Origin of the sequence: Nocardioides silvaticus, from assembly GCF_003160695.1 — a bacterium.
Lineage (GTDB): Bacteria > Actinomycetota > Actinomycetes > Propionibacteriales > Nocardioidaceae > Nocardioides > Nocardioides silvaticus.
Genome location: NZ_QGDD01000005.1, coordinates 224,442 through 280,590, shown reverse-complemented (window position 1 = coordinate 280,590; position 56,149 = coordinate 224,442). Strand labels below are relative to the sequence as shown.

Sequence of the window (56,149 nt, the reverse complement as noted above, 5' to 3'; positions counted from 1 at the left end):
GACGAGCTCGGCCTTGGCCTTCCCCATCAGCGCGGCGGAGAGCGGCTCGCGGGTCGTCCGGTCGGCGACCAGCTCGAGCGCCCAGAAGACACCGGTGCCACGGACCTCGCCGATGACCGGGTGCTTGTCGGCGAGCTCGGCGAGGCCGGGGCCGATCACGTCGGCCCCGATCTCCTTGGCGTGCGCGACGATGCCCTCGCTCTCCATCGCGTCGATCGACGCCACGATCGACGCCGCCGCCAGCGGGTGGCCGCTGTAGGTGAGCCCGCCGGGGAACACCCGCTCGTCGAACGTGCGGGCGATGGCGTCGTTGATGATGACTCCGCCGACCGGAACGTAGCCGGAGTTGACGCCCTTGGCGAACGTGATGAGGTCCGGCGTCACGTCGTGCGCGTCGAACGCGAACCACTCGCCTGCCCGGCCGAAGCCGGCCATCACCTCGTCGAGGACGAGCACGATCCCGAACCGGTCGGCGATCTCACGAACGCCGGACAGGTAGCCCGGCGGCGGGATCATGATCCCCGCGGTGCCGGGGATCGACTCGAGCAGGATCGCCGCCACGGTGTCGGGTCCCTCGGCCTCGATCACCCGTCGCAGGTGGTGCAGCGCGCGCTCGCACTCCTCCTCCGGCGACGTCGCCCAGAACTCCGAGCGGTAGAGGTAGGGCCCGAAGAAGTGCACGTGGCCGCGGGCGTACTCGTTGGGCATCCGCCGCCAGTCGCCCGTCGCGACGATCGCCCCGCCGGTGTTGCCGTGGTAGGAGCGGTACGTCGAGAGCACCTTGTCGCGCCCGGTGTGCAGCCGCGCCATCCGGATGGCGTTCTCGTTGGCATCGGCGCCGCCGTTGGTGAAGAACACCTTGTCGAAGCCCTCCGGCGCCCGCGCAGCGATCCGCTGGGCGGCGACGCCGCGGGTCAGGTTCGCGGTCGCCGGGCCGATGGTCGCGAGGGTGGCGGCCTGCTCCTGGATCGCCTGGACGACGGCCGGGTGCTGGTGGCCGATGTTGACGTTGACCAGCTGGCTGGAGAAGTCCAGGTAGGTCTTGCCGGCGTGGTCCCAGACCTCGGTGCCGCGCCCACCCGCGATCGGCAGCAGGGAGAGGCTTCCCTGCGCCGACCACGAGTGGAACACGTGTCCCCGGTCGAGCTCACTCGTGCGGGCGTTGAGGTCGGTCATGGTCTCGGTCACTTGCCACCTTCCTGAAGGGTGACCTCGATCGGCTCGTAGTCCGCACCGATCGTGTCCTCTCCCTCCTCCTCGAGCTCGGCCAGCGCCTGCTCGACGTACTCGTTGGTGTAGGCGGACGACGGCGGCTCCTTGGAGATGATGGTGGCGCCGGTCTCGTTCTTGGTGTTGAGCGCGATGTCGACGGTCTGCGCCCACGCCTCCTCGTCGATGTAGCCGACGCCGTTGGTCGAGGGCCAGATCAGCTTGTTGACCTCGTTGGCCATCCACAGCTGGTGGCTCTGGCCGAGCTCCGAGCCGGACGCGGCCACGATGTCGGCCGCCTCCTCCGGGTTGTCGCGGACGAAGGCCCAGCCCTTGATCGACGCCTTGATGAACTTGACGGTCCGCTCCTCGTAGTCAGGGTCGGACAACTTCTCGGTCGTCGCCCAGATGGCGTCCTGCAGCATCGCGGTGCCGACGTCGTTCCAGTTGATGACGTTGAGGTCCTCGGGCGTGTAGAGCTCGCCGGTCTCCGGGTTCACGGTCTCGAGGACCTGGGCGTACTCGTTGTAGGTCATCGCCTGCGCGGCATCGATGTCGCCGGCGAGGAACGCGTTCATGTCGAACGCCTGCTGCACCAGGTTGATGTCCTCGAGCTGCACGTCGGCCGACTGCATGCCGGCGAAGAGCTCCCACTCGTTGCCGAAGCCCCAGCTGCCGACGTTCTTGCCCTTCAGGTCCTCGGGACCGGCGATGTCCTTGTCCTTGAAGGAGATCTGGGTCGTCGCGCTGCGCTCGAAGATCTGCGCGACGTTGGTGATCCCGGCGCCCTGCTCGATCGAACCGAGCACCTTCGGCACCCACGAGATCGCGTAGTCGACGTCGCCGGAGGCGAGCACGTCCTGCGGCACGATGTCGACGCCACCCTCGACGATGTTCACGTCGAGGCCCTCGTCGACGTAGTAGCACTCGGCGACCGCGGCGTAGTAGCCGGCGAACTGCGCCTGCGACACCCACTGGAGCTGGAGCGAGACCTCCTCGAGCTCACCCGCGTCCCGGGCCTCCTGGGTGCGGGTCGCACAGTCCTCGCTCTGCTGCACGTCGACGTTCGACTCGGACCCGCCGTCGTCGTCGTCACCGCAGGCGGTCAGGAACGCGGCGACCACCATGGCGGCGGCGCCCAGCTTCAGCGATCTCAACATGTGCTTCTCCTGTTTTCTGTGCAAGGTCGTGGCTCGGGACCGGGTCAGGCGGGTTTGTGATGGCGTGAGAACCACAGCTCGACGAGCAGGGTGACCACGTAGAACAGCAGGCCGAGGACGATCGCTCCCGAGACGTAGGCCCACGCGAGGGGGTAGTTGCTGCTGGCGGCCGAGGAGGTGATCGACTTCCCGAGACCGCCGATCGGGCCGCCGAAGTACTCCGCGATCAGCGCGGCGATGACCGCGAGCGAGGAGGCGACCCGCAGGCCGGTGAAGACGTACGGCGTGGCGGTGGGCAGCGTCACCGCCCGGATCACCTGCAGCGGGCCGGCGGCGTACGCCGTCATCAGGTCGCGGTGCACGGCCCGGACCTGGCGGATGCCGCGCAGGGTGTTGAGGTAGACCGGGACCGCCACCGAGATGCCGGCCACGATGATCCGGCCGGTGTTCACGGCCGCGCCGAACATCGAGTAGAGGACCGGCGCCAGTGCGACGATCGGGATCACCGCGAGCGCGGCGACGACCGGGGCCGCCATCTGGTCGATCAACCGGAACGACCCGGCGAGCGCCGCGCCGATCACGCCGACCACCGCGCCACCGAGCATCCCGATGAGCGCGTTGCGGCCGGTGACGACAGAGCCGTCGACGATGTTGGCGGTGTTGCCGGTGATCTGCTCCCAGATCGCGCTCGGCGCCGGGAGGACGAACGGCTTGATGTCCGCGGCGTTCACCAGCAGCTCCCAACCGACGATCACCAGCGCCCCCAGGGCGAGCGGCGCGACCACGGTGCTCCACCGGACGTCGGTGATCGGGAGCCGTGGCCGGGTGACGCGCCCGGCGGCGACGGGGTCGACGGCGGTCGTCATCGGTTGTCCACCCCGCGCGCGGCAGTGGCGGTCTCGGGGGTCCCATGCAGCAGGCTGCGGACCTCGGCCACCGCGTGGAAGAACCCCTCCTCGTCGCGGGCGCGCTCGGTGCGGTCGTGCGCGCCGGCCAGGCCATCGGCGCGGACGTCGACGATGCCGGTGATCCGGCCCGGCCGCGGCGACATGACGACGACCCGGTCGGAGAGGAACACCGCCTCCGGGATCGAGTGGGTCACGAACAGCACCGCCGCGCCGGTCTCGGCGCAGATCTTGACCAGCTCGTTCTGCATCCGCTCGCGGGTGATCTCGTCGAGGGCGCCGAACGGCTCGTCCATCAGCAGCAGCTTGGGGCTCTCCGCGAGCGCCCGGGCGATGGCGACCCGTTGCTGCATGCCGCCCGACAGCTGGTCGGGGTGGCTCTTGGCGAAGTCGGTGAGACCGACCAGCTCGATCAGCTCGGCGACCCGGTTCTTCCGTACGGCGGCGTCGGCGCCGTGCAGCTTGAGCGGCAGCTCGATGTTGCCGGCGACGGTGCGCCACGGCAGCAGGCCCGCCTGCTGGAAGGCGATGCCGTAGTCCTGGTCGAGCCGCGCCTGGCGGGCGACCTTGCCGAAGACCCGGATGTCCCCCGTCGTCGGGGTGTCGAGGTCGGCGACCAGGCGCAGCAGCGTGCTCTTGCCGCAGCCGCTGGGCCCGATCAGCGACACGAACTCGCCGGCCGCGACCGTGAGGTCGACGTCCTTCAGCGCGACCACCTGCTTGCGGCTCTTGCCGAAGATCCGGTCGACGCCGGTCACCGAGATGGCGGGGTCAGCCATTGCTGGCTCCTGTCAGTCGGAACGGGCGGAGGACGAGGCCGAGCAGGCCGATGGCACCGGCGGAGACCAGGCCGATGGCGACCGCGCCGAAGATCGGGGCCCAGGGCTTGGCCGGGTCGCCGGAGGCGGCGACGGCGTAGTCGATGACCATCCGACCGAGCCCGCCCTTGAGCCCGATGGACACCTCCGCGACGACGGCGCCGATGACGGCGCTGGCGGCCGCGAGCCGGAGGGCCGGCAGGAGGTAGGGCACCGACGACGGCAGCCGGAGGGTGACCAGCGAGCGCCACCAGCCGACGCCGTAGGCCCGCATCAGGTCGAGGTGGGTCGCATCGGGCGACTTGAGCCCGCGCAGCGCACCGACGGCGACCGGGAAGAAGGCGAGGTACGCCGCGATCACCGCGACGGAGTCCTCGCTGCTCCACACGTGGCCGAAGATCGTGATCTCCGAGCCCCAGCGGCGGACCAGCGGCGCGATCGCGATCAGCGGCACGGTCTGGCTGAGGATCACCCACGGCAGCAGCGCGGACTCGACGATCCGCAGCCGGCTCATCACCAGCGCGAGCACCAGGCCGACCACGACGCCGATCACCCACCCGCGCGCGGCCAGGCCGAGGGAGAACATGCTGGCGTCGAAGACCGCGTCGAACGCGTCGGGGGCACCCGGGAGGCCGGTGACCGGGTCGCCGAACCGCTGCAGCATCTCCCACGAGTGCGGCATCGCGAGGTCGGTCGTGCGCGGCAGCACCCGCGTGTCGCCGACGAGCACGCCCTCCTCGGGTCCCAGGGCCTTGTAGAGGTCCCAGGTCACGACCACGGCGGCCACGCCGAGGACACCGAGGATCACCGCACGGAAGCGGTTCCAGATCTGCGCCAAGGGGTCACGCCTTCGCGGTGATGTGGTCGCGGAGGTGGGGCATGATCGACTCGCCGTAGACGCGCATCGTCTCCTCCTTGTTGTCGTGCTGGAGGTAGACGGAGAACTGGTCGACGCCGATCGCCTTGAGCTCCTCGAGCTTGGCGATGTGCTGCTCGGGGGTGCCGAGGATGCAGAACCGGTCGACGATCTCGTCCGGCACGAAGTCGACGTGGTCGTTGTCGGCCTTGCCGTGGGTGTTGTAGTCGTAGCCGGTGCGGCCCTTGATGTAGTCGACCAGCACCGTCGGGAAGTCGGCGTCCTCGCCGTACTTGGAGACGATGTCGGCGATGTGGTTGCCGACCATCCCGCCGAACCAGCGGGTCTGCGCCCGCATGTGGTCGATCTGGTCCTCGCTGCCGACGTACGCCGGCGCCGCGACGCAGAACGTGAGCGCGTCGGGGTCGCGGCCGGCGTCCGCGGCCGCCTTGCGGACCTGGGTGATCATCCACTTCGCGACGTCGACGTCGGCGAGCTGCAGGATGAACCCGTCGCCGGCCTCGCCGGCGGTCTTCAGCGCCAACGGACCGTAGGCCGCGATCCACACCTCGAGCTGCGAGCTGCGCGCCCAGGGGAACTGGAGTGTCGACCCGTTGTGCTCGACCGGACGGCAGTTGCCGAGCTCGCGGATCACGTGGGTGGCGTCGCGGACCTCCTTGAGCGTGGTCGGCTTGCCGTTGAGCGTCCGGACCGCGGAGTCGCCGCGGCCGATGCCGACCACCGTGCGGTTGCCGTACATCTCGTTGAGCGTCGCGAAGACCGACGCCGTCACCGTCCAGTCGCGAGTCGCCGGGTTGGTCACCATCGGCCCGACGACGACCCGCCGGGTCTCGGCGAGGATCTGGCTGTAGATGACGTACGGCTCCTGCCAGAGCAGGTGGGAGTCGAAGGTCCACACGTAGTCGAACCCGTGCTCCTCCGCCTGCTTCGCCAGCCCGACGGTGCGCCAGGCAGGCGGGTTCGTCTGGATGACAACTCCGAAGTCCATGGGATCCCTCTCAGGTCAGGTACTGGGTCAGGCCGCGCTTGAGGTACTGCCCGTGGCCGGCACGCCCGTGGAACTCACCGTCCGAGACCAGCACGGACCCGCGGCTGATGACGACGTCGACGTGACCGTCGATCTCGTAGCCCTCCCAGGCGGAGTGGTCCATGTTCATGTGGTGGGTCTTGTCCACGCCGATCGAGGTGTGCCCCTTCGGGTCGTAGACCACGATGTCGGCGTCGGCGCCGGGCTGGATGACGCCCTTCCGGCCGTAGAGTCCGAACATCCGCGCCGGCGTCGTCGAGGTCAGCTCGACCCAGCGCTCGAGCGTGATCTCGCCGGTGACCACGCCCTGGTAGAGCAGGTCCATCCGGTGCTCGATCGACCCGATGCCGTTGGGGATGGCGCGGAAGTCGCCGCGACCGAGCTCCTTCTGGTCCTTCATGCAGAAGGGGCAGTGGTCGGTCGACACCATCTGCAGGTCGTTGGTGCGCAGCGCCTGCCACATCGCGTCCTGGTGGCCCTCGGCCCGCGACCGCAGCGGCGTCGAGCAGACCCACTTCGCGCCCTCGAACTCGCCCCAGGTCGGGTCGCCGGTGGCGCCGAGCTGCTCCTCGAGCGAGAGGTAGAGGTACTGCGGGCAGGTCTCGCCGAAGACGTTCTGGCCCTTGTCGCGTGCCGTGGCGAGCTGCTCGACCGCCTGCTTGGCGCTCACATGCACGACGTAGAGCGGCGCCTCGGTGAGGTTGGCCAGCATGATCGCCCGATGGGTGGCCTCCTCCTCCATCTGCCAGGCGCGCGCGATGCCGTGGAAGTACGGCGTCGTCTTGCCGGCGTTGTAGAGCTGCTCGGCGAGGACGTCGATGGCCGGGCCGTTCTCGGCGTGCATCATCGTCATCAGGCCGAGCTCGCGGGCCTTCTGCATGGCCCGGAGGATCTGGTCGTCCGTGGCGTAGAAGACGCCCGGGTAGGCCATGAACATCTTGTACGACGTGATGCCCTCGTCGATCAGCGTCTCCATCGCCTTCAACGACTGCTCGTCGACGCCGCCGATGATCTGGTGGAAGCCGTAGTCGACCGCGCAGTTGCCGCGGGCCTTCTCGTGCCAGGCGGACAGCCCGTCCTCGACGCGCTCGCCGTACTTCTGCACGGCGAAGTCGATGATCGACGTGGTGCCGCCCCACGCCGCGGCGATGGTGCCGGTCTCGAACGTGTCGCTCGCCTCGGTGCCGCCGAACGGCAGCTGCATGTGGGTGTGGGCGTCGATGCCGCCCGGGATGACGTACTTGCCGGTGGCGTCGACGACCTTGTCCGCGGTGACACTCGCTGCGATGTCGCTGCCGGGCGCCAGCACGGCGACGACCTGCTCGCCGTCGACGAGGACGTCGGCCACGGTGCGGCCGGTCGAGCTGACGACGGTGCCGCCCTTGACGAGGAGGGTGCTCATCGCCGCTCCTCAGGGCCGCGCGATGGCGGTGTAGGAGTCCGGCCGGCGGTCGCGGTAGAACTGCCAGTCGTCGCGCATCTGCTGGACCATGTCCATGTCGAGGTCCCGGACCAGCAGCTCCTCCTTCTCCGAGGAGCCGCGGTCGCCGACGAAGTTGCCGCGCGGGTCGATGACCTGGCTGGTGCCGTAGAAGTCGACCGCCTCGTCGCCGTACTCGTTGTCCTCGCGGCCGACCCGGTTGGGCTGGAGCACGAAGTAGCCGTTGGCGACCGCGGCGCACGGACCCTCGACCTCCCACAGCCGGTTGCTCAAGCCCGGCTTGGTGGCGTTGGGGTTGAAGACGATGTGGGCGCCGTTCAGGCCCAGCTCGCGCCAACCCTCCGGGAAGTGGCGGTCGTAGCAGATGTAGGTGCCGACCTTGCCGACCGCGGTGTCGAAGACCGGGTAGCCCAGGTTGCCGGGCCGGAAGTAGAACTTCTCCCAGAACTTGTCGAGGTGCGGGATGTGGTGCTTGCGGTACGCGCCGAGGATGGTGCCGTCGGCGTCGACCGTGACGGTGGTGTTGTAGTAGACGCCGGTCTGCTCCTCCTCGTAGATCGGGAGGATCATCACCATGCCGAGCTCCTTGGCCAGCGCCGCGAACCGCTGCACGATCGGGCCGTCGGCAGGCTCGGCGAAGCGGTAGTACTTCTGGTCCTGGGTGATCCCGAAGTAGGGGCCGTAGAAGAGCTCCTGGAAGCACATCACCTGGGCGTCCTGGTCCTTGGCGTCACGGGCGAACTGCTCGTGCTTGTCGAGCATCGACTCCTTGTCGCCGGTCCAGGTCGTCTGGCTGATGGCCGCGCGCACCGTGGTCAAAGGTCCACCTCCGCTGGGGTCGGATCGGGTCCGAGTTCTGTTATCTTCCGGGTTGAACATTTCGCTCGGATTTCCTCGTTGTCAAGGGTTGGGCATGGATCTCGCCGGAATCGAGGACCCCACACCGCGCGGCATCGCCGGTGCGTTCAGTCGCGCCATCCGCGCCGGCGAGCTGGCTCCCGGCGACCGGCTCCCGACCGTCCGCGACGTCGCCGCCGAGCTGGGCGTGTCCCCGGCGACGGTGTCGGCAGCGTGGCAGGCGCTGCGTCGTACGGGGCTGGTGGTCTCGCGTGGCCGGTCCGGCACGTTCGTGCGCGACACCCCGACCCCCTGGCTCTCGCCGCGGCAGCGCGGGCTGGTCGGCGCCGGCCCCGACGGACTGCGGCTCGACCTCTCCCGTGGCACCCCCGACCCGACCCTGCTGCCCGACCTCGGGCCCGCGCTGCACCGGGTCTCCCAGCGCGCCGGTGTGCTCGCCTACCAGGAGGAGCCGGTGCTCCCCGAGCTGCGCGACGTGCTCGCCGGCACCTGGCCCTACGAGGCGGAGTCGATCACCGTCGTCGACGGAGCGACCGACGGCGTCACCCGGATGCTCGAGCAGGTGGTGTCGTACGGCGACCGCGTGTTGCTCGAGTCGCCCGGCTTCCCGCCGTTCTTCGACCTGGTCGAGGCGCTCGGCGCCGAGGTGGTGCCGGTCGCCCTCGACGAGGAGGGCGTGACCCCGGAGTCGCTGCGCAGGGCGCTGGACGTGCGCCCGGTCGCTGTCGTGCTGCAGCCGCGGGCGCACAACCCGACCGGCATCTCGACCACCGCGCCACGGGCGCTGCAGCTGGTGCGGGTGCTGCTGCGGCGCCGCGACGCGCTGCCGTGGATCGTCGAGGACGACCACTCCTCCGGCATCTCGGTGGCGCCGGACGTGAGCCTCGGGTCCTGGCTGCCGGAGCGGGTCGTGCACGTGCGGTCGTACTCGAAGTCGCACGGTCCCGACCTGCGGATCGCCGCCATGGGCGGGCCCTCGGAGATCATCGACCGGATCGTCGCGCGCCGGATGCTCGGTCCGGCCTGGACCTCGCGCATGGTGCAGACGATCCTGCTCGACCTGCTCACCTCCTCGCAGTCGCTCGACGAGGTCGGTGAGGCGCGGCGGCAGTACATGGCGCGGCAGCGCACCCTCGTCGCCGAGCTCGAGAAGCTCGACGTGCACGTCCCCGTGCCCGACGGCATCAACATGTGGCTGCCCGTCCTCGAGGAGCGCGCGGCCCGGCTGCACCTCTCGGCCTCCGGCATCCGCGTCGCCGAGGGCGAGCCGTTCGTCGCCTCGGGTCCGACCTCGTTCGTCCGCGTCACCTCCGGGCTGGTCTCGCCCGACGACGCCCCGGAGGTGGCCGCCGCGCTGGCGGCAGCAGCCCGCGCCGGCTGACGGAACCGATCGGCGGGCCGGCCCGTCGTACGGTCATGAGGCCTGGAGACCGCCGCCGCCCGTCCCTGCTCCTCCTCGCGCTCGTCGGGTTCGTGCTCGTGCTCGTCGTCGGCGCCTGCGCGGCGGGCGGTGGTGACGACGAAGGTGGCGACGCACGAAACGCCGGCGACGCGGACGCGGCCCAGGACGCGCCCGCAGAAAGTGCCGCGGAGCGCAAATCCCTCGACAACCAGGCCAACCTGGACCTGGCGGAGAGCGCCTCCTACGGCGACGACTTCAAGAGCCTGGCACGCGACACCGACTCGACGGGCCGCAAGATCATCGCCAAGGGCAACGTGTCCTGCGAGAGCGACGACGTCGCGGCCACCGTCTTCCACGTCGGCCGGATCGCCGACGAGCACGGCGGCGAGATCACCGAGCGCGAGACGACCACCAACAAGGACGGCGTCATCAGCACCGCGCGGCTGCTGCTGCGCGTCCCGGTCGACGCCTTCGACAAGGCCTTCCAGGACCTCGAGGGCGTGGCCGACCTGACGTCCTCCAACACCGGCAAGGAGGACGTCACGACCAAGGTCATCGACACGAAGGTCCGGATCCGCGCCCAGCGCCGCAGCCTCCAGCGCGTCGAGCAGCTCTTCGACCGTGCCCAGTCGATCAGCGACATCATCCGGATCGAGTCCCAGGTCTCGCGGCGACAGGCCGACCTGGAGTCGCTCGAGCGCCGGTTGAGCTACCTGAACGACCAGACCTCGATGTCGACCATCTCGGTCAACATCTCGCTGCCGCCGGAGAAGAAGGAGAAGACCGAGGAGAAGAAGGAGCCCGAGGAGGCCGGGTTCCTCGCCGGCCTCGAGGACGGCTGGGACGGCCTGAAGTCCTTCGGCACCGACCTCGCCACCCTCACCGGCCGGCTGCTCCCGTTCGCCACCGTCCTGCTCGTCGTCGGCGGTCCGCTCTGGCTGCTCGTCCGCCGCCTCCGCCGCCGACCCGTCGCAAGCTGACGCCGAGAACGCGCCGACCCGTCGCGAAGTTCGCGACGGGTCGGCGGGTCTCTCGTGCGAGTTCGTGCCGGGTCGGCTACTGGTTGATGACTTCCTCACCGGAGGCGTAGAGGTAGACGACGTAGGCCACCGCGTCGGCGTTGATCCGCAGCGCGTCCAGGCTGAGGTTCTGGATGCCGTCGCAGGCGGAGTGGTAGCAGGGGTCGTAGGCCAGGCCGGCCGTGCCGCCCCACTTCTCCACCTGGGCGGGCGTCTTCGGGACCTCCGCGCCGGTGAACAGGCCGCCGGACGGGATGCCGTTGTTGATGAACGCCTGGTAGTCCGAACGCCCGCTGAACGCCGTGGGCTCCGAAGGGATGTCGCGCTCGGCGTAGTAGCGCTCGAACAGCGCTTCGATCTCGTCCGAGCCGTCGGGACCGACGAGGCCGAAGCCCGATCCGTCGCCGTCGTAGATGAACAGGCCGTAGTTCGGCGAGCCGATCATGTCGAAGTTGAGGTACAGCTCGATCTGCGCGCGCTGCTCGGGAGTGAGGTTGTTGACGTAGTAGGTCGACCCGACCAGTCCGGCCTCCTCCGCGCCCCACCACGCGAACCGCAGCTTGTTGGTCAGGTCCGCCTTCGCGAGCTGCTCGGCGACCTCGATCAGCGCGCTCGAGCCCGAGCCGTTGTCGTTGATGCCCGGGCCCTCCGGCACGGAGTCGAGGTGGGCGCCGGCCATGATCACGTTGTCAGGGTCGCCGCCGCGCGACTCGGCGATCACGTTCTCGGTCGTCGACGGCGTGCGGGTGACGTTGGCGAACAGCCGCATCTCGAGGTCGGCGATCGTCGAGAGCTCGGCCCCCAGCGCGTACGTCGTGCTGACCGAAGGGATCTCACCGGTGAAGCCGTTGCCGAGGGTGACGGCGGGGATGCCGTTGCGGTCCGCGGCGGCGGTGTTGCCCTGGTTGAAGAAGATGATGCCGACCGCACCGGCGGCCGCGGCGTTGTTGCCCTTGATCTCGAAGGTGCAGGTGCCGCGTTGCAGCAGCGCGATGTCGCCCTCGGGGAAGTTCTCGAAGTCGCTGGCCTCGCAGCCGCTGGTCGAGGTGTTGCCGGGGCCGAGCTGGAGGTCCACCGGTGTGACGGAGGCGGTGACGTCACCCTCCTCCGAGTGGGGAGTGGCCGCGAAGTCGGTGCCCTCGACGTAGCTGACCGCGTTCGGGCTGGTCTGCTCCAGCTCCGAGGGGCCGACCTCCTCGAAGCTGTAGACGTCGAAGCTCTGCCGGGTGACCTTGTAGCCGGCCGACCGCAGCCGCCGCTCGACGTAGTCCGCCGACGCGTCGTAGCCGGGGGTGCCCGCGGCGCGGGTGCCACCGTTCTTCCTGGCGATCTTCGCGAGCTCCTGCTGGTGCTTCATCACCTCCTTGAGGGTGACGCACGCGACCGCCTCCTCGGCGGAGTCGAGCTGGTGCCCGCACTTGGGCTTGGGCTTGGCCGCCTCGATCGGCGCCGTCACCGCTGAGAGGCCGACCAGGGCCATGACGAGGACGACCAACGTCCCGAAGATCCGTCGCATGAAAGCACTCCCGAGTCCGGGCGACACCCGAAGTCGCCGATAGCAGGGGACCCTAGGTCCGTTCTTCCGGGAAGGGAACCGTCAGGCGGGAGATTTTCCGCTGCGCTTCGGCGGTCGAGATGCGGAGGGCCCGCCGCGATCGCGACGGGCCCTCCGGATGGAGCAGGTGCAGCTGGGTCAGGCGGGGAAGGACCCGCCCGAGGCGGCGAGGTCCCGCAGCCACGGCGTGGCCTGGAAGCGGTCGCCGTACTTGGCGGCCAGCTCGTCGGCCCGCTTGAGGAACGCGTTGAGACCGATCTCGCCGGTCTCCTTGTCCTCGTAGCCGGTCATGAACTGGGCGGCGCCACCGGTCATCGGCGGGAAGCCGATGCCCATGATCGAACCGATGTTCGCGGCGGCCGCCGAGGTGATGACGCCCTCCTCGAAGCACTTCGCGGTCTCGAGGGCCTCGGCGAACAGCATCCGGTCCTTGATGTCCTCGATCGGCGGCTGCTCCTCGGCGACCGGGAACAGGTCGGCGAGACCGCTCCAGATCGAGCCGCGCTTGCCGTCCTCGTAGTCGTAGAAGCCCGCGCCCCGCAGACGACCGGCGCGGCCGGCCTCGAGCATCTTCTTGACCACCGCGATGCCGGGGTGCTCGACGTAGTCGTTGCCCGCGGCCTTCTCGCCCTCCTCGGTCGCCTTGGCGATCTTCGCCATCAGCTCGAGGTTGAGCTCGTCGGACAGCTGGAGCACGGCGGCCGGGTAACCGGCCATCAGGGTGCCGCGCTCGATGGAGTACGGCGCCACGCCCTCGGCGAGCATCGCCATGCCCTCGTTGACCATGTAGCCGATGACCCGCGAGGTGTAGAAGCCGCGGCTGTCGTTGACGACGATCGGGGTCTTCTTGATCTGCTGGACGACGTCATAGGCCTTGGCCAGCGCGACCTCGTTGGTCTCCTTGCCGGTGATGATCTCGACCAGCGGCATCTTGTCCACGGGGGAGAAGAAGTGCAGGCCGATGAAGTCGGCCGGACGGTCGACGCCCTCGGCGAGCTGCGTGATCGGCAGGGTCGAGGTGTTGGAGCAGAGCAGCGCGTCCTTGTTGACGAACGGCGCGATCTCGGCGAACACCTTGGCCTTCAGCGCCGGGTCCTCGAACACGGCCTCGATGACCAGGTCGCAGCCGGTCAGGTCGGCCGGGTCGGCCGTGGCCTTGATCCGGCCGAGCAGCTCGTCCTTCTTCTCCTCGGTGGAGCGGCCGCGGGAGATCGCCTTGTCGAGCAGGCCCTCGGAGTAGGCCTTGCCCTTCTCGGCGTTCTCGACGGCGACGTCCTTGAGGACGACCTCCATGCCCGCCTTCGCACACACGTAGGCGATGCCGGCGCCCATCATGCCCGCGCCCAGGACGCCGACCTTGGCGGCCTTCCACGGCTCGATGCCCTGCGGGCGGAGCGAGCCGGAGTTGATGGCCTGCAGGTCGAAGAAGAAGGCCTGGATCATGTTCTTCGAGCCCTGGTTGACGATCAGGTTCGTCAGGTAGCGCGACTCGATCCGCGAGGCGGTGTCGAAGTCGGTGTTCGCGCCCTCGATCGCAGCCGACAGGATCGCGCGGGCGGCGGGGTAGACCGCGCCCTTGGTCTGCTGGCGCAGGATCGCCGGGAAGGCCGGGAGGAACGCCGCCAACGCGGGGCTCTTCGGGTTGCCGCCGGGCATCTTGTAGCCCGGCGCGTCCCACGGGTTCAGCGCCGAGTCGGGATTGGCCTTGATCCACGCCTTCGCGGCCGGGACCAGCTCCTCGCGGGTGGCGACCAGCTCGTCGACGATGCCCTTCTCCTTGGCCTTAGTCGGGTTGAACTGGGTGCCTTGGAGCAGCACGTCCATCAGCGCGGTCTGGATGCCGAACATCCGGACGGTGCGGGTGACGCCGCCGCCACCGGGCAGCAGGCCGAGGCTGGCCTCGGGCAGGCCGACCTTGACGCTCGGGTCGTCGACGAGGATCCGGTGGTTCGCCGCGAGGCAGATCTCCAGGCCACCACCGAGGGCGGCGCCGTTGATCGCCGCGACGACCGGCTTGGGGAACAGCTCGAGGCGGCGCAGCGCTGCCTTCACGTTCTCCGCCAGCGCGAACACGTCGGCGGCGTCCTCCTTGGTCGCCTGGACCATGTTCTTCAGGTCGCCGCCGGCGAAGAAGGTCTTCTTCGCACTGGCGATGACGACGCCGGTGACGTCGTCCTGCTCCTCGTGGAGACGGTCGACGGCGGCCTTCATCGAGTCGATGTAGAGCTCGTTCATCGTGTTGGCGCTCTGGTTGGGGTCGTCCAGCGTCAGCGTGACGATGCCGTCGGCGTCCCGCTCGTAGCGCACAGCGGTCTGGGTGTCAGTGCTCATCAGGTGGTTGTCCTCAAGTCTTGTTCGAAAGGCAGTGGGTCTCGATACGCGACGTCACGGCTTCGCAAGCTCAGCCGTGGCCGCTACTCGACCTGGCGGATTGGTAGCCCCGCGCTCGTTCCTCGCGCGGCGCTAGATCCGCTCAACGATCGTCGCGATGCCCATGCCGCCGCCGACGCAGAGCGTGGCGAGGCCGCGGCGCAGGTCGCGCCGCTCGAGCTCGTCGATGAGCGTGCCGAGGATCATCGCGCCGGTGGCACCGAGCGGGTGACCCATGGCGATGGCGCCGCCGTTGACGTTGGTGATGTCGTGGCTGATGCCCATGTCGCGCATGAAGCGCATGGCGACCGAGGCGAACGCCTCGTTGATCTCGAACAGGTCGATGTCGCCCACCTCGAGGCCGGCGACGGCGAGCGCCTTGCGCGCGGCCGGGGCCGGGCCGGTCAGCATGATGACCGGGTCGGCACCGGAGACCGCAGTGGCGACGATCCGCGCCCGCGGGGTGAGGCCGAGGTCGTTGCCGACCTGCTCGCTGCCGATGAGCGTCAGCGCGGCGCCGTCAACGATGCCGGAGCTGTTGCCGGCGTGGTGGACGTGGTTGATCTTCTCCAGCCAGTGGTACTTCTCCAGCGCGACGCTGTCGAAGCCGGCGTCCTTGCCGATCTGGGCGAAGGACGGCTTGAGGCCGGCCAGGCCCTCGACGCTGGTGTCGGGGCGGACGGTCTCGTCGCGCTCGAGCACCGGGATGCCGTTGATGTCCTTGACGGGCACGATCGCGCCGTCGAAGTAGCCGTTGGCCCAGGCCTTCGCGGCCCGGTGGTGGGACTCCGCGGCGAACGCGTCGACGTCCTCGCGGTCCCAGCCCTCGATGGTGGCGATCAGGTCGGCGCCGATGCCCTGGGGCACGAAGCTGGACTTGAAGGAGGTGGCCGGGTCCATCGCCCAGGCGCCGCCGTCGGACCCCATCGGGACGCGGCTCATCGACTCCACGCCGCCGGCGATGATCAGGTTCTCGAACCCGCCGCGGACGCGGCCGGCGGCCTGGTTGACGGCCTCGAGGCCCGACGCGCAGAACCGGTTGAGCTGGACGCCCGCGACGGTGTCGGGGTAGCCCGCGGCCAGCGCGGCCGTCTTCGCGATGTCGCCACCCTGGTCACCGATGGGCGACACCACGCCGAGGATCACGTCGTCGACCCGGTTGGTGTCGAGCGTCGGGTTGCGCTTCTCGATCTCGTTCAGGAGACCCACGGCCAGGTCGACCGGCTTCACCTCGTGGAGGGAACCGGACGCCTTGCCCCTGCCGCGCGGAGTGCGGAGGTGGTCGTACACGAATGCTTCTGCCATGACCGTCCTTGTTGTTCGGGAGACGCGCACGCCGACAGCGCGCTGCGAAGGTGGCTGCTCCGATTGTGACACTATTACTGTCATGGTCAAGGGAGAGGTCCGTGCGACGGACATCACACAGGACTCCGGCAGCGCCGGAGGGCTGCTGACGCTCGACGAGCTCACCCGCCGGGTAGGCCTCAGCGTGCGGACCGTGCGGTTCTACACGACCAAGGGCCTGCTGCCGCCACCCGTGCGCCGGGGACGGTCGGGCTACTACACGCCCGAGCACGTCGCCCGGCTCGAGCTGGTGCAGGAGCTGCAGAGCCACGGCTTCACGCTCGCGGCCATCGAGCGGTACGTCGCCGGCATCCCCGCGGACGCCACCCCCGAGGACATCGCGCTCGCCCGCACCATGCTCGCGCCCTGGCAGTCCGACCTGCCGGTCGAGATGGACCACGACCAGCTCGAGTCCAAGGCCGGCCGGTCGCTCTCGCACGAGGACGTCGCGACCCTGCAGGCGCTGGGCGTTCTGCGCCGCCGCGGCGAGTCCTACCTCGTCGCCGGCAACCAGCTCGCGATCGGCGTCCGGCTGCTCGACCTCGGCTTCCCCCGCGAGGTGGCGGCCGCCGCCGCGGCGGTTTACCAGGAGCACGGCGCGCAGATGGCCAAGGAGCTCGAGGAGGTCATCCGCGAGAAGCTGATGCCGCTCTACTCCGACGAGGAGACCGAGCACTTCCGCGAGGTGATGGAGCGTCTCAAGCCGCTGTCGGTCGGCGGCCTGGTGACGGCGTACGAGGCCGCCGTCGCCCGCACCGCCCGCAACCCGCGCGACCGCTGACTAGCGGCGGCCGGAGAACGACGCGGCGCTGTGGCCGCCGCCGCTCCCTGAGCCGCCCGAGGCACCACGACGGCGCTGGCCGCCGCTCTTCGAGCGGCTGCCGGCACCGCTGCCGGTGCGGCTGCCGGAGCCCGACCGGTTGCGTCCGCCGCCACCGCCACCGCCAGCGCTCTTGCGACCGCGACCGCCGCCGCCCGAGCGGCGTCCCGACGGCTGCTGCTGCGGGACGTCGCTGACCAGGCCGCCGGGCCGGGACCGCTCGCCCGGGGCGAGGTCCTGGAGCAGCGGGTGGCTGGCATCGTTGAGCTTGGTGGTCGTCGGCTTGATGCCGGCTGCGCGGGTCAGGGCGCGGACGTCGGCGCGCTGGTCGTCGGTCATCAGGGTGATGACGGTGCCGGCGGCGCCGGCGCGCGCCGTACGCCCGGAGCGGTGCAGGTAGGCCTTGTGCTCGGCCGGCGGGTCGGCGTGGATCACCAGCGCGACGTCGTCGACGTGGATGCCGCGGGCGGCGATGTCGGTGGCGACGAGGGTGGTGGCGCGACCGCTGTGGAACGCGTCCATGTTGCGGGTCCGCGCACCCTGGCTCAGGTTGCCGTGCAGGTCGACGGCGGGGACGCCGTTCTTGTTGAGCTGGCGGGCCAGCGCCTTGGCGCCGTGCTTGGTGCGGGTGAAGACCACGGTGCGGCCGGGCGCGCTGACCAGGTCGAGCAGCACGGGCAGCCGCAGGTCGCGGTTCACGTGCAGGACGTGGTGATCCATCTTGGCGACCGGCGACTGCGCCGAGTCCGCCTGGTGGACGACCGGGTTGCTGAGGAACCGCTTCACCAGCACGTCGATCGCGTTGTCGAGGGTGGCCGAGAACAGCATCCGCTGGCCGTCGCGCGGGGTCTGCCCGAGCAGGCGTCGTACGGCGGGGAGGAAGCCGAGGTCGGCCATGTGGTCGGCCTCGTCGAGCACGGTGATCTCGACGTCGGCCAGGCTGCAGTGCCCCTGGCCGATCAGGTCCTCGAGCCGGCCGGGGCAGGCGATGAGGACGTCGACGCCGCGCTTGAGCGCGGAGACCTGCGGGCCCTGGCCGACGCCGCCGAAGACGGTGTGGGTGGTGAGGCCGACGGCCTTCGCGAGCGGGGCCAGCGTCGCGTCGATCTGGCTGGCGAGCTCACGCGTCGGCGCCAGGACGAGGGCACGCGGACGGCGGGCCGCGGCTCGGCGACCACCGGCGAGCCGGGTGACGACCGGCAGCGCGAACGCGTAGGTCTTGCCGGATCCGGTGCGGCCACGACCGAGCAGGTCCTTGCCGGCGAGCGAGTCGGGCAGCGTCGCTGCCTGGATCGGGGTGGGAACGGTGATCCCGTCAGCCGTCAGGACGGCGAGCAGGTTCGAGGGCACGCCGAGGTCGGCGAAGGTGGAAGTCACGAAGGAATCTCTCGGTGGGCGTCTCGCCGTGCTGGTCCGCCGGCGGCGGATCGAGGAAGCGGGCCTCGGGTCGAGGGGCGCGGGCTGCGTGAGCCTGGTGCGCGGAGCCCGGGGCAAGACTGGCCGGGCCGATGTCTCGAGACTACCGGTGCGGACCGTGGCGGCGGGAATCGGCGTTCACGTGAAGTGCAGCACCCCGTCGTCGATCCTGCCTCGCTGGATGGTGATCCGGTCCTTGAGGTAGTTCTGGTCCAGCTGCCAGGGTGCCCGGTCGCCCTGGCTCGGGAGCAGGTGCACCGAGCGCTGGACGTAGCCCGGTGTGAAGTCGAGGAGCGGTCGTCGTTCGACGTCCTCGGCGGCGACCGGGGTCGCGGACGTGTAGCCGTGCTCGTCGAGGTGTGCCAGCAACCGGCACGCATAGTCGATGACGAGGTCGGCCTTGAGGGTCCACGAGGCGTTCGTGTAGCCGATGGTGAAGATCATGTTCGGGACGCCGGACAGCATCATCGTCTTGTAGGCCAGGGAGTCGCCGTAGTCGACGGTCCTGCCGTCGACCCGCATCTCGATACCGCCGAACGGCACCAGCAGCTGGAAGCCCGTCGCGGTGACGACGATGTCCGCCGCGATCTCCTTGCCCGACGCCAGCCGCAGGCCCTTCTCGGTGAACGTATCGATCGTGTCGGTCTCGATGCTGGCCGTGCCCTTGCGCAGGGCACGGAACAGGTCGCCGTTCGGCACGAAGCAGATCCGCTGGTCCCACGGGTTGTAGGGCGGGTCGAAGTGCGGGTCGAGCGGCACGTCGGGCGGCAGCTGCTTGGCCACCTCCTTGCGGATCATGCCGCGAACCCGCTCGGGCCAGCGCACGGACGCCTGGAAGAAGACGGTCGCCTGGAGGATGTTGGCCCAGCGGACGACGGGATAGGCCGCGGCGTAGGGCACCTTGAAGCGGGCCAGCAGCCTCGCCAACGGGTCACGCGCGGGGCGGGACATGATGTAGGTGGGCGTGCGCTGCAGCATCGTCACGTGCTCGGCGTCGGGCGCCATCGCCGGGACGAGGGTGACCGCGGTCGCCCCGCTGCCGATGACCACCACCTTCTTCCCCTCGTGGACGAGGTCCTCGGGCCAGTGCTGCGGGTGCACGATGTCGCCGGCGAAGTCGGCCATGCCCGGCCAGGTCGGCGAGAATCCCTCGTCGTAGCGGTAGTAGCCGGCACAGCCCCAGAGGAACCCGGTGGTGAGGGTCTGGGTCGTCCGGTCACCGTCCTCGCCGGTCACGTCGACGGTGACCGTCCACCGCTGCGTCGTCGAGTCCCACTCGGCCGTGCGGACCCGGTGGCGGTAGCGGATCAGCCGCTCGACGTCGTACTCGGCTGCGACGGTGTGGATGTAGTCCATGATCAGCGGGCCGTCGGCGAGCGCGATGTCGCTGCGCCACGGCCGCCACTTGTAGCCGAACGTGAACATGTCGCTGTCCGAGCGGATGCCCGGGTAGCGGAACAGGTCCCACGTCCCGCCCATCGACTCCCGCGCCTCGAGCACGGCGACCGACTTGTGCGGCAGCCGTTCGCGCAGCTGGGCGGCGGCACCGACCCCCGAGAGACCGGCTCCGATGATGAGGACGTCGACGTGCTCCATGGAGGACTTACTACCCCTCGTCGACCTGGACGGCGACCCCCCGTAGTAGGAGATCCTCGACGTTCTCGACGCCCCAGGCCGTGAGCGCGGCACGGGTGTGGGCACCGGCCTTCGGTGCGGGCGGGAGGCCGAGCTCGGCCGGGGTTCGGGAGAAGCGCGGCGCCGGCTGGGGCTGCACGATCCCCTCCTTCTCGACGAGGATCTGGCGGGCCTTCATGTGCGGGTGGTCGACGGCCTCGCTGAACCTGAGGATCGGGGCGACGCAGGCGTCGGTGCCGTCGAAGACCGCGCTCCACTCGTCGCGCGTCCTCTCCTTGAACCGGGCGGCGAAGAGCGCGCGCATCTCGTCGTACCGGTCGAGCTCGAACTGGCCCGGCACCTCGTCCTTCACGCCGAGCAGCTCGACGAAGGTCGCGAAGAACTGCGGCTCCAGCGCACCGACCGACATGTGCTCGCCGTCGGCGGTCTCGTAGATGTCGTAGAACGGCGCGCCGCCGTCGAGCAGGTTGCTGACGCGCTCCTCCTTGAACGTGCCGCCGCCGAGGAACCCGGCCAGCATCGCGTTGAGGTGGGCGGTGCCGTCGACGATCGCGGCGTCGACGACCTGGCCCTCGCCCGAGACCTTCGCCTCGAGGAGCGCGGCGAGGATGCCGATGACGAGGTACGTCGACCCACCGCCGAAGTCGCCGACCAGGTTCGCCGGGAACTGCGGCTTGTCCTTGACCTGGCCCAGTCCGTGCAGGGTCCCGGTGATGGCGATGTAGTTCATGTCGTGGCCGGCCGCCTGGCTCCACGGGCCGTCCTGGCCCCAGCCCGTCATCCGCCCGTAGACCAGGCGCGGGTTGCGGGCCCGGCACTCCTCCGGCCCGATGCCGAGCCGCTCGGCGACACCCGGCCGCATCCCCTCGACCAGCACGTCGGCGTCGGCGACCAGGTCGAGCACGACCTCGGCCGCCGCCGGGTCCTTGAGGTTGAGCGCCACGCTGGGCCGCCCGCGGGTGAGCACGTCGTGGCTGCCGCCGCTGAACATCTGCCCGCCGGGCCGCTCGACCCGGATCACGTCCGCCCCGAGGTCGGCGAGGATCGTGCAGGCGTGCGGGCCCGGCCCGATGCCGGCGATCTCGACGACCTTGATCCCGCGGAGCGGTCCCGTGCCCTGGCCCAGTTCGATGCTCTCCGGCGTCATGGCGCCGATCATGACACAACGTTGACAGTTGCGCTGTCACGGTTGAGCGCCCTGAGACCGTCCGAGGCACGAGGGCGGTCTCGAGTGGGCGCGAAGGTCGAGTAGCCGCGGTGGCGCGCGAGGAACGAGCGCGGCACCGACCGGCGTATCGAGACCCGGTGGCGTGCCCGCCGACGGTGGGGACGGCCGGAGCCGAGTTGCGGCGTCTCGATACGCCCTCGGCTAGCGCCTCGGGCTACTCGACGACCGGGCGGCTCGGGCTACTCGACGACCGGGCGGCTCGGGCTACTCGACGACCGGGCGGCTCGGGCTACTCGACGACCGGGCGGCTCGGGCTATCCCGGCCGGACGATCCGCTCGAGCTCGAAGTGCATGGGGTCGGTGTAGCTCCAGTCGCCTCCCCAGGCGAAGCCCCACTTCTTCATGATCTGCACGACGACGGGATGCATCTCACCGACGGTGCCGCGCTGGTTCTCCAGCGAGTTGATGTCGATGGCCAGGCCGAAGGAGTGGTTGGAGAGGGTGGTCGAACCCGCGATGAAGCGCGGGTAGTAACAGCCGACGTGGTAGTCGATCTCCTTTGCCAGGCCGGCGTCCTGGATCTCGATCATCGCTGCACGCAGCTGCGGCATCATGTACTTGTTGCAGGTGATCTTGCCCAACAGCGGCAGGGTCTCGGTGATGATGTGCGACCGCACCCAGGCCGGGTCGGGCTGCACGCGGCCGCCGCCGATCGGGGTGTAGCGGAAGACGCCCACCGCCTCGGCGAAGGTGCCGACGAGAACGGCGGTCTGGAACGTGTTCGGATCGATGCCGGACTCGGCCACGATGTCGAGGTCGGTCATCGAGATGTCACCGACGATCGGCACGAGCTTCTTCTTCAGCGCCTGCGGGGAGATGCCGCCGGTGTAGATGACGAGCGCGTTGTCCTTGGGCAGGCCGAGCGCCTCGCCCCACTCCTCGTTGACGAAGGCGTGGATGGTGCCGACCTGCGGGCTGTAGGCCCCGACGTGGATCGGGAAGGTCTGCTCGCCGGACCCGACCTCCAGGTAGCCGTCCTTGTCGAGTGGCAGCCGGTCCTTGAGCTCCTCGGCGACGCTGACCTCGCCGGCGGCGAGCCGCTCCCACTGCTGCTCGAAGTCGGCGCCCCGCTGCTCCATGAAGCTGCGGTAGGCGGCCAGGTCGCCGGCCGCGATCCGGTAGCTCTTGTTCTCGGCGGCGAACTGGCCGATCGAGAGGCGCGCGACGGCGTTGACCGCCTTCTCCCCCGCGACCCGGATCCGCTCGATCTTCTCGATCGTGTCGTCGGGGATGGTCTCGGTGCCGACGAGCAGCAGGTCGTCGCCGTGCAACGCGCCGCGGGGACCCGGAGGATCCACCTGGTGCACGGCGTACGTCGTCGGCTGGCCGGGCTCGTCCTTGCCGGTCGGCTCGGTCGAGGTCGAGGAGGCGGCGTTGGTGGTGTCGTCGGTCGACTCGTTGGCCGGCGGCGAGCAGGCAGCACCGGCCACCGCGACGGCGCAGACCAGCGCCAGTCGCGCCCGGAACCGCGCAACCCCCATGGATCTCCCCTCCCCTGAGAAGGGTAGAGCGCAAACCGAAATCGCGCCGGGTGGTCCCGCCTTTCGAGGGGTCAGCCGAGAACCTTCGCCGCGACCCAGGCGATGTCGTCGGCGGTCGAGGCGGGGTCGGCCGTGGGCTGCATGACGTGGCTGAGAACCACCCGAACCACCATGTCGATGGCGGCGTCGAGGCGGTCGGGAGGCAGGTCGATCCGGTACGACGACACGCGCTCGCCGACCACGACCTTGGCGGCCACGAGCAGCGACTCGGCGTGGGTGGTCAGCAACGGCAGCAGCTCGGTGTCGGCGCCGTGGGTGGCGGAGACGATGGCGTGCAGGAGCGCGTTGTTGCGGGCGTACTTCAGCACCCGGCGGGCCGAGTCGCGGATCGCCTGGACCAGGTCGTCGGGGTTCTCGTCGAAGGACCGGACGACCCCGGCGAGGAACCGGTCGAGCTCGCGCAGCACGACGGCCTCGGCGAGGTCGCTCTTGGTGCCGATCTCGTTGTAGACGGTCTGCCGGCTGACGCCGACCTCGTCGGCGAGCCGCGCCATCGTGACCCGCGCCCAGCCCTCATCGGCGATCACCCGGGTCGCCGCGTCGCACAGCCGGTCGCGGAGGCCGCCGACCGGGACCGCGGTCGGTCCCGGCGGGCCCGTCTGCACCGACGGCACCGATGGCACCGGCTGTCCGGCGGGCTGCACGCTCACACGAGCGAGGATAGACATCAGTCCGTGAGCGTCAGCGCGAGCACCGGGCAGGCCTGGACGGCGGCGTAGACGTGGGCCCGGTCCGACTCCGGCGGGGAGTCGTCGAGGATGGTGACCTGGTCCTCGTCCTCGTCCACCTCGAAGTAGTCGTTGGCCATCGCCTCGCACATCCCGAGGCCCTCGCACTTGTCGAGGTCGGCGGAGATCCTCACGACGCGTCCACCTTCTCCGGATCGAACGGCACGAAGTCGATCTTCTCGCGGACGCCGCAGTCGGGGCAGAACCAGTCGTCGGGGATCTCGTTCCACGCCGTACCTGCCGGGAAGCCCTCGTGCTCGTCGCCGGCGGCGACCTCGTAGACGTAGCTGCAGCCCGGGCACTTGGCGGCCAGCACCTCGCCCTCGAACTTCTGGGCGAAGAGGTCGTCCTTGTGCACGTCGTGCTCGGCGGGCGGCGGGAACTTCGCGAGGTACTTCTCGCGCTTGCTCGGCAGGATGTTGGCCAGGGTCACGTCGCCGTCGTAGTGCGCGACGACCTTCGGGTCCATCACCTTGCGCCAGAGCGGCGGGACCAGCGCGAGGTTGATCATGCCGGCGTAGCCGGTCGGGAGCGCCGGCGACTCCTTGAAGTCACGCAGCGCCTGGTAGCGCCGGGTGGGGTTCGCGTGGTGGTCGCTGTGGCGCTGCAGGTGGTAGAGGAAGATGTTGGTGACAATGTTGTTGCTGTTCCAGCTGTGGGACGGCAGCACCCGCTCGTAGCGCTGCTTCTCGCCGACCTTCTGGCGCAACATCCCGTAGTGCTCGAGGTAGTTGACGACCTCGAGCAGCGAGAACCCGAACACGATCGTGATGAGCGCGTAGGGGATGACCTCGGGACCGTAGAGCACCACGATCGTGCCCCAGAGGACGACCGACATCGCCCAGGCGTTGAGCACGTCGTTGCCGACGTGGAAGGGGTGGGTGCCCTTGCGGCGGTAGCGCTTGGCCTCGACCTCCCAGGCGCTCTTCAGCGAGCCGAGGACGGTGCGGGGCCAGAACGCGTAGAGGCTCTCGCCCAGCTTGGAGGAGGCGGGGTCCTCCGGCGTCGCGACGCGCACGTGGTGGCCGCGGTTGTGCTCGATGTAGAAGTGGCCGTAGAAGGTCGGCGCCAGCGTGATCTTGGACAGCCACCGCTCGTGGCTCTCCTTCTTGTGGCCCAGCTCGTGGGCGGTGTTGATGCCGACACCGACCATCGCGGCCAGCGACAGCGCCCACAGCGCCATGACCCACCAGGGGTTGTCGAAGCTGGCGTTGTCGTACAGCGGGCCGAGGTTGGCGTCCGCCCAGCCACCGGCGCCGACCCAGTCGAGCACCCGCCGCAGCGGGTTGTTGCCCATCAGCAGGTCGAAGCCCGCGAAGAGCACGACGTACATCAACGGGACGTAGAGGAAGACGATCCAGCGGTAGTACCTGTCGTTCTCCAGCGCCTCGATGACGTCGTCCGGCGGGTTGGAGTTGTCGCGCCCGGCGAGGAGGTCGAAGACCGGGATGATCACGTTGATGAGCAGCGGCCCGACCAGGGCGAAGCCCCACCAGCCGCCCGAGGCGATGAACGCGAGCGCGAACACGATGCCCAGGCCGGGCACCATCATGCCGAGCAGCCAGAGGTAGCGCTTCTTGTCCTTCCAGACCTCGGTGCTGCCTTCGGGAACGGTCTTGCCGATCTGCTCCGGGCTCATCGTGGCTCTCCCAACTCCGGGTGCGGTTTACACGAGGCTAAGGTTTGTCAACGCGTTTGACAACCCCCCTCTTTTTGTAAAGCGGCTCCCCGCGGGGACGTCAGCGGGCGGCGATCGCCTCCTCGACCGTGGTGACGAGCTGCTCGGCGCCGGCGACGTCGGCGTCGGCGAGCGCCCGGGCCCGGGCGAGCACGTCCGCGAGGGTGACCAGGCGGTCGTCGTACGGCGCGGCGTGCTTGAGCAGCTGGGCCAGGTCGGCGACGGTCGCCGCCAGGTCGAGCCGGTACGACGGCGGCGCGGCCTCGTCGGCGGCGACCAGGTCGATCGTGACCTCCTCCTGCCGGTCGCTCCCGGCCCGGCCGACCCCCACCGGGGTCCACCGGACCGCGGCGGACCCGATGACCGCACCGGGCTCGACACCCTCGGCGAGCCGCACCTCGTAGAGCGCGGTCGCGTGGTGGCCGGCGCCGAGCTCGCCGGCGTCGGTGCCGGGGTCGGTGAAGTCGTCGTCGGCGAGCTGGCGGTTGTCGTAGCCGACCAGCCGGTACGACGTCACCAGCTCCGGGTCGAACGTCACCTGGGTGCGGGCCTCGGCAGCGACCGGGGTGAGCGTGGTGACGAGGTCCTCGCCGAAGAGCTGCTCGGCCTCCTCGTAGTCGTCGACGTAGGCGTAGAAACCGTCGCCGAGGTCGGCCAGCTGCTCCATCAGGTGGTCGTTGTAGTTGCCGAGGCCGTAGCCGACCGTGACAAGGTGGATGCCGTCGGCGCCCTCCTCCTGGATCTTCTCGACGATCGAGCCGGGCCCGGTGCTGCCGACGTTGGCGACCCCGTCGGAGGCGAGCACGACCAGGTTCACGGCCTCCGGGTCGAATGCCTCGCGCGCCTGCTCGTAGCCGAGCCGCAGTCCTGCCTCGAGGTTGGTGCTGCCGCCGGGCTTGAGCGCCTCGATGGCCTCGACGATCGCGTCCGTGTCGCGGATCGGGGTGGGCTCGAGGATGGGCCGCGCCTCGTCCTCGAACGACACGACCGAGACCGTGTCGTCGTCGTCGAGCCGGTCGGCGAGCAGGGCGAGCGAGGACTGCACCAGGCCGAGCCGCTCGCGAATGTCCATGCTGCCGGACCTGTCGACGACCAGGGTGACGTTGACGCGCGGGCGTTCGGCGGCGGCGACCTCGCGGGCGCTCACCCCCACCCGCACCAGCTGGGTGCCGTCGTCGAGGCTCGGCGCGGGGCCGGTCTCGGTCGTGAGACCGAGGTCGGTGTCGGTCGGCGCCGGGTCGTCGTAGTCGAACGCGTTGACCCACTCCTCGACCCGGACCGCGGCCTTCGGCACCCGGAACCCCTCGCGCAGCAGGTTGCGGGCGACGCCGTACGACCCGGTGTCGACGTCGAGCGCGAACGTCGACCGCGCGTCGGCCGCGGTCTCGACGAAGCCGCTGGTGCCGTGGTCGCGGAAGACGTTGTCCTCGTCCGGCTTCGGCGGCCGCGGGGGCTCGACGACCCCCTGCACGTCCACCTCCGGGGCGGCGGTCGGCGCGGCGGCCTCCATCTCGTAGACCACGCTGCCGCCGTCGTCGACGGTGTCGGACGCGTAATCCTCGTAGTAGGCGCGGGCGTCGATCCCGCGTCGGCTCTGGGGATCCGGGTCCGGGTCGTCGGCGTTGCACGCGGTGAGGAGGGTGGCCGAGAGGAGGGCGGCGACGGCGGTGGCTGCGAGTCGGGAGGTCATGGGCCTCCGACGTGCGAGCCGGGATGCCGGTTCCGGACTACCCGGTCCGACCCTGGCGGCCGATCACCCAGAGCGAGCCGGTGATCCAGGCGAACGCGGGGCCGACGACGAGCACCAGCGACCACGGCAGCACCGGGGCGCTGGAGGCCACGACAGCCGAGACGGCGGCGACGGCGAGCGCGACCAGGCCCCAGCGCAGCGCCGGTGGCATCACCTCGTCCGACGGGGCGGTGCGCAGCGGCTGGAGAAAGGCGACGCCGATGCCCGCCGCCCAGACCCCGAGGGCGACGAGGAAGCCCCGCCCGATGTCCTCGAGGCTGCCGAACGCGAACGCCGCGGCAGCCGCCGTCGCCGGCAGTCCGAAGGCCAGCAGCACCCCCGCGGTGACGAGCGTCGGCTCGACGGGCCCGTCCTCCCGCGGCGTCGGGTCGTTGCCGGTCACCACACGAGGGTAGGGCCTGGGATCAGGCCGCGGGCACCCGCGCGAGCGTCGAGACGGGGAGGTACTCGAAGCCCCGGAGCACGCGCGTCGTCCGGCGTTCCGGGCGGCCCACGACGCGCAGGTCGGGGTGCCGCTCGTAGAGCGCGCGGAGCGCGACCGCCGCCTCCAGCCGGGCGAGGCTGGCGCCGAGGCAGAAGTGGATGCCGGCGGAGAAGGCGACGTGCTCGCCGGCGTTATCGCGTCGTACGTCGAAGGTGCCCGGGTCGGAGAAGACGCCCGGGTCGCGGTTGGCCCCGCCGAGGTAGACCAGCACGCCCTCGCCGGCGCGGACCGCCTCGTCCGCGACCTCGGTGTCCTGGGTCGCGAACCGGACCGTCAGCTGGACGGGGGAATCGACGCGGAGCACCTCCTCCACGGCGTTCGCCCAGCCGTCGGGGTTGTCCTCCAGCCAGGCCAGCTGATCCGGGTGCGCGTCGAGGAGCGCGACCGCGTTGCCGATCAGGTTGACCGTCGTCTCGAACCCTGCGCCGAGCACGAGCAGCCCGATGCCGTGCAGCTCCATCCGGGTCAGGTCGGCGGCCTCGGGGTCGGCGAGCACCTGGCTCAGCAGGTCGTTGCCCGGGTCGCGCCGCAGCCGGTCGAGGTGGCCGTCGAACCAGGCGTGCATCTCGCGGAGGGCGGCGGAAGACGAGCGGTACTGGGCCCAGGTGAGGCCCGGGTCGAGGGTGACCGCAGCGTGGTTGCCCCAGCCGAGCACCTGCGCGCGCTCGTCGTCGGGCACTCCGAGGAGGTCGGCGATCACGGCGACCGGAAGCTGCGAGGCGTAGCGGCCGACGAGGTCGAACGTCGGCTCGCCGTCCAGGTCGTCGAGCAGGCGCGCGGCGACCGACTCGACGCGGTCGGCCATCCGGCCCACCTTGCGGGCGGTGAACGCCCGCGCCACCAGCCGCCGGTAGCGGGTGTGCACCGGCGGGTCGACGACGAGCATCGACGGCGGGTCGACCGGGCTCAACGTGTCCTCGTCGCGCACCCTCGCGTGCAGCCGCTGCAGCGGGCCGGGCAGCTCGCCGAGGGCGCTGCTGCTGAACTGGTCGCTGCGCAGCACGGCGTTGGCGACCGCGTGGTCGACAGTGCCGGCCACGAAGCCGTTGCGCACCACCCGGCCCCGCTCCCGGAGCCGTTCGTACGACGGGTAGGGGTCGTCGTAGTAGGCCGGGTCGGTCGCGAGCCCGGCCATCAGGTCGCCCTTCGCCGCGGCCCGGCGGAGGAACCGGCGCTGCAGCCCGTGCGCCAGCGACCAGGCCGCGAGCTCGCGCGGGGTGCTGGTCAGCTTGCTCACTCGGTCAGGCAGCTGCACGGTCCCCACCCTGGGCCCGCGCGGCCGCCCTGTCCAGGATCTGCAGCAGCGCGCGGGTGCGCTGCTCCACGCGGGCGTGCTGCTCGTCCCAGGCCGGCTCGGGAGCGTAGCTGTCGAGCTGCGCGTCCCGGGTGAGCTGCCACCGGTAGCGGAGGGCGGTGACGAGGTGCTCGAGGTCGCCGAACAGCTCGGCGTACTCCTCGGTCCAGGGCAGGTCCGCCCCCGGGTCGGCGAGGAAGAGGTCCTCGATCTCCCGCATGATCGTCCAGCGGCGCTTGGTCTCGCTCCAGGTCATGGTGCTCACCGTCCTTGGTGGGGGGTTGCTGCGGTGCTGCGGTGGGTGTGGTCCGGTGGTCTCCGGTGCCGACAACGCTAGGGAACCCGCCACTCCTGCCACATCGGTCGACGGCAGGCAAAGCCACTCCCGGCGGTTGCGACCCTGGTAGGAGTCGGGCGTGCGCCGGCGGTCTGATGACGCGGGCCACACCGGTGCCTACGCTGGTCAGTCATGAACTGGGGTGTGCTGCGCGCTGTGCGCGACCGGATCGAGGCCAACTGTCTCGCCCGCGGCATCCTCTACCCCTGGTGGGTCCCGATCATCGGCTTCCTCGGCCAGGTCGTGTGCGTGCTGCTGGCGCTCGACCAGCGAGGCGCGCTGTGGCCCCTCGACCCGCTGCTCCTCACCCTCCCGCTGGTGCTCGCGGCGCCGGTGGCCCAGCTCGGCTTCCGGATCTGGGTGCCGTGGTGGGTCGACTGCCTCGGCGCGTTCGCGGCCACCGGCTGGTTGCTCTCGGTCGCGCCGACCTACGACACCCTCGGCCCGGTCGACGCCGCGCCGGGCCTGCTCGCGTTCGCGGTGGCCGAGGCCACCGCCCGCGACGGGCTGCGGCCGGGCCTGGTCGTGTCCGGCGTCGCCTACGCGATCCTCGGGGTCGTGGCGCTCGGTCCGGGGATCGTCGGCCTCGCGGTCTACGCGATCTTCCTCGAGGTCGGGTTCATCGTCGGCGCGATGCTGCTGTGGCAGATGCGCGAGCTGGTCGCCGAGCGGCAGCAGCGCGAGGCGACCTGGCAGCAGGCGACGACCGCCGAACGAGAACGCATCGCGCGCGAGATCCACGACCTCGTCGCCCACTCCCTGAGCGTGACCCTGCTCCACATCACCGGCGCCCGGCACGCGTTGAGCGACGTGCAGAGCGGCGCCGCCTCCGCCGACGACGCGGTGGGCGAGGCCGACGCCGCCCTGGCGGACGCCGAGCAGGTCGGCCGCCGGGCCATGGCCGACATCCGTCGTACGGTCAGCTCGATGGCCGACGGCCCCGCCACCCGCCAGTCGCTGCCCGGCGCCGCCGACATCGCCGCACTGGTGCGGGAGGTCGACCAGGCCGGCCTGCGGGTGGAGTACGACGAGCGCGGCGACCTCTCCCAGCTCGCCGACGCCACCGGTCTCGGGCTCTACCGGATCGCCCAGGAGTCGCTCGCCAACGTCGCCAAGCACGCGCCCGGCAGCACCGCCCGGGTCTCGCTCAGCGTCGGCCGCGGCAGCGCCCGGCTGACGATCCGCAACCGGCTCGCCGGCGCGCGCGGCTCCCGCGCCGACGCCCGCACCGACGGGCTCGGCTCCGGCCTGGCCGGCATGCACGCCCGCGCCGCCCAGCTGGGGGCGTCGCTCGAGGCCGGCGAGGACGGCGACGAGTGGCGGGTCGACGTACGTCTCGGGCAGCGCAGCCTCGAGCTCCCGTGCGGCCACTCCATCCCCGGTCTCGGTCGGCTGCCCGAGGTCCCGAGCGGGGCCGTCTCGTGAGCGAACCGGCGTCGACGGCGATCCGGGTGCTCCTGGTCGACGACCAGGAGCTGGTGCGCTCGGGGCTACGACGGATCCTGCGACGGCGCGACGGCTTCGAGATCGTGGCGGAGTGCGCCGACGGCAGCGAGGTGCCCGACACCCTGGCGGCGCTCGGCGCCGACGGGGTCGACGTGGTGCTGATGGACCTGCGGATGCGGCAGGTCGACGGGATCACTGCCACCAAGCGGTTGGCCGAGGATCCCGGGGCTCCGCCGGTGCTGGTGCTGACGACCTTCGACGACGACGAGATGCTGTCGGGCGCGCTGCGCGCGGGCGCCGCCGGCTTCCTGCTCAAGGACTCCTCCGCGGACGACCTGATCCGCGGGGTGCGGGCGGTCGCCGACGGCGACTCCTGGCTCGACCCGGCCGTCACGGGTCGGGTGCTCACCAGCTATCGCAACAGCGCACCTGCCGTGCCGGCCGACGGTCGCGTCGTCGAGGCCCTCACGCCCCGCGAGCTCGAGGTGCTGCGTGCGATCGCGATCGGCCGGAGCAACGGCGAGATCGCCGCTGAGCTGGTGATCTCCGAGCTCACGGTCAAGAGCCACATCGGCCGGATCTTCACCAAGCTGCACCTGCGCGACCGGTCGGCGGCGATCGTCTTCGCCTACGACCACGGCCTGGTCACGCCGGCCCAGTCCTGACGTCTGGTCGGGCGGGCACCGCCGGCCCCGACTCCGCGACCGGCTCGCGACCGGCGCCCGCGACGGCGGCGAGCACCAGCACGATGCCCACCGCGCCGAGCACGCCCACCCGCTCGTCGAGGAAGAGGGCGGCGACGATCGCGGCGGTGACGGGCTCGAGCAGGCTGGCGATGACGGCGGCGGTGCTGGTCGTCGTACGGAGCCCGGCGTAGAGCAGGCCGTAGGCGAGCGCCATCGTCATCACGCCGAGGTAGCCCATCGCGCCGATCGCCACCGGGTCGTCGGTGGTCAGCGGTCCGCCAGCGACCAGCGCCGCCGGCACGAGCGCCAGGGCGCCGGCGGTGGTGGCCACCGTCGTCAGCGCGAGCGGGTCGGTGCGGTGGGTGATGGTCTTCCCGAGCGCGGTGGTCGCGGCGTACGTCGCACCGGACCCGACCGCGAGCAGCACACCCAGCCACGGGCGCGGTCCGGTGCCCGTGCCGCCGGCCGCGACGCTGACCAGCACCAGGCCGGCGAGCGCCACCGCGACGACGAGGACCCGGCGGCCGCCGGGGTGGCGCCGGTCGCGCAGCGCCTCGGCCGCCGTGAGCAGCACCGGCGCCAGGCCGAGGCTGACGACGGTCGCGACGGTGACGCCCACCTCGACGACCGAGCCGAAGTAGAACGCCTGGTAGGCGCCGGTGCCGACGCCCATCACGCACGCCGTGCCCGGCGCGTCCCTCAGCAGCGCCACCAGCGCCCGGCCGCGCCGCAGCACCACCACCGCGGCGAGGAGCACCAGCGCCGCGATCAGCATCCGGTAGCCGCTGACCGTCACGAACGACAGCTCCGCGTAGTCGCGGATCACCTCGAGCGTGATCCCGCCGGTCCCCCACAGCACGCCCGCCAGCGAGACCTGCACGATGCCGATCGGCAGGAGACGGGACGTGGTCACGAGGGCCGAGGGTAGGGGGAGGAGCGGTCGAGCAACTAAGAGTTTTTGCTCCAGCCGCCGCGCCGGCGTGACGACCGTCACAGATTTGCACTCAGTCAATTTGGAGTGCAAGAATCTTGCCCGTGTCCGAGCCCGTCACGAAGTGGGAGGCGCGCCGGGTGGAGACCACCCGGCGGCTCGAGTGGTGCGCGCTCGAGCTCACCCGCGACAAGGGCTTCGACGGCTGGACCATGGACGACCTCGCCACCGCCGCCGAGGTCTCTCGGCGCACCGTCTTCAACTACTTCGACAGCAAGGCCGACGTCGTGCTCGGCCCGCTGCACGAGGTGGACGAGGCGGAGAAGGCGGCCTTCGTCGCGGGCGGCCCGACCGGCCGGCTCTTCGACGACCTCGTGCACGTCGCGATGCTCTCGCTGTCGGAGAAGGGCGCCGACCTGGAGCTGGCGCGGTTCCGCCGCGCGGTCGTCGTCGGCGACCCGCGCGTGGTCGCGATCGTCCACGAGCGGTTCGAGACGGTCGTCGGCGACGCGGTCGAGTCGATCCTCGAGCGCGAGGGCGAGGCCTTCGGCGCCCTGCGGGCCCGGTTGCTCGTCCAGCTCTTCGTCAACATCTTCGACTCGGCCGTGCAGCGCTCCGAGCTCGACCCGTCCCGTCCCTTCCCCGACCTGATCGACGAGACGGTGCGCGACGCGCGCGCCGTGCTCGGCGGCTGATCCGACCCGCCGCGACCCGGCGGACCGACCACCCCACATCCGGACCCAGGAGACCCCCATGGCCCGCCTGCTCTACCGTCTCGGCTCGACCGCCTTCCGGCGGTGGCCCCTCTTCATCGCCGGCTGGCTGCTGCTCGCCGTCGTGCTCGGCAGCGTCGCCGCGGCGTTCTCCAAGCCGATGTCGGACGAGTTCACGATCCCCGGCATCCCGTCGGAGGCCGCGGCCGACCTCCAGCAGGAGCTGTTCCCCGAGGCGGAGGACGCCTTCGACGACGCCACCGTCAACGTCGTCGTCGCCGCGCCCGAGGGGCACACCCTCGACGAGCCGCAGTACGCCGACGCGATCGCCGACCTGATCGCGGACATCCCGTCGCTACCGCAGATGAGCGGGGACCCCGAGGCCAACCCCGGCCTGGTGGACCCGACGGTCGCGGCGCAGCAGGCCCCGCCGGCGTTCAGCCCGCTGTCGGAGGACGGCCGGATCGGCACCCTGTCCTTCGAGTGGGACGTGGAGACCGCCTCCGACATCGAGCCGGAGAGCATCGAGGCGGCGGAAGAGCTGTTCGCCGACCACGAGGGCGCTGCCGACGGCTTCGTCGTCGAGGCCAACGGACCGGGCATGCAGTCGATGTCGCCTCCCGGCGGTGCCGCCGAGCTGATCGGGATCGGCATCGCGCTGATCGTCCTGCTGCTGACGTTCGGCTCGGCGATCGCCGCCGGCATGCCGATCCTCACCGCGATCTTCGGCGTCGGCCTCGGCATGACCGGCATCACCGCGATGACCGCGCTCACCGACATCGGCACCAGCACGCCGATGCTCGCGACGATGATCGGCCTCGCGGTCGGCATCGACTACACGCTGTTCATCCTGGCCCGCTACCGCAGCGAGCTGCACCACACCGACGACCGCCAGCACGCGACCGGCATCGCCGTCGGCACGGCCGGCTCGGCCGTCGTCTTCGCCGGCCTCACCGTGCTCATCGCGCTGTCGGCGTTGGCGGTCGTGCGGATCCCGTTCCTGACCGCCATGGGTCTGGCCGCCGCCGCCACCGTGCTGATCGCGGTGCTCGTCGCGCTCACGCTGCTGCCCGCGATCCTCGGGATGCTGAAGTCCTGGACGTTCCGCGGCCGGTTCCGCAGCGAGCACGTCGAGCGCGACGAGCACGGCCTGGTCATCAACAACGGCGTCCGGTGGGGCCGGTTCATCGGCCGCGCCCCGGTCGCGGTGGTGGCGATCATCGTCATCGGCCTCGGCGCGCTCGCCGTGCCGATCTCCCAGATGTACCTCGCCTTCCCCACCGACAGCACCGCCCCGACCGACACCACCCGTCGCCAGGCCTCGGACCTGATGACCGAGGCGTTCGGTCCCGGCCGCGAGGGCCCGCTGCTCGTCGTCGTCGACGGCCGCGACATCGCGGACGACGGCGCCCGCCAGGCCGCCTTCGAGCAGGTGACCACCTGGGCGGGCGACCAGGACGACGTCGCCGACGCGACCCTGGCCGCCACCAACGAGGCCGGCACCGGCGCGCTGATCCAGGTGACGCCGGAGTCCGGCCCCGACGAGCCCGCCACTCTCGACCTGCTCGAAGCCCTGCGCGACGGGCAGTCCGGCATCGAGGAGCAGACCGGCACGGCCACCGGTGTCACCGGACTGACCGCGATCACGACGGACGTCTCCGACCGGCTCACGGGCGCCCTGCCGCTCTACCTGCTGGTGGTGGTCGGACTGGCGTTCATCCTGCTGATGCTGGTCTTCCGCTCGGTGCTCGTGCCGCTCACCGCCACCCTCGGCTTCCTGCTCTCGGTGCTGGCCACGCTCGGCGCCACCGTCGCTGTGTTCCAGGAGGGCGCGCTCGGGATCTTCGAGGGCCAGCCGATCGTCAGCTTCATGCCGATCTTCCTGATCGGCATGGTGTTCGGCCTGGCGATGGACTACCAGGTCTTCCTCGTGACCCGGATGCGGGAGGCGCACGTGCACGGCCTCTCCACCCGCGAGGCGGTGGTCGACGGCTTCCGCAACAGCGCCCGCGTCGTGGTCGCCGCGGCCACGATCATGATCGCCGTCTTCGCCGGCTTCATGCTCGAGGAGGACCCGGTCGTGAAGTCGATGGGCTTCGCCCTCGCGGCGTCCATCCTCTTCGACGCCTTCATCGTCCGGATGGCGCTGATCCCGGCGGTTCTCTACCTGCTCGGCGAGAAGGCGTGGTGGCTGCCGGCCTGGCTCGACCGGCTGCTGCCGAACGTCGACGTCGAGGGCACCTCGCTCGAGCGCGACTCGCTGCCCGCCGTCCGCGACGACGACATCGATGACCTGGATGACGACAAGGAGCTCGTCTCCGTCTGACCCGGTGGGGGACCGGTCACCTACCCGGCAAGAGCCGCCTCGATGTCGGGGCGGATCTTGCCGGGTTTGGTGGTCGACCCGTAGCGACGGATCACCGTGCCGTCGCGGCCGACGAGGAACTTGGTGAAGTTCCACTTGATCGCCTCGCCGAGAAGACCGCGCTGCTCGCCCTTGAGCCACTTGAAGAGCGGGTGGGCGTCCTCGCCGTTGACCTCGACCTTGGCGAACATCGGGAACGTGACGCCGTACTCGTTCTCGCAGAACGCGGCGATCTGGTCCTCGGTGCCCGGCTCCTGACCGCCGAACTGGTCGCAGGGGAACCCGAGCACCGCGAAGCCCTGGTCGGCGTAGCTCTCGTGGAGCCGCTGGAGGCCGGCGTACTGCGGGGTGAACCCGCACTGGGATGCTGTGTTGACGACGAGGACGACGGAGCCCTCGTACGACGCCAGGTCGATCGCGGCGCCGTCGATGTTCGCGGCCTTGAAGTCGTGCAGGGTGGTCATGGCGCCAGTCTTGCAGGCGGCCAGGGAACGCCCCAGGAACCGCCGTACGCGATCTCGGCCAACGGCTTGCGCGACCGCACCCGCTGCTCGCGCTCCCGGTCCCGCTCCGGCACCTCGGCCGGGTCGCCGCGGACGCCGATCGCGATGCCGGCGACGACCTGCCAGTGCGCCGGCACGGCGAACGCAGCGGCGACGCCGTCGCGGTCGAAGCCCTTGAACTGGTGGGTCCACAGCCCCGTCGCCTGCGCCTGGAGGGTGAGGTGCGCGGCCGCCTGCCCCGCGGCGTAGAGGTTCGTGGGGGCGTCGTTGGGCTTCGCGTCCGGTGACCGCTCGGGGTCGTCGTCGACCTGGGTCGCGACGAGCACCACCAGCGAGGCACGCGGCACCCACCCCGAGTTGCCGCGGGTCAAGTGGGGCACCACCAGCGCGTGTGCCGTGCTGCCGCGCTCGCACACGAGGAAGCGCCAGGGCTGGAGGTTGCCGTGGCTCGGTGCCCACTGCGCGGCATGGAGAAGCCGCACGACCTCGTCGTCCGGGATCCGGTGCTCGGCGTCGAAGACGCTCGGGCTCCACCGGGAGCGCATCGGCTCGGCGAGGACCTCGGCACCGGACATCGGGGCGTGGGACATGCAGCCAGTATCCCGACGGGCCCGCACGTCCGGACCGTTCGTCCTCAGGGATGACTCCCGATGCAACCAATCCGGCCGCGGTCACGTCCTTCCGCCGCACCACCACGACAAGAAGAAGGAACCGCCGTGAACCCCCGTACGACGCGCACCCTGCGCGCTACCGCCCTCGCAGCCGTCGTGGCCACCGCCACCGCCCCGCTGCTCTCCTCGCCCGCCGCCACCGCGTCGGGCCCGACCGCCGCCACCTCCGCCGACCCTGGCTGGGTGACCGGCACCGTCGTCGACACCGATGGCAAGCCCGTGGAGGGTGCGCTCGTCAACGTGCTCCCGCCGCGGGAGATCCCCGAGCTGGGACTGCTCGACGACCGCAACCAGCGGTGGGCCGTCACCGGCGCCGACGGCACCTTCCGCGTCCGCCAGGACGGCCGCGGCTTCCTCGTGCAGGTCTGCGACGCCGAGCCCGACGCCGGCGCCACCTGCCGCTACCCGTCCGACGCCGACCACCTGGTCCGCTACGTCGGGCCGGACGGCGCCTTCGACAGCTGGCTGCAGCACACCGACATCTACGACGCCGGGTCCAGCAACCTGGTGCTCGGGGAGGTCGAGGTCCAGCCGCCGGCTCGGATCGAGGGCACCCTCGAGGGCGCGCGGAACGAGCTCATCGAGGTGATGCGCCTCAACGACACCGCGGCTCTCAGCGGCCGGACCGACGCCGACGGCAGCTTCGTGCTGGACGGCCTCGCCCCGGGCAGCTACTACGTGCGGGCCGGGGGCTACGGCACCGTCCCGTGGCAGTCCGAGGTCGTCACGATCGACGCCGAGCACCCCGGCCACGTCGCCGGCACGCTCGAGGCCGGCACCACGCTCGTCGGCCGTGCGTTCGACGAGGCGACCGGCGCCCCGGCCCGACGGACCGAGGTCTACCTGACCCAGGCCGACGGCACCCCGATCGCGAGCCTGCTCACCGACCGCGACGGCGGGTTCCGGTTCACCGGGCTCACGCCGGGCGACTACCAGGTCGGCCAGCTGCGCCAGGGTGGCGCGTTCATCCCGCGGGTCGAGGACGTCACGGTCGGCTCCGAGAAGGAGGTGCGTGCCCATGTCGCGCTGCGGCGCGGCGCGTCCGCGACCTTCCGGCTGCGGGGCACCCAGGGACGTGTCGACAACGAGCTGCGCGACAGCACGGGCGAGGTGCTCTACCCCAACGTGATCCGTGAGGACGGCGTCGCGACCTACCCGGGCCTGCGTCCCGGCCGCTACACGCTCGTCGTCAAGGACGCGGTGGGCTACGCCGTCCGGTCCTTCCGCGTGCGCGGCACGACGACCAAGGAGCTCGGCCGGCTGGAGCTCGACCGACCGCTGCTGACGCTGCGGGGCCGCACCGCCCCGAACGCGGTGGTGGAGGCCACGACCAGCGACCTCTGCCCGGCGGACTCGCCGTTCGAGCAGGGCGGGTTCCACGAGATCGAGAAGGCCGACGCGCAGGGCCGGTACGTGATCCGCGGCTTGGTGCCGGGAGAGCACTGGATGGTCGCCGCCGACGCGTTCCCGCACGACTACGCGCCCATCTGCCACGACGACGTCGTGCTGAAGGGGTCGCGCCGGTTCGACGTGCCGCTCGAGGAGGGCCACACCCTCACCGGCCGGTACGTCTACGCCGGCACCGACCTGCCGGTGATCACCGGCCTCGGCTACGACGTGCAGTACCCGGCGGGTCAGGTGACGAACCCGACCAGCGAGCACCCGACCGTCGGCCGCGCCCGCTTCGGCACCGGCGAGTTCACGGTCACCCGGCTCGCGAAGGGTCCGGCCACCGGCGGCCTGGCCGTCACCGGGTACGACGACGCCTACGCCCCGTCGCTGTGGTTCTTCTTCCCCTGGCAGGTCGGCACGCCGTACTGGCTGGAGGCCGAGCAGGTCCCGCTGGACATCACCGGGGACATCGACCTCGGCGACGTGGAGCTGGAGCTGAAGGGGGCCTAGTCGGCCAGCGCCGCGGAATACCCGGCCGGCCGGGTATTCCGCGGGTTGTCAGCCGTTGCAGAGGCGGACAACCCGTGGGAAAGGCTGACAAGTCACCCCGCCAGCACCGCCTGGGCGGCGTTGTAGCCGGGGATGAAGGTGATCCCCGGGCCGCCGTAGCAGCCGGCGCTGCCGAGGTGCAGCCCGGCGATCCCGTGCGGCTGGTCGAGGTAGCCACCCGGACCTGGTCGGTACTGGCCGAGCAGGTCCGGGTGGATCAGCCCGTGGCAGTAGTCGCCGCCGGGCGCGCCGAACATGGTCCCCATGTGCTTCGGCGTGAAGGTCGTGTGCTTGAGGATCAGGCTCTCGAAGTTCGGTGCGAAGCGGGTGATCTTGTCGATCACCCGCTGGCCCATCTCCGCCTTGAGGCGGGCGTACTCGCTCGGGTCCTCCTCGACGGGGAACCACAACGAGAAGGCCGAGGCGGCGGCCTTGCCCGGCGGGCAGAGGTCGGGGTCCGAGGCCGACGGGACCTGGAACGCGACGGCCGGGTCCTGCGGTACGACGCCGCGCCGGCTGTCCTCGAACTGGCGCTGGAGGTCCTCCGGCGTGGCGAAGAAACCGATGGCGCTCTGCATGCGCGGGTCGTCGAGGAACTCGAAGGGCGCCGCGAACTCCGGCACGCCGTCCAGCGCGAAGTGCATCTGCACGTAGCTGCCGCGGTGGTCGATCCCCGCGAGCCGGGCGGTGAGCTCGGGAGCCACGACGCCCGGTGTCACCAGGGTGTTGAGGGTCAGGTCGGGTGCCACCGCCGAGACCACGGTGGGCGCCCCGATGGTCTCGCCGTCGGTCAGCACGACACCGGTCACCCGGCCGTCGGCGACGGTGATCTCCTCGACAGCCGCCTCGAGCCGGAGCTCGCCGCCCGCCTCGGCGTACTGCCGGGCCAGGTGCTGGGTGAGCACTCCGATGCCGCCCTTGATCTTCTTGGTGAGCACGGTGTTCTCGTCGGGCACGGCCATGCCGAACGCCAGGCCCGCGGCGCTGCCCGGCGAGGACGGGCCGCGGTAGGTGGAGTTCACGGCGAGGAACGCGAGCATGCCGCGCAGTGCCGCGTGCTTCTCCTTGTCCGGCAGGTAGCGGTCGAGCACGTCGGTGCACGACCCGAACAGCATCTCGGTGATGCTCGCCCGCTCCGCGGGAGTGGAGGCGCAGGCGTACATCTCGTCGAGGGTCTTCGGCAGCGTGCCGTGCTCGAAGCGCCCGAGGGCCCGGGTCGGCGCCGCGCTCCAGGCCATCAGCTCGGCCATGCCGATGACGACCTCGAGCCCGTGCTCCTGCTCCATGTGGGTCGCGGCCTCGACCAGGTCGGTGTAGTAGATGAGCGGCTTGGTGCGCTCGTCGACGATCGAGACCGACATGACCTCCAGCTCGACCTGCGGGAGCGTGTCGAGCCCGAGCTCCTTGCTGACGACCGCCGAGGTCGGCAGCTGCACCGAGCCCGCGATCTCGAACTGGTAGCCGTCGAACAGCTCCACGGTCGAGGCCATCCCGCCGGCGTACCGCTTCGACTCCAGCACGAGCGTGCGCAGCCCCGCCCGCTGCAGGAGGGTCGCCGCCGTCAGCCCGTTGTGGCCGGCACCGACCACGATCGCGTCGTACGCCATGAGGGCGAGGTTCGCATCGCCGCTCACGTTTCGTCAATAGTGACGAAACATCGAGTTGACTACTCTTCTGCCATGGCCTCACCTCCGCAGACCGCTCGCAGCGAGCGGACCCGCGCAGCGTTGCGGAAGGCGGCCACGGTGCGGTTCCTGGCCCAGGGCGTGGAGGCCACCTCCGCGGAGGAGATCGCGGCCGACGCGGGGGTGACCCTGCGGACCTTCTACCGGCACTTCGCGTCCAAGCACGACCTGCTGTTCGCCGACTACGACTCCGGCCTCCAGTGGTTCCGCAAGGCGCTCGCGGAACGACCGGCCGACGAGAACGTCATCGCCTCGGTGCAGGCGGCGATCTTCGCGTTCCCGTATGACGTCGACGCGGTCACCCAGATCGCGAACCTCCGGGTCGACGCACTCGACCCGAGCCGGATCGTGCAGCACATGCGGCAGGTGCAGTCGGACTTCGCGCACGCTCTCCTCGACCACCTGCGACGCCGGCACCCGGACGCCGTGGAGCGCGGCGACGAGCTCGACCTGACCGTCGCGGCCCGGTCGATCACGGCCGCCGTGTTCGCCGCGATGGAGGTGTGGCTCCACGCGCCGGTGCGCTCGCTACCGGAGCTGGCGCGGCTCAGCCGGGAGGCGACCGCACTGCTTGAGCCGACGTTTCGTCACTATTGACAGAACCCGAGGCGTGGGCGGAAGGTCACCTCATGGTGTCCCTCCTCGTGCACGCCGTGCTCGGTGTCGCCGTCGTCGCCTGGATCGTGCGCGCCAACCCGGCGATCTTCCGCCGCCCGGCGGAGGGTCCGCTGCTCTCCCGACTCGAGAGCACCTACCTCGTCGTCGGTCTCGTGTCGGTCGGGCTGGGGTGGACCTTCAACACGACGTTCGTCCTCGACTACGGCCCGGACCAGCTGTTCTTCAACCCGCTCTGGGGCGACGGCAGCTGGGCGCAGTACCTGCAGCTCATGTACGACAACCCCGCCGCCGGGTCGGCCGGCGTCGACTTCACGGTCGCCAACGTGGTGATCCTGCCGATCGTCACGATCGTCGACGGCGTGCGCCGGGGCATCGCGAAGCCGTGGCTGTTCTTCGTCTCGACGCTGTTCGCCAGCTTCACGTTCGGCTGGGCGTTCTACCTGCTGACGGTCGAGCGCCAGCGGCGGTTGGGTCGTTACGCGGCGCCGCCGCCGATGTTGACCATCCAGGAGATGCCGAACCGGTCGGTGAGCTGACCGAACTCGTCTCCCCAGACCTGCTGGGCCAGCGGCACGGTGACGGTGGCGCCCTCCGAGAGCGCCTCCCACTGCCGGCGCACCGCGTCGACGTCGTCGCCGTCACCCGACAGGCTGATCGTGATCTGCGAGCCCGCGGTGAACTCCATCTCCTCCGGGGTGTCCGACGCCATCAGCGTGAAGCCGTCGTCGGTCGTCAGCATGCTGTGCATGACCTTCTCGGAGTCGGGCGAGTCCGGGTCGCCGTACTCCCCGAAGGTGTTGATGGTCAGCTCACCGCCGAAGACCGACCGGTAGAACTCCATCGCCTCGCGGGCGGTGTCCTGGAACGTGAGGTACGGGTTGAGGAGCGATCCCATGGCGTCCACCGTAGGGGTCATCCCTGCGGATGAACATGACCGCCGGATCGGTTCGATCGCCGGACAACGGGACAACCGGTGTCTAGCGTTGCCGTCTCGCAACGTGTGACCGCAGGGAGGAGACCCAGCAATGGGCTGGAAGGACATGGCGAAGCTCGCCTCGAGCTGGGCCGACGCCAAGAAGACGGAGCTGCTCACCGCGGACCGGCGCACCCGGGAGGATGCCTCGGCGAATGCCGAGGCCATCGAGCGCAGCTCTCAGCAGGAGGCGGTCACGTCCTTCCTCGAGGCCGCCCTGCCGCCGAAGCTCGCCGAGAAGGTGACCGCCGCGCGTCCCGAGAACGTCGCGGCACGCGCCGCCGAGAAGGAGGCCGCCGAGCGGGCAGAGCGTCGCGAGGAGCTCACGGCGATGGTGGCCAGCGGTGCGACCGCGGAGCTGACGCTCACCCTGAGTGGCGGCGAGAACGGGGCGATCACCGTGACCCTCCCCTGCGAGCGCGAGGTGGAGGATGGCTGGTTGCGGGTGCGTCTGGAGTCGCCGGACCTGCTGCCGGTCGGGTCGACCGGGCTCTCGGAGCTGTCGCTCGCCGTACCGGAGTTCACCGGGCCGGGCCGTTACGACCTCGGCGAGCTGGCCGCCCGCAGCGACGCCGGCGAGATCGTGTCGTTCGACGCGCTGGAGATGTACCTCAACCCGACCGGCGAGGCGGACGACCGCGTCCTCTTCGTCGACGTGTACGGCGAGCGCCCGGTGTACGAGGTGGCGGAGGACTCGCTCCGCTTCGACCTGCCGATGGCGTCGGCCGTGGCGTCGGTCCGCGCGTCGGGCACGATCACCTGGGCCGCCTGAGCGGCGCCAGGTAGTTGAAAATCCACTACGTAGCTGCCGGACGGAGGGGCGGGCTCGTTACGTAGTCCGCCCCGTTGGGTGGGTGTCGCACGCGGATGTCCGGGAGCGCCGCCGCGGGAAGAGTTTCGGTCACCGAAACCAAGCGAATCTCGCAGCGAAAGGCACACCCCACCATGAAGATCAGCAGCAAGCTCAGCTACTCGAACCTCGCCTCGACCCTCGCCCTCGCGGTCGCCGTCAGCGGCGTCGGCGGCGTCGCCTACGCGGCCGGCGTCGCGGCGAACTCGGTCGGATCCCCGCAGATCAAGGACGGTCAGGTCAAGACGGCCGACCTCGGCAAGAACGCGGTGACCGGCGCGAAGGTCAAGAACGGCTCGGTCGCCCAGGCCGACCTGAACGCCGCCGCCCGCACCGCCTTCACGGCCGGCGCGGACGCGTACTTCGACGACCTGAACTTCCACAACATCACCTCGGGCGACCCGGACAGGACGATCTTCGAGTTCACCGTTCCCGCCGGCGCCTACCTGGTCTCCGCCTCGGCGAACATCACCAACAACGGCGGCGACGTCAACGACTTCACCTGCGAGCTGACCCAGCCGGTCGGCACCGAGTACACCCGCACCATCGCGACCTCGGAGGTCCGCGTCGCCAACGGCGGTGGCAACCTCGGCACCGTCGCCCTCGACGGCGTCGCGATCGACATCGACGTCCCGATGGAGCTGTCGATGACGTGCGAGGGCCAGCAGGCGCCGTACTCCGGCCAGGTCCTCGACCCCCGGATCGTCGCCGTCGAGCTCGGAGACGCGATCGAGAAGTGACGCGCGGAACACTGGTCTAGCGCTTCCCGCAAAGTTTTTGCAGGAAAGGCACTGAGGACCGCGCACCGGCCTACTTTCAGCCATGCGCACCACCTCCCGCCCGTTGGCGGCGCTCGCCGTCCTGCTGACCACCGCTCTCGCCGGCATCCCGGCCCTGTCCTTCCCCGCCGACGCGCGGGGGGACAGGGACCGGGATTCGGTGTCTCGGGCCGCGGAACGCTACGGCCTCTCCGAGACCGAGCTGAAGGCGATGCTCGAGGCCGACCCCGACCTGCGGGTCGCCGGCCCCGGCCTCTACTACGTCGACCCGGCTGCGCCGGAGTCGGCGCCCGGGCCGATGGTCGTCGGGCACGCGTTCCCCCTGAGCGAGACGTTCGAGCTGCACAGCAAGCCGGGATCGCAACGCACGATCTACCTCGACTTCAACGGCGAGAACGTCTCCGACACCTGGTGGAACGGTGCGGACGGCGCGCCGTACACCGTGCCGAACATGACCCACCCGGCATGGACGCTGGATGGCAACCCCGGTTCCTTCAGCGACACGGAGCGAATGCTCATCCAGGACGTCTTCCTCCGGGTCGCGGAGGACTACGCGCCGTTCGACGTCGACGTCACGACGGAAGAACCGGACGAGGCCGCCCTCACCCGGGCGAACGCCGGGGACCAGGTCTACGGCACCCGCGCGCTGATCACACCCAGCCAGACAGCTCTCGACGAGATCTGCGGTGGCGGCTGCGGCGGTGTCGCGTTCCTGGACGTCTTCGACATCGAGAGCCCCTCGGGCGTCGCCCAACCGGCGTGGGTCTTCCCTCAGAACCTCGGACCTGACAACGCCAAGTACATCGCCGACGCGACCACCCACGAGGTCGGCCACAACCTCAGCCTCATGCACGATGGCACCACCTCGGAGGGCTACTACTCCGGCCACGGCGCCAACGCTGACCCGTTCGCCTTCCTCTGGGGGCCGATCATGGGCGCACCGTACGACGCGGCGGTCACCCAATGGGGACTCAACGACTACCCCGGCGGCAAGCTCGGCGGTCCTGGCGGCGACCCGGACGGCTTCCAGGCGAACGTCGACGACATCGTGACGATCAGCGAGAGCGGAGCGCCGATCCGGAGCGACGAGGCGGGCGGCACGGTCGCCACCGCTGCCGCGACGATCCCTGGAACTGGCTACATCAGCAGCAGGACCGACGTCGACGTCTACAACCTCGGCACCTGTTCCGGCACGGTCACCGTGGCCGCGAACAACGCCGCAGTGAGCCCCAACCTCGACATCAAGGTCGAGCTGCTGAGTGCCGGCGGGACCCAGCTCGCCGTGCACGACCCGCCCGCGGTCGGTCAGACCTACGACGTCGCCGGCGGCCTGGACGCGACCGTGACGGCGACCGGCGCGCCGTCGGCGACCTACTACGCGCGGATCGACGGCGTCGGCGCGGGCAACGCGACGACGTCCTACACCGACTACGGCAGCGTCGGTGCCTACACGTTGCAGGTGAGTGGGTGCGACAACGCGCCGCCGGTCACCGCGCCGTCGGTGCCGCGCAACCTCGTGGGCGTGCAGACCGGAGAGGGCGTCGTCGACCTCGACTGGGACGTTCCGTCGACGGATGGTGGCGGGGTCATCACCCAGTACAACGTCTACCTCGACGGCACGCTGCTCGGGAACGTGCCGGGTAGCTCGACCGCCGCACAGGTCATCGACGTGGCGGGAGGCGAGCACGACTTCGGCGTCGCGGCCGTCAACAGCGCCGGCGAGGGGCCGCAGGCCCACGTCACCGTCGAGGTCGACGACCCCGACCCGGAGGCGAAGCCGGGCAAGCCGATCATCGGACCGGCCAAGCCGGGGAGGAAGGGCGGCCCGAAGACGGCGACCGTCTCCTGGCTGCCGCCGACGGGCGTCACCAACCCGCCGATCGACGGGTTCGAGTTCATCGCCTACAAGCAGAACCGGCAGGGCAGGTACGTGCGGGTCTTCGCCATGGAGTTCGACGAGGTCTTCCCCAACGTGAAGTACACGACCCCTCAGCGCGGTCTGTACAAGTTCGCCGTACGTGCCCACAACGGCCTGGGCTACGGCCCCCTGAGCGCGAAGTCGAACGCGGTCAGGCCACGTTAGGCACGAGCGAGGAGCGAGCTGCCCCGGTGCGCCCACGCCGGGGCTTCTCGCTCGAACCGGTCCCGTGCGAACCGGTCGCGTGTCATGATCTGTGGGCTCTCGAACGAACATGGGGACGGATCGAATGACGCCCAGCGCCTCCACCACACCAGCCCGGCTGGGTGACGACATCATCGACCGCCTGGTCACCCTCGCGACCGAGCAACCCGATCGCACGCTGTACGTCGAGCTCGGGTCCGACCTCGAGGAGAACGCCCGGCTGACCGCGGCGGAGCTGGCGGATTCCTCCGCCCGCCTGGCCGGCCTCCTCGGCGAGCGAGGCGTGCAGCGCGACGACGTCGTGCTCCTCATCGCGACCCGGCCCTCGGAGTTCCTCGTCGGCCTGTTCGGCTGCCTCTGGGCGGGCGTGATCCCGGCACCGATCTCGTTCCCCCGTCGCCCCGAGCACCTCGAGAGCCGGCTCGAGCCGGTGCGTCGCAACGCGGACGCGGTCGCCTTGGTCGCGGCCACGCCGCAGGGGCAGGCCGAGATCGCGGTGCTGGAGAAGCTGACCCAGGGGTCCCTCCCCGTCGTCCAGATCCCCGACTCGGCGGCCGCCGACCCGGTGCCGCCGGTCACCGACCGCGACATCGCCTACCTGCAGTACACCTCCGGCTCGACCAGCGAGCCGCGCGGCGTGACCATCACGCACGGCAACCTGGCCGCCAACCTGGACGAGACGCAGGAGCTCATGGCGATGACGCCGGACTCCGTCAACGTCTCGTGGTGCCCGCTCACCCACGACATGGGCCTGGTCGTCGGCGCACTGCCGTCGGTCTGGCTGGGGATGACCTCGGTGATCATGCAGCCGTCGACGTTCATCCGGCGCCCGCTGGCCTGGATGCGCACGCTCGACCGCTACCGCGGCACCCACGGCTGCTCCCCGAACTTCGGCTTCGACCTGCTGGTCGACCGCTCCACGCCCGAGGAGCGCGCGGCGCTCGACCTCTCGAGCGCGGTCTGCTTCATCAACGGCGCCGAGCCGGTGCGCCGTCGTACCCGGGACCGGTTCCTCGACGCCTTCGCTCCCAGCGGCTTCCCGGCCGAGGCCTACACGCCGGGCTACGGGCTCGCCGAGGCCACCGTCGTCGTGGCCATCACCCGGCTGGACGACGTCGGCCGGGTGCTGTGGGTCGACGCTGCCGCTCTCGAGCAGCACGAGGTCGTGCTGCGGGAGAAGGGCGACGCCGACGTCCGCGAGCTGTGCACCGACGGCGTCATCCACCCGGACTACGACGCCCGCATCGTCGACCCCGACACCTGCGAGGAGTCGGCGCCCGGCGTCGTCGGCGAGCTCTGGCTGGCCGGCCCGAGCGTGAGCCCCGGCTACTGGCGGCGCGACGAGGCCACGAAGGAGGCCTTCGGCGGTCACCTCGCCGACGGCACCGGCCCGTTCCTCCGCACCGGCGACCTCGCCTTCATCCACGACGGCGAGCTGGTGATCTGCGGCCGGGCCAAGGACCTGATCGTGATCCGTGGTCGCAACATCTACCCGCAGGACGTCGAGCAGAGCGCCGAGCTCGCGCACGACGCCGTCCGTCTCGGCGGTAGCGCGGCGTTCGCGGTCGAGGAGGAGGGCGGCACCGAGCTCGAGAGCCTGGTGCTGGTCTGCGAGGTCGACGGCGAGCCCGACGAGGCCGAGGTCGCGGCGGCGGTGAAGAACGTCGTCCTCCGCGAGTACGACGTCAACGTGCACGACGTGCTGCTGGTGCCGCCGTACAGCGTGCCGAAGACCTCCAGCGGCAAGAAGCAGCGCTCGGCGACCAAGCGGCTCTGGCTCAAGGCCCGCGGTCTCGGCTGATCCGGCTGCACCCGGCGGCGGTCAGCGCGGCCAGAGGACGTCGGCCCGGCTGTAGTGGCCGGCGGCGTCGAACCAGCGCTTCGCGTGGAGCGTCCGGCGCAGGTCGCAGTCGGCGAGGACGATGCCCTCGGCGTCGTACAGCGGACCGCCGATGACCTCTCCGGAGCCGGGCTCGATGATCGCGGCCCCGCCGCGACCGAACACCTCGGTGTCCGGCGGCAACGGCCACGGGAAGTCGTCGCCGAAATTGGAGCGCTGGATGAACTGCGGCACCGAGACGACGAACGCGCCCGCCTCGATGGCGATGTGCCGGACCGTGGCCAGCCAGCCGTCGGAGTCGTCGGCGGTCGGCGCGAGCCAGATCTGCGGGCCGCCCTGGTAGACCGCCCACCGGGCCAGCGGCATCCGGTTCTCCCAGCAGATGAGCCCGCCGAGCCGGCCGACGGCGGTCTCGGTGACGCCGAGGTCGTCGCCGGCACCGACGCCGTGGAAGAGCCGCTCGTGGTGGGTCGGCATCAGCTTGCGGTGCTTGTGGAGCAGGCCCTCCGGCCCGATCAGCAGCAGCGTGTTGTAGAACGAGCCGGGCCGCTCGGCCTCGCGCTCGTTGACGCCGATGGCGCAGACGACGCCGTGCTCGCGGCAGGCGTCGGCGAGCCGGTCGACGACCGGCCCGGGTGCCTCGACGGAGCTGGCCCAGAGCCGCTCCCAGAGGGCGTTGCCGTCGCCGCCCGGCAGGTGGGCCCAGGCGTAGGACGGGTAGAGCGACAGGTAGGCCTCGGGGAAGACGACGAGCTGGGCGCCCTGCCCCGCTGCCTCGGAGAGGAGGCCGAGCGCCTTCTCGAGGCTGGCCTCCAGGTCGAGGACCACCGGCATCGCTTGCACTGCGGCGACCCGGATCGTGGGCAGCGGGGGCAGGGGCTCCATGTCGGCAGGGTACGGCGCTCACCGCGCCCTGTCGCTCAGCTGAGCCGAGCTGCTGTCACCGAGCTCCGGTCACTGGAACTCGACGGGGTTCCCGTCGATGGTGACGTTGGTGATGGTGACGGTGCCGGCGATGCCGTTGTCGTAGACGAAGCCCGCCTGACCGATGCGGCCGTTCTCGGGAACGGTGAAGGTCACCGTGCCGTTCTCGGTGCTCGGCGGTGCGCTGTCGCCGGCACAGCCGGTCTGGTCGTCGTAGGAGTTCACGAACGTGCCGCCGATCTCGACGAACATCCGGGGGGCACCGGCGGTGCAGGTGGCGCCGTCCTCCAGGGCGATGTCGAAGGAGATCTCGTCACCGGCCTGCACCGGGACGTTGAGGTCCTGGGTCTCGATCGACGTCGCGCCGCCCTCCTCGATGGTGAGCGAGACGGTGGTGTCGTCGACGATCGTGGCACCCTCGTTGGGCACCCACTCCGCAGTGGTGCTGCTGTTCTCCAGGTCGGCCACGCGGGCCTCGAGATCGGCGACCTGCTGCTGCAGGTTCTCGATCTTGTTGGTGACGCTCGGGTGCAGGTCGCGGTACTTCACGCCGCCGTCCTTGAGGTCGACCGACCGGATCGAGTCGTCGATGATCTTGCCGCTGCCGATCATGTCGGCGGCGACGGCGCCCGTCGTGCCCAGTCCTACCGTCAGCATTCCTGCGCTGGCGAGCAGCACGACCTTGTTCTTGGTGATCCCCATGAGTGATTCTCCCTGTGATTGGTGAGGGTTCTTTACCTTTGCGCCACTACCCCTCTGACTCGCCGGCAGTCAGGTGGCGGGACCTCGGGGTGGAAAGTCGAGCGCCGGGACCGCTCGACTTCCACCGGCGACAGGAGCACCCATGCAAGCGATGGTCTACCGAGGGCCGTACCGGATCCGCGTGGAGGAGAAGGACCGGCCGCGCATCGAGCACCCGAACGACGCGATCGTGCGGGTGACGCTCGCGGCGATCTGCGGGTCCGACCTGCACCTTGCTCGCGCGGCCTCTACTCCAACTGCCACAACGTGAACCCCAACGCCACGGCGGTCGGCGGCATCTACGGCTACTCCCACACCACCGGTGGGTACGACGGAGGGCAGGCCGAGCTCGTCCGCGTGCCCTTCGCGGACGTCGGTCCGACGATCATCCCGGAGTGGATGAGCGACGAGGACGCGTTGATGTGCACCGACGCGCTCCCGACCGGCTACTTCGGCGCGCAGCTCGGAGACATCGCGGAGGGCGACGTCGTCACGGTCTTCGGTGCCGGCCCCGTCGGTCTCTACGCGGCCGCGTCCGCCTGGTTGATGGGCGCCGGCCGGGTCATCGTCGTGGACCACCTCGACGATCGCCTCGAGCTCGCCTCCCGTTTCGCGCACGCCGAGACCGTGAACTTCGGCCAGGTGGACGACGTGGTCGTCCACCTCAAGCAGCAGACCGACCACCTGGGGTCGGACGTCGTGATCGACGCCGTCGGCGCGGAGGCCGACGGCAACCTGCTGCAGCACGTCACCTCGGCCAAGCTCAAGCTGCAGGGTGGGTCGCCGATCGCGCTCAACTGGGCGATCGACGCGGTGCGCAAGGGCGGCACCATCTCGGTGATGGGGGCGTACGGGCCGATGTTCAGCGCCGTGAAGTTCGGCGACGCGATGAACAAGGGCCTGACCATCCGTGCCAACCAGTGCCCGGTGAAGCGGCAGTGGCCACGCCTGTTCGAGCACATCCGCAACGGCCACCTCAAGCCCAGCGAGATCGTCACCCACCGCATCCCCCTCGACGACATCGCCGAGGGCTACCACCTGTTCTCGGCCAAGCTCGACGGCTGCATCAAGCCGGTCGTCGTACCGACGGCCGCGTGAGGAGGAGCGCATGAGCGCCACGACCCCCTACGCACGAGAGGCCCGCACCGGGATCCCGAGCGCAGACGAGCTCCGCTCCCGGATCCCCGGATGGGGCGCCGACCTGGACCCGGCCGACCGGCCGTCGTACCCGCGCGAGATCGACGCCGTGCCCGACACCGCGCACTGGCACCTCCCCGAGCAGCAGGAGGAAGCGTGGCCGCGCGAGCGGTCGATCGAGCACGCCCGGTTGACGCCGGTGTTCGGCACCAGCTGCCCCCCGCGCGGGCTGTCGGGCGCCGTCCGCAAGCTGGCCTACGCCCGCTACAGCGAGGCGCGCGCCGCCCACTGGCTGCTCCTGCTGGCCGCCGACCGCATCGACGTCAAGGAGCAGGCCGCGCTCGCCCTGCTGCGCGGCCGCCCGGACGACCCGGTCACGCAGACGGGGATCCTCGGCGAGCGCCGCTACCACGGCCTCTCATCGCGCCGCCGCGGCCACCGGGTGGACACCGTCCACCACCCGCTCGACCCGGTCATCGTCGGCCTGCCCTGGATCGCCGGTGGCTGGGCGGCGTGGCGGCTGTTGCGGCGCGCTCGCCGCTGATCGTCACGAACCGCGGCACGGACCGCGTCACGAACCCCGACGTGACACGGACGCAGCCACCAGGGTGAGACCGACGCAGGTCGCGGCGATCGCGCCGAGCGGCAGCCACGGCACGGTCAGGTCGACGCCGGGGACGTCGCGGGTGACGGCGTGCTGCACCATCCAGCCGACGACGCCGACGACAGCACCGCCGACGAGCACGGCGGCAGCGCCCACCGAGCCCGCCTCCCACAACGCTGCCCGCCGCCCCTGTCGGCCGGTGGCACCGAGCAGCGCGAGGGTGCGCCGCTCGCGGCGCCGCTGGCTGCTGCCGATGAGCACCGTGTTGACGATGGCGATGCCGGCGTAGAGGGCGGACGGGCCGAGCAGCACCCAGAGCGCCGCGTCGTTCGCGGCCCGGGTGTCGCGCTCGACCTCGCCGACCCACGCGTCCGCACCGAGCACCCGGGCGGACGTCCCGGACAGCGCCTCCTCGACTGCGGCGCGTGCGTCGACGGGCGGAACGTCCGGGTCGGGGACGAGGAAGACCTGCTCGGGTACGGCGTCGCGCAGCCCGGGTCCGAACAGTTCGGCCGGCGCGACGACCTCGCCGTACAGGTCGGGAGCGTCGTGGACGACGGCACCGATCCTGGCCCGCACCCCGTCGCCGCCGACCCGGAGCCGGATGCGGTCGCCGACGTCCTTGCCGGTGTCGAGCGCGTAGGTCTCGGTGACCACGACTTCCCGACGGTCCAGGGCTGAGAGGTCGCCGCGAACCGGTGCGAAACTGCGCGCGGCGACGGCCGTCGCCGGATCGACCACCTCGGTGTCGCCGACGACGAGCCGGGCGTCGACGACGTCGATCTCGGGGACCGCCCGCAGCCGGTCGACGGCGTCGCCGCCGTCCCCACCGTCGACCTCGACCACCAACGACGCCTGCAGCTGCTCGCGGTCGAGGGCCGTGTTCCAGTCGGCGGTGAAGCTGAGAGCGAGGACGAGCGACCCGGCGATCGCGCTGATCGCCAGCACCGGCGCGGCCAGCGACGCCGGGGTCCGCACCGCGGTGCGGAGGTGGTCGCGCGCCAGGCGCGCCGCGACGTCGCGGCGGGCCGCCGGGGTCGCGAGGAGCGCGGCCAGCGCGGGGAAGAGCAGCCCGCCGAAGCACATCAGCCCGACCACCACGACCTCCGGCATGAGCACCGCGCTGACCAGCGCGAACAGCGGCGTGATCTCGGGTACGGCGGCGAACGTCGCGACCACGCCACCGAGGCACAGCGTGCCGACCACGCCCTGGCCCACCGTCACCCGTCGGCGCTCGAAGCCGGCCTCCTGCAGCGCGGCGACCGGCGCGACCCGGGCGGCGCGGCGCGACGCGCGCCATGCCCCGAGCAGGGCGACCGTCACGCCGCAGCCCGCAGCGACCGCCCAGGCGGTGTACGGCGCGGGTGGGTCGAGGTCGAGGCTGGTGACGCCGCGGACGCGGAGGAACGCGGTCGCCGCCGGGGAGAGCATGGTGCCGGCGAGGCACCCCGCGACCGTCGCGAGCAGTGCCACCACGACCGCCTCGCCGAGCACCATCCGCCGCACCTGTCGCGGGGTGGCGCCGACGAGCCGGAGCAGCCCGAGCTCGCGACGGCGGGTGGCGACCACGAACCCGAAGGTGCTGGCGACGACGAACAGAGCCATGAACATCGAGACGCCGGCCATGATCCCGAACAGCGCGGACAGGTCCTCGAGCTCGAGCTTCTCGGCCGGGGTCACCCCGGGCCGGGAGGCTTCGGCCTCGACGGCACCGATGAGGAGCACCGTCGTCGTCATCAGCACGATGCCGACGGCGAGGGCGACGAACGCGCCGGCGTACGGCCGCCACGACTGCCGGACCGTCTGCCGGCTGATCCGCAGCATCATCGCTCGAGCTCGCTCATGGCCGCGGCGATCGCGGTGGCGTCCGCGCCCTGCAACCGCCCGACGACCAGGCCGTCGGCGAGGAACAGCACGCTGTCGGCGTACGACGCCGCGAGCGGGTCGTGGGTCACCATCACGATCGTTTGTCCCCGCTCCTCGGCGGCGGTCCGCATCAGCTCCAGCACCTGGCGGCCGCTCGCCCGGTCCAGCGCGCCGGTGGGCTCGTCGGCGAAGAGCACGTCGGGCCGCGCGTGGAGCGCGCGGGCGATCGCGACCCGCTGCTGCTGGCCGCCGGAGAGCTCGGCCGGCCGCCGCTTCGCCAGGCCGTCGAGCCCGACCGCGGCCAGCGCGGCCAGGACGGCGGCCCGGTCGACCCGGCGCCCGGCGAGCCGCGCCGGCAGGGCGACGTTCTCGTAGGCGGTCAGCGCGTCGAGCAGGTTGTAGGCCTGGAAGACGAACGCCATCGAGGACCGGCGGAGCCGGGTGCGCGCCGCTTCGCCCAGCCGGCCGATGGGGACGTCCCCGATCCTCACCTCGCCGCGGGTCGGGCGGTCGAGGCCGGCCGCGACCTGCAGCAGCGTCGACTTCCCGGAGCCGGACGGACCCATCACGGCGGTGAAGCTGCCGCGGGCGAAGGCGTGGGTCACGCCGCGCAGCGCGTGCACCTCGCCCGCCCTGGAGCGGTAGGTGCGGGTGATGCCGTCGAGCGTGACGGCAGCCGGGGTCCAGGCGGGAGCGGGTGGGAGGGGTGTCGTGGTCATGGCTCCAGGCAACCGCTGCGGCGGCGGCGGTTCACTGGTCCGTGCGCGACACCCGGGTAGCGCGTGCGCTACCCCGCGGCGCCTCCCGCCGCCCTAGGTTGGGAGCCATGAGCCGAGCCCCCGACGCGTGGTCCGCCGTACGCGGCCACCCGTGGCGGCTCCTGACCTCCGCCTGGCCGTGGCGGTCCCTCGCCTACCTCGCGACGTCGGCGCCGATCGGGCTCGCGACCCTGGTCGTGCTGGCGACGACGCTGCTGCTCGGCGCGGCGACGGTGGTGGTCGTGGTGGGGGTCGCGGTGCTGGCGGGGATCCCGCTGCTGACCGGGCTGCTCGGCGTACTGGAGCGGCGCCGGCTGGCGTTGGTCCGGCCGCGCCCGGCAACCGGCACCTCGCTCGGCGAGCGGCTTCGCGCCGGTCGCCGGGTGCCGGTGTCGTGGGCAGAGGTGGGTTACGCGGTGCTGCTCAGCGGGCTGCTGTGGCCGGTCGACGCGCTGGTGCTGATCGTGCTGCTGTCGCTGCCTGCGGTGCTCCTGCTCGCGCCGTGGCTGCGGACCACCGACGAGATGAACGTGTTCGGCTGGCACCTCGACACGGCGCTCGACGGCGTCCTCGGGTTCGCGGCGGGCGTGCTGGCGCTCGTGCTCGCGGCCTACCTGATCACCCTGCTGGCGGCTGCCCAGGGCGCGCTCGCCCGGCTGCTCCTCGACCCGCAGGAGGCCCGGCTCGCCGCCGCCGTGGCCGAGCTGCGCCGCTCCCGGATCGACCTGGTCGACGCCTTCGAGACCGAGCGCCGGCGGATCGAGCGCGACCTCCACGACGGCGCGCAGCAACGGCTGGTGGCGCTGACGATGACTCTCGGCCGGGCCGAGCTCGAGGTGCCCGAGGGCGAGGGGCAGACCCTGGTGCGGGCCGCCCGTCGACAGGCCGAGCTGGCGCTGGAGGAGCTGCGCGGCACGGTCCGCGGGATCCACCCGCGCGTGCTGGTCGACCACGGGCTGGCGGCCGCCGTGCACGAGCTGGCGGACCGGTCCTCGGTGCCGGTGACCGTGGACATCACGCTGCCCGACCGGTTGCCGGCACCGGTCGAGGCGGCGGCGTACTTCGTCGTCAGCGAGGCCCTCACCAACGTCAGCCGGCACTCGCGGGCACGCCGGGCCGAGGTGCACGCGTGGCAGCGCGACGGCCGGCTCGTCGTCACCGTCGTCGACGACGGCGTGGGTGGCGCGGACGAGACGGCCGGCTCCGGGCTGGTCGGCCTGCGGATCCGGCTCGACGCGCTCGGCGGCCGGCTGCAGGTGCACAGCCCGGACGGGGGGCCGACCGAGGTCAGGATGGAGTGCCCGTGCCTGGTCGGCTGAGGATCGTGCTCGCCGAGGACGCCGCGCTCCTCCGCGAGGGTCTCGTCGGCATCCTCGAGAAGGCCGGGCACGAGGTCGTCGCCGCGGTCGGCGACGCCGAGGCACTGCTGGCGTACGTCGCGCACGCCCGTCCCGACACCGTCGTCACCGACATCCGGATGCCGCCCGACCACAGCGTCGAGGGTCTGCGCGCGGCGGCGGCCATCCGGGCCGACCACCCGGAGATCGCGATCATGGTGCTCTCGGCGTACGTCGCCGACGCCTACGTCGCCGAGCTGCTCGACTCGGCGCCGGGCGGGGGCATCGGCTACCTGCTCAAGGACCGGGTCGGCCACGTGCGGGAGTTCCTCGACAGCCTCGACCGCGTCGCCGACGGCGAGACCGTCGTCGATCCGCAGGTGGTGCGGCAGCTGCTCGGACGCCGCCGCGACGACGGGCCGCTCGCGTCCCTCACCGACCGCGAACGGGAGGTGCTCGCCCTCATGGCCGAGGGTCGCACCAACGGAGCGATCGCCGAGGCGCTCGTCGTCAGCGAGGCCGCGGTCCGCAAGCACGTCGGCGGCATCTTCGCCAAGCTCCGCCTCGACCCCGGCACCGACCGCCGGGTCTCCGCCGTCCTCGCCTACCTGCGGGGGTAGCTGCCCGCCATCAGCCGGTGTGCTCCTCGGCGTAGGACGTGCGCTCCAGCTCGGTGCCGTCCTCGGCCCTGACGACGTGGTCGACCCCGGCGTCCTTGGCCAGGCGGCGGCCCTCCGCGACGGCCTTGTCCTGCGTCTCGAACAGCAGGTGGCTCAGGCCCTCGCCGACGACCAGGTTCGTCCACTGACCGTCCTCGTAGACGGTCTCGACGTCTCCGTCAGCCATCACGACCTCCTCGTTCCGGGTGCGGCGGTGGAGGTTCCCGATCCGGCGGGGCACACACCGGGTGAGTGCCGAAGGTCACCCCGGGTACTGCTCCACGGTCCGCGGCGAGGAGAGGATCCGGATGTACGACGACGACTCACTGACGTTCATCGGCACCGCCACCACGATCCTGCGGATCGGCGGCTTCACCGTGCTCACCGACCCCAACTTCCTGCACCGGGGCCAGCGGGCCTACCTCGGCAAGGGGCTCTGGTCGCGCCGGCTCACCGAGCCCGCGCTCCAGCCCGCCGACCTGCCGCCGCTCGACGCCGTCGTGCTGTCCCACCTCCACGGCGACCACTTCGACCGGGTGGCGAGACGCGAGCTGGTGCGTGACCAACCGGTGCTGACCACCCCGCCGGCCGCCCGGAGGCTGCGCCGCTGGGGCTTCGAGACCGAGGCCCTCGACACCTGGGAGGACACGAGCCTGACGAAGGGCGACGAGACGCTGACGGTCCGGGCCGTGCCCGGGGTCCACGCTCGCGGCGTCATGGGCAGCTTGCTGCCCCCGGTGATGGGCTCGATCCTGGAGCACCGGGTCTCCGGCCAGCTCCGGCAGCGGATCTACATCAGCGGCGACACCCTCACCGGGGAGCACGTCTCGGAGATCGCCGCGCGCTTCCCCCACATCGACACCGCGGTCGTCCACCTGGGCGGCACCCGGGTCCTCTTCCACACCGTGACGATGGATGCGGCCCAGGGTCTCGACTTCCTGCGCCGGGCCTGGCCGGACCGCGCGGTGCCGGTGCACTACGACGACTACCGCGTCTTCAAGTCCCCGCTCGAGGCGTTCCTCGCCCGCGCCGAGGAGGACGGCTGGGCCGGGAGGATCCACCCGGTCGGTCGCGGCGAGACCATCTCGCTGACTCCGGAGCGCG

General features: G+C 71.2%; 52 protein-coding genes (2 of these 52 only partly in view). 20 read left to right on the top strand and 32 right to left on the bottom strand.

Annotated features, from left to right (window positions below; genetic code table 11):
- The 8 genes in view from DJ010_RS13145 to DJ010_RS13110 are tightly spaced (at most 44 nt apart) and all read right to left on the bottom strand, a layout consistent with a single transcriptional unit that may run on beyond the window.
- Nucleotides 1-1,188: the 5' portion of an aspartate aminotransferase family protein gene (locus DJ010_RS13145; RefSeq protein WP_109694380.1), read on the bottom strand. 141 nt of this gene lie to the left of the window's left edge; the window shows 1,188 of its 1,329 coding nt (coding positions 1-1,188); its start codon is at nt 1,186-1,188; its stop codon lies off the left edge, out of view.
- Entirely contained in the window at nt 1,185-2,369 is a 1,185-nt protein-coding gene (locus tag DJ010_RS13140) for an ABC transporter substrate-binding protein (protein WP_109694378.1), read from the bottom strand. Before DJ010_RS13140 ends, DJ010_RS13145 begins: the two co-directional genes overlap by 4 nt.
- 44 nt (nt 2,370-2,413) lie before the next feature.
- Nucleotides 2,414-3,235: an ABC transporter permease gene (locus tag DJ010_RS13135; protein WP_109694376.1), complete on the bottom strand. Its 822-nt coding sequence runs from the start codon at nt 3,233-3,235 to the stop codon at nt 2,414-2,416.
- Nucleotides 3,232-4,053 carry an ABC transporter ATP-binding protein gene (locus DJ010_RS13130; protein WP_109694374.1) on the bottom strand — a complete coding sequence of 274 codons (822 nt, stop codon included), beginning with the start codon at nt 4,051-4,053 and terminating at the stop codon, nt 3,232-3,234. The genes DJ010_RS13135 and DJ010_RS13130 overlap by 4 nt, the downstream gene beginning before the upstream one ends.
- Nucleotides 4,046-4,930 (bottom strand): ABC transporter permease, encoded by an 885-nt coding sequence (locus DJ010_RS13125; protein ID WP_109694372.1) that lies wholly within the window; start codon nt 4,928-4,930, stop codon nt 4,046-4,048. The genes DJ010_RS13130 and DJ010_RS13125 overlap by 8 nt, the downstream gene beginning before the upstream one ends.
- A gap of 4 nt (nt 4,931-4,934) precedes the next feature.
- Nucleotides 4,935-5,957 carry a TIGR03842 family LLM class F420-dependent oxidoreductase gene (locus tag DJ010_RS13120; protein WP_109694370.1) on the bottom strand — a complete coding sequence of 341 codons (1,023 nt, stop codon included), beginning with the start codon at nt 5,955-5,957 and terminating at the stop codon, nt 4,935-4,937.
- 10 nt (nt 5,958-5,967) lie between these two features.
- Nucleotides 5,968-7,398, bottom strand: coding sequence for a dihydropyrimidinase (gene hydA / locus DJ010_RS13115; protein ID WP_109694368.1), 1,431 nt, complete (start codon nt 7,396-7,398; stop codon nt 5,968-5,970).
- 9 nt (nt 7,399-7,407) lie between these two features.
- The gene (locus DJ010_RS13110) at nt 7,408-8,247 is read right to left on the bottom strand and encodes a nitrilase-related carbon-nitrogen hydrolase (protein WP_245927544.1); all 840 of its coding nucleotides are present in this window, start codon (nt 8,245-8,247) and stop codon (nt 7,408-7,410) included.
- A 103-nt stretch (nt 8,248-8,350) separates the two neighbouring features.
- Here DJ010_RS13110 and DJ010_RS13105 point away from each other — a divergent pair, with 103 nt between their 5' ends.
- Nucleotides 8,351-9,676: an aminotransferase-like domain-containing protein gene (locus DJ010_RS13105; protein WP_109694364.1), complete on the top strand. Its 1,326-nt coding sequence runs from the start codon at nt 8,351-8,353 to the stop codon at nt 9,674-9,676.
- 35 nt (nt 9,677-9,711) lie between these two features.
- Complete coding sequence (locus DJ010_RS13100; RefSeq protein ID WP_109694362.1) at nt 9,712-10,677, top strand: DUF4349 domain-containing protein; 966 nt, start codon at nt 9,712-9,714, stop codon at nt 10,675-10,677.
- Nucleotides 10,678-10,753: 76 nt separating this feature from the next.
- Here the strand turns inward: DJ010_RS13100 and DJ010_RS13095 are convergent, their stop codons facing one another.
- The 3 genes from DJ010_RS13095 to DJ010_RS13085 all read right to left on the bottom strand — a co-directional run bounded on the left by DJ010_RS13095 (nt 10,754) and on the right by DJ010_RS13085 (nt 15,946).
- Nucleotides 10,754-12,232 (bottom strand): M28 family metallopeptidase, encoded by a 1,479-nt coding sequence (locus DJ010_RS13095; RefSeq protein ID WP_109694360.1) that lies wholly within the window; start codon nt 12,230-12,232, stop codon nt 10,754-10,756.
- A 177-nt stretch (nt 12,233-12,409) separates the two neighbouring features.
- Entirely contained in the window at nt 12,410-14,602 is a 2,193-nt protein-coding gene (locus DJ010_RS13090; RefSeq protein WP_109694358.1) for a 3-hydroxyacyl-CoA dehydrogenase NAD-binding domain-containing protein, read from the bottom strand.
- Between the two features lie 132 nt (nt 14,603-14,734).
- Nucleotides 14,735-15,946: an acetyl-CoA C-acetyltransferase gene (locus DJ010_RS13085; protein WP_109694356.1), complete on the bottom strand. Its 1,212-nt coding sequence runs from the start codon at nt 15,944-15,946 to the stop codon at nt 14,735-14,737.
- An 82-nt stretch (nt 15,947-16,028) separates the two neighbouring features.
- Here DJ010_RS13085 and DJ010_RS13080 point away from each other — a divergent pair, with 82 nt between their 5' ends.
- Nucleotides 16,029-16,766 (top strand): MerR family transcriptional regulator, encoded by a 738-nt coding sequence (locus DJ010_RS13080; RefSeq protein WP_109694354.1) that lies wholly within the window; start codon nt 16,029-16,031, stop codon nt 16,764-16,766.
- Here the strand turns inward: DJ010_RS13080 and DJ010_RS13075 are convergent, their stop codons facing one another.
- From DJ010_RS13075 to DJ010_RS13025, 11 genes are all read right to left on the bottom strand, one after another.
- Nucleotides 16,767-18,182 (bottom strand): DEAD/DEAH box helicase, encoded by a 1,416-nt coding sequence (locus DJ010_RS13075; RefSeq protein ID WP_109694352.1) that lies wholly within the window; start codon nt 18,180-18,182, stop codon nt 16,767-16,769.
- Nucleotides 18,183-18,359: 177 nt separating this feature from the next.
- Nucleotides 18,360-19,817 (bottom strand): flavin-containing monooxygenase, encoded by a 1,458-nt coding sequence (locus DJ010_RS13070; RefSeq protein ID WP_109694351.1) that lies wholly within the window; start codon nt 19,815-19,817, stop codon nt 18,360-18,362.
- Nucleotides 19,818-19,827: 10 nt separating this feature from the next.
- The gene (locus tag DJ010_RS13065) at nt 19,828-21,015 is read right to left on the bottom strand and encodes a CaiB/BaiF CoA transferase family protein (RefSeq protein WP_245927527.1); all 1,188 of its coding nucleotides are present in this window, start codon (nt 21,013-21,015) and stop codon (nt 19,828-19,830) included.
- Nucleotides 21,016-21,338: 323 nt separating this feature from the next.
- The gene (locus tag DJ010_RS13060) at nt 21,339-22,565 is read right to left on the bottom strand and encodes a M15 family metallopeptidase (RefSeq protein WP_109694349.1); all 1,227 of its coding nucleotides are present in this window, start codon (nt 22,563-22,565) and stop codon (nt 21,339-21,341) included.
- Between the two features lie 71 nt (nt 22,566-22,636).
- Nucleotides 22,637-23,275 (bottom strand): TetR/AcrR family transcriptional regulator, encoded by a 639-nt coding sequence (locus tag DJ010_RS13055; RefSeq protein ID WP_245927525.1) that lies wholly within the window; start codon nt 23,273-23,275, stop codon nt 22,637-22,639.
- A gap of 17 nt (nt 23,276-23,292) precedes the next feature.
- Nucleotides 23,293-23,487: a ferredoxin gene (locus DJ010_RS13050; protein ID WP_109694344.1), complete on the bottom strand. Its 195-nt coding sequence runs from the start codon at nt 23,485-23,487 to the stop codon at nt 23,293-23,295.
- Nucleotides 23,484-24,992: a fatty acid desaturase gene (locus tag DJ010_RS22930; protein WP_109694342.1), complete on the bottom strand. Its 1,509-nt coding sequence runs from the start codon at nt 24,990-24,992 to the stop codon at nt 23,484-23,486. The genes DJ010_RS13050 and DJ010_RS22930 overlap by 4 nt, the downstream gene beginning before the upstream one ends.
- A 100-nt stretch (nt 24,993-25,092) precedes the next feature.
- Nucleotides 25,093-26,721 carry a vWA domain-containing protein gene (locus tag DJ010_RS13040; RefSeq protein ID WP_109694340.1) on the bottom strand — a complete coding sequence of 543 codons (1,629 nt, stop codon included), beginning with the start codon at nt 26,719-26,721 and terminating at the stop codon, nt 25,093-25,095.
- A gap of 37 nt (nt 26,722-26,758) precedes the next feature.
- Nucleotides 26,759-27,163, bottom strand: a complete 405-nt coding sequence (locus DJ010_RS13035; protein WP_146207343.1) for a hypothetical protein — start codon at nt 27,161-27,163, stop codon at nt 26,759-26,761.
- A 22-nt stretch (nt 27,164-27,185) separates the two neighbouring features.
- Nucleotides 27,186-28,520 carry a cytochrome P450 gene (locus tag DJ010_RS13030; RefSeq protein ID WP_211318776.1) on the bottom strand — a complete coding sequence of 445 codons (1,335 nt, stop codon included), beginning with the start codon at nt 28,518-28,520 and terminating at the stop codon, nt 27,186-27,188.
- Nucleotides 28,507-28,815, bottom strand: coding sequence for a hypothetical protein (locus DJ010_RS13025; RefSeq protein WP_109694336.1), 309 nt, complete (start codon nt 28,813-28,815; stop codon nt 28,507-28,509). Before DJ010_RS13025 ends, DJ010_RS13030 begins: the two co-directional genes overlap by 14 nt.
- A gap of 213 nt (nt 28,816-29,028) precedes the next feature.
- Here DJ010_RS13025 and DJ010_RS13020 point away from each other — a divergent pair, with 213 nt between their 5' ends.
- On the top strand, nt 29,029-30,321 hold the full coding sequence (locus DJ010_RS13020) for a sensor histidine kinase (RefSeq protein WP_109694334.1): 1,293 nt from the start codon (nt 29,029-29,031) through the stop codon (nt 30,319-30,321).
- Nucleotides 30,318-31,007: a response regulator transcription factor gene (locus tag DJ010_RS13015; protein ID WP_109694332.1), complete on the top strand. Its 690-nt coding sequence runs from the start codon at nt 30,318-30,320 to the stop codon at nt 31,005-31,007. The genes DJ010_RS13020 and DJ010_RS13015 overlap by 4 nt, the downstream gene beginning before the upstream one ends.
- Here the strand turns inward: DJ010_RS13015 and DJ010_RS13010 are convergent.
- Complete coding sequence (locus DJ010_RS13010) at nt 30,988-31,941, bottom strand: DMT family transporter (protein ID WP_109694330.1); 954 nt, start codon at nt 31,939-31,941, stop codon at nt 30,988-30,990. The genes DJ010_RS13015 and DJ010_RS13010 overlap by 20 nt on opposite strands.
- A gap of 122 nt (nt 31,942-32,063) precedes the next feature.
- Between DJ010_RS13010 and DJ010_RS13005 the strand changes: the two genes are divergently transcribed.
- Together DJ010_RS13005 and DJ010_RS13000 are read left to right on the top strand one after the other, a co-directional pair.
- Nucleotides 32,064-32,654, top strand: a complete 591-nt coding sequence (locus DJ010_RS13005) for a TetR/AcrR family transcriptional regulator (RefSeq protein WP_211318775.1) — start codon at nt 32,064-32,066, stop codon at nt 32,652-32,654.
- 58 nt (nt 32,655-32,712) lie between these two features.
- Nucleotides 32,713-34,998, top strand: a complete 2,286-nt coding sequence (locus DJ010_RS13000; RefSeq protein ID WP_109694328.1) for an MMPL family transporter — start codon at nt 32,713-32,715, stop codon at nt 34,996-34,998.
- Between the two features lie 20 nt (nt 34,999-35,018).
- Here the strand turns inward: DJ010_RS13000 and DJ010_RS12995 are convergent, their stop codons facing one another.
- Together DJ010_RS12995 and DJ010_RS12990 are read right to left on the bottom strand one after the other, a co-directional pair.
- Entirely contained in the window at nt 35,019-35,501 is a 483-nt protein-coding gene (locus tag DJ010_RS12995) for a glutathione peroxidase (protein WP_109694326.1), read from the bottom strand.
- Nucleotides 35,498-36,130, bottom strand: a complete 633-nt coding sequence (locus DJ010_RS12990) for a nitroreductase family protein (RefSeq protein WP_109694325.1) — start codon at nt 36,128-36,130, stop codon at nt 35,498-35,500. Before DJ010_RS12990 ends, DJ010_RS12995 begins: the two co-directional genes overlap by 4 nt.
- Nucleotides 36,131-36,256: 126 nt before the next feature.
- Here DJ010_RS12990 and DJ010_RS12985 point away from each other — a divergent pair, with 126 nt between their 5' ends.
- Nucleotides 36,257-38,113, top strand: coding sequence for an MSCRAMM family protein (locus DJ010_RS12985; protein ID WP_109694323.1), 1,857 nt, complete (start codon nt 36,257-36,259; stop codon nt 38,111-38,113).
- Nucleotides 38,114-38,205: 92 nt separating this feature from the next.
- Here DJ010_RS12985 and DJ010_RS12980 read toward each other — a convergent pair whose 3' ends face one another.
- Complete coding sequence (locus DJ010_RS12980; RefSeq protein WP_245927523.1) at nt 38,206-39,786, bottom strand: phytoene desaturase family protein; 1,581 nt, start codon at nt 39,784-39,786, stop codon at nt 38,206-38,208.
- A gap of 45 nt (nt 39,787-39,831) precedes the next feature.
- Here DJ010_RS12980 and DJ010_RS12975 point away from each other — a divergent pair, with 45 nt between their 5' ends.
- Nucleotides 39,832-40,434 (top strand): TetR/AcrR family transcriptional regulator, encoded by a 603-nt coding sequence (locus DJ010_RS12975; protein ID WP_109694321.1) that lies wholly within the window; start codon nt 39,832-39,834, stop codon nt 40,432-40,434.
- A gap of 32 nt (nt 40,435-40,466) precedes the next feature.
- On the top strand, nt 40,467-40,991 hold the full coding sequence (locus DJ010_RS12970) for a DUF2834 domain-containing protein (RefSeq protein WP_109694320.1): 525 nt from the start codon (nt 40,467-40,469) through the stop codon (nt 40,989-40,991).
- Here the strand turns inward: DJ010_RS12970 and DJ010_RS12965 are convergent.
- The gene (locus DJ010_RS12965; protein WP_109694319.1) at nt 40,931-41,350 is read right to left on the bottom strand and encodes a VOC family protein; all 420 of its coding nucleotides are present in this window, start codon (nt 41,348-41,350) and stop codon (nt 40,931-40,933) included. The genes DJ010_RS12970 and DJ010_RS12965 overlap by 61 nt on opposite strands.
- 130 nt (nt 41,351-41,480) lie before the next feature.
- Between DJ010_RS12965 and DJ010_RS12960 the strand changes: the two genes are divergently transcribed.
- The 4 genes from DJ010_RS12960 to DJ010_RS12945 all read left to right on the top strand — a co-directional run bounded on the left by DJ010_RS12960 (nt 41,481) and on the right by DJ010_RS12945 (nt 46,980).
- Nucleotides 41,481-42,200, top strand: a complete 720-nt coding sequence (locus DJ010_RS12960; RefSeq protein ID WP_109694318.1) for a hypothetical protein — start codon at nt 41,481-41,483, stop codon at nt 42,198-42,200.
- 173 nt (nt 42,201-42,373) lie between these two features.
- Entirely contained in the window at nt 42,374-43,018 is a 645-nt protein-coding gene (locus tag DJ010_RS12955) for a hypothetical protein (protein WP_109694317.1), read from the top strand.
- Nucleotides 43,019-43,100: 82 nt separating this feature from the next.
- Nucleotides 43,101-45,140, top strand: a complete 2,040-nt coding sequence (locus tag DJ010_RS12950) for a hypothetical protein (protein WP_109694315.1) — start codon at nt 43,101-43,103, stop codon at nt 45,138-45,140.
- A 124-nt stretch (nt 45,141-45,264) separates the two neighbouring features.
- Nucleotides 45,265-46,980 carry a fatty acyl-AMP ligase gene (locus DJ010_RS12945; RefSeq protein ID WP_158283015.1) on the top strand — a complete coding sequence of 572 codons (1,716 nt, stop codon included), beginning with the start codon at nt 45,265-45,267 and terminating at the stop codon, nt 46,978-46,980.
- A gap of 21 nt (nt 46,981-47,001) precedes the next feature.
- Here the strand turns inward: DJ010_RS12945 and DJ010_RS12940 are convergent, their stop codons facing one another.
- Nucleotides 47,002-47,904, bottom strand: coding sequence for a carbon-nitrogen hydrolase family protein (locus DJ010_RS12940; protein ID WP_109694310.1), 903 nt, complete (start codon nt 47,902-47,904; stop codon nt 47,002-47,004).
- Between the two features lie 69 nt (nt 47,905-47,973).
- Nucleotides 47,974-48,645, bottom strand: coding sequence for a hypothetical protein (locus DJ010_RS12935; protein ID WP_109694309.1), 672 nt, complete (start codon nt 48,643-48,645; stop codon nt 47,974-47,976).
- 142 nt (nt 48,646-48,787) lie between these two features.
- On the opposite strand from DJ010_RS12935, the gene DJ010_RS22700 reads away from it, so the two are divergent.
- The 3 genes from DJ010_RS22700 to DJ010_RS12925 are packed head-to-tail and all read left to right on the top strand — an operon-like array spanning nt 48,788 to nt 50,365.
- Nucleotides 48,788-48,955, top strand: a complete 168-nt coding sequence (locus tag DJ010_RS22700; protein WP_245927521.1) for an alanine acetyltransferase — start codon at nt 48,788-48,790, stop codon at nt 48,953-48,955.
- Nucleotides 48,952-49,782, top strand: a complete 831-nt coding sequence (locus DJ010_RS12930) for a zinc-binding dehydrogenase (protein ID WP_245927519.1) — start codon at nt 48,952-48,954, stop codon at nt 49,780-49,782. The genes DJ010_RS22700 and DJ010_RS12930 overlap by 4 nt, the downstream gene beginning before the upstream one ends.
- Nucleotides 49,783-49,792: 10 nt before the next feature.
- Nucleotides 49,793-50,365, top strand: coding sequence for a hypothetical protein (locus DJ010_RS12925; protein ID WP_109694308.1), 573 nt, complete (start codon nt 49,793-49,795; stop codon nt 50,363-50,365).
- Nucleotides 50,366-50,392: 27 nt separating this feature from the next.
- On the opposite strand, the gene DJ010_RS12920 is transcribed toward DJ010_RS12925, so the two are convergent.
- On the bottom strand, nt 50,393-52,252 hold the full coding sequence (locus DJ010_RS12920; protein ID WP_109694305.1) for an FtsX-like permease family protein: 1,860 nt from the start codon (nt 52,250-52,252) through the stop codon (nt 50,393-50,395).
- Complete coding sequence (locus DJ010_RS12915; RefSeq protein ID WP_109694303.1) at nt 52,249-53,010, bottom strand: ABC transporter ATP-binding protein; 762 nt, start codon at nt 53,008-53,010, stop codon at nt 52,249-52,251. Before DJ010_RS12915 ends, DJ010_RS12920 begins: the two co-directional genes overlap by 4 nt.
- Before the next feature lie 107 nt (nt 53,011-53,117).
- On the opposite strand from DJ010_RS12915, the gene DJ010_RS12910 reads away from it, so the two are divergent.
- Nucleotides 53,118-54,368: a sensor histidine kinase gene (locus DJ010_RS12910; RefSeq protein ID WP_109694301.1), complete on the top strand. Its 1,251-nt coding sequence runs from the start codon at nt 53,118-53,120 to the stop codon at nt 54,366-54,368.
- The gene (locus DJ010_RS12905; RefSeq protein WP_109694548.1) at nt 54,353-55,006 is read left to right on the top strand and encodes a response regulator transcription factor; all 654 of its coding nucleotides are present in this window, start codon (nt 54,353-54,355) and stop codon (nt 55,004-55,006) included. Before DJ010_RS12910 ends, DJ010_RS12905 begins: the two co-directional genes overlap by 16 nt.
- Nucleotides 55,007-55,016: 10 nt before the next feature.
- Here the strand turns inward: DJ010_RS12905 and DJ010_RS12900 are convergent, their stop codons facing one another.
- A complete protein-coding gene (locus DJ010_RS12900) occupies nt 55,017-55,232 on the bottom strand; it encodes a DUF2188 domain-containing protein (RefSeq protein ID WP_109694546.1) in 216 nt (71 codons plus the stop codon).
- Nucleotides 55,233-55,353: 121 nt separating this feature from the next.
- Here DJ010_RS12900 and DJ010_RS12895 point away from each other — a divergent pair, with 121 nt between their 5' ends.
- Nucleotides 55,354-56,149, top strand: partial view of an MBL fold metallo-hydrolase gene (locus DJ010_RS12895; protein WP_109694299.1) — the 5' portion only. Its footprint extends 14 nt past the window's final position; only the first 796 of its 810 coding nucleotides appear in the window; it begins with the start codon at nt 55,354-55,356; its stop codon lies off the right edge, out of view.

Excerpts from the sequence above, each read along its gene's own strand:
- DJ010_RS13095 (WP_109694360.1), bottom strand. The coding sequence starts at position 12,232 with ATGCGACGGATCTTCGGGACGTTGGTCGTCCTCGTCATGGCCCTGGTC.
- DJ010_RS22930 (WP_109694342.1), bottom strand. The coding sequence starts at position 24,992 with ATGAGCCCGGAGCAGATCGGCAAGACCGTTCCCGAAGGCAGCACCGAG.
- DJ010_RS12915 (WP_109694303.1), bottom strand. The coding sequence starts at position 53,010 with ATGACCACGACACCCCTCCCACCCGCTCCCGCCTGGACCCCGGCTGCC.
- DJ010_RS12970 (WP_109694320.1), top strand. The coding sequence starts at position 40,467 with ATGGTGTCCCTCCTCGTGCACGCCGTGCTCGGTGTCGCCGTCGTCGCC.
- DJ010_RS13085 (WP_109694356.1), bottom strand. The coding sequence starts at position 15,946 with ATGGCAGAAGCATTCGTGTACGACCACCTCCGCACTCCGCGCGGCAGG.
- DJ010_RS12960 (WP_109694318.1), top strand. The coding sequence starts at position 41,481 with ATGGGCTGGAAGGACATGGCGAAGCTCGCCTCGAGCTGGGCCGACGCC.
- DJ010_RS13135 (WP_109694376.1), bottom strand. The coding sequence starts at position 3,235 with ATGACGACCGCCGTCGACCCCGTCGCCGCCGGGCGCGTCACCCGGCCA.
- DJ010_RS13120 (WP_109694370.1), bottom strand. The coding sequence starts at position 5,957 with ATGGACTTCGGAGTTGTCATCCAGACGAACCCGCCTGCCTGGCGCACC.
- DJ010_RS13080 (WP_109694354.1), top strand. The coding sequence starts at position 16,029 with ATGGTCAAGGGAGAGGTCCGTGCGACGGACATCACACAGGACTCCGGC.
- DJ010_RS13100 (WP_109694362.1), top strand. The coding sequence starts at position 9,712 with ATGAGGCCTGGAGACCGCCGCCGCCCGTCCCTGCTCCTCCTCGCGCTC.
- DJ010_RS12990 (WP_109694325.1), bottom strand. The coding sequence starts at position 36,130 with ATGTCCCACGCCCCGATGTCCGGTGCCGAGGTCCTCGCCGAGCCGATG.
- DJ010_RS13105 (WP_109694364.1), top strand. The coding sequence starts at position 8,351 with ATGGATCTCGCCGGAATCGAGGACCCCACACCGCGCGGCATCGCCGGT.
- DJ010_RS12935 (WP_109694309.1), bottom strand. The coding sequence starts at position 48,645 with ATGGGGATCACCAAGAACAAGGTCGTGCTGCTCGCCAGCGCAGGAATG.
- DJ010_RS12910 (WP_109694301.1), top strand. The coding sequence starts at position 53,118 with ATGAGCCGAGCCCCCGACGCGTGGTCCGCCGTACGCGGCCACCCGTGG.
- DJ010_RS13065 (WP_245927527.1), bottom strand. The coding sequence starts at position 21,015 with ATGATCGGCGCCATGACGCCGGAGAGCATCGAACTGGGCCAGGGCACG.
- DJ010_RS12925 (WP_109694308.1), top strand. The coding sequence starts at position 49,793 with ATGAGCGCCACGACCCCCTACGCACGAGAGGCCCGCACCGGGATCCCG.
- DJ010_RS12940 (WP_109694310.1), bottom strand. The coding sequence starts at position 47,904 with ATGGAGCCCCTGCCCCCGCTGCCCACGATCCGGGTCGCCGCAGTGCAA.
- DJ010_RS12920 (WP_109694305.1), bottom strand. The coding sequence starts at position 52,252 with ATGATGCTGCGGATCAGCCGGCAGACGGTCCGGCAGTCGTGGCGGCCG.
- DJ010_RS12945 (WP_158283015.1), top strand. The coding sequence starts at position 45,265 with ATGACGCCCAGCGCCTCCACCACACCAGCCCGGCTGGGTGACGACATC.
- DJ010_RS13040 (WP_109694340.1), bottom strand. The coding sequence starts at position 26,721 with ATGACCTCCCGACTCGCAGCCACCGCCGTCGCCGCCCTCCTCTCGGCC.
- DJ010_RS12950 (WP_109694315.1), top strand. The coding sequence starts at position 43,101 with ATGCGCACCACCTCCCGCCCGTTGGCGGCGCTCGCCGTCCTGCTGACC.
- DJ010_RS13020 (WP_109694334.1), top strand. The coding sequence starts at position 29,029 with ATGAACTGGGGTGTGCTGCGCGCTGTGCGCGACCGGATCGAGGCCAAC.
- DJ010_RS13060 (WP_109694349.1), bottom strand. The coding sequence starts at position 22,565 with ATGGGGGTTGCGCGGTTCCGGGCGCGACTGGCGCTGGTCTGCGCCGTC.
- DJ010_RS13090 (WP_109694358.1), bottom strand. The coding sequence starts at position 14,602 with ATGAGCACTGACACCCAGACCGCTGTGCGCTACGAGCGGGACGCCGAC.
- DJ010_RS12975 (WP_109694321.1), top strand. The coding sequence starts at position 39,832 with ATGGCCTCACCTCCGCAGACCGCTCGCAGCGAGCGGACCCGCGCAGCG.
- DJ010_RS22700 (WP_245927521.1), top strand. The coding sequence starts at position 48,788 with ATGCAAGCGATGGTCTACCGAGGGCCGTACCGGATCCGCGTGGAGGAG.
- DJ010_RS13140 (WP_109694378.1), bottom strand. The coding sequence starts at position 2,369 with ATGTTGAGATCGCTGAAGCTGGGCGCCGCCGCCATGGTGGTCGCCGCG.
- DJ010_RS13130 (WP_109694374.1), bottom strand. The coding sequence starts at position 4,053 with ATGGCTGACCCCGCCATCTCGGTGACCGGCGTCGACCGGATCTTCGGC.
- DJ010_RS12965 (WP_109694319.1), bottom strand. The coding sequence starts at position 41,350 with ATGGGATCGCTCCTCAACCCGTACCTCACGTTCCAGGACACCGCCCGC.
- DJ010_RS12955 (WP_109694317.1), top strand. The coding sequence starts at position 42,374 with ATGAAGATCAGCAGCAAGCTCAGCTACTCGAACCTCGCCTCGACCCTC.
- DJ010_RS13000 (WP_109694328.1), top strand. The coding sequence starts at position 32,713 with ATGGCCCGCCTGCTCTACCGTCTCGGCTCGACCGCCTTCCGGCGGTGG.
- DJ010_RS12900 (WP_109694546.1), bottom strand. The coding sequence starts at position 55,232 with ATGGCTGACGGAGACGTCGAGACCGTCTACGAGGACGGTCAGTGGACG.
- DJ010_RS13025 (WP_109694336.1), bottom strand. The coding sequence starts at position 28,815 with ATGACCTGGAGCGAGACCAAGCGCCGCTGGACGATCATGCGGGAGATC.
- hydA (WP_109694368.1), bottom strand. The coding sequence starts at position 7,398 with ATGAGCACCCTCCTCGTCAAGGGCGGCACCGTCGTCAGCTCGACCGGC.
- DJ010_RS13070 (WP_109694351.1), bottom strand. The coding sequence starts at position 19,817 with ATGGAGCACGTCGACGTCCTCATCATCGGAGCCGGTCTCTCGGGGGTC.
- DJ010_RS12995 (WP_109694326.1), bottom strand. The coding sequence starts at position 35,501 with ATGACCACCCTGCACGACTTCAAGGCCGCGAACATCGACGGCGCCGCG.